This window comes from Pseudomonas sp. MEJ086 (genome assembly GCF_030209025.1).
Taxonomy (GTDB): domain Bacteria; phylum Pseudomonadota; class Gammaproteobacteria; order Pseudomonadales; family Pseudomonadaceae; genus Aquipseudomonas; species Aquipseudomonas fulva_A.
Genome location: NZ_JARVSV010000043.1, coordinates 1 through 56697, shown reverse-complemented (window position 1 = coordinate 56697; position 56697 = coordinate 1). Strand labels below are relative to the sequence as shown.

Here is a 56697-nt window from a genome sequence, read left to right as displayed (position 1 = left end):
CAAATCGAACCCTGGTTAAGCCACCGCCTGCCGCGCGACCTTCGTGCAGGCAAAAAATCCGCCGCTATCGTCAGGCCGCAGGCGGGCAGCTCAATCCCGTTGGTGGGCTGAAGCCCACCCTACCCCAGTCCTGCGGTGAGGACGCCATGTGCGCGCGCGAGCGGTAGGGTGGGCTTTAGCCCACCAAATCGAACGCTGGTTAAGCCACGGCCTGCCGCCTGACTTTCATGCAGGCAAAAAAAATCCGCAGCCATCGCTGGCTGCGGATTTCGGGATCGTCAGACGATCAGGCGCCGGCTTTCTGCACGGCATCCTTGATCAGGGTCTGCAGCTCACCCTTTTCGTACATCTCGCTGATGATGTCGCTGCCGCCGACCAGTTCACCACCGACCCACAGTTGCGGGAAGGTCGGCCAGTTGGCGTACTTCGGCAGATTGGTGCGAATTTCCGGGTTCTGCAGGATGTCGACGTAGGCGAATTTTTCGCCGCAGCCCATCAGAGCCTGCGCAGCGCGGGCAGAGAAGCCGCACTGTGGCGCGTTCGGAGCGCCTTTCATGTACAGCAGAACGGTGTTGCTGGCGATCTGCTCTTTGATCGTTTCGATGATTTCCATGGGGGCACCTCAGAACTGGACTATCCGACTCACGGGTCGATACGGTGCACGCATTGTAACCAAAAGCCGAGCGCAATGCTCGGCCATGCTGCATACGCGAACCAGGTAGCTCTCAGGCCGCGACCACCTGCACCGGAACCCCATTGAGTACCGCGTTGCCCGACAGCCGATCAAGCTGACGTTCATCGGTCAGGTCATTGGCGCTGGCACCCGGCGTGGCGCTGGCGATGCTCATCTGCACACCGGGCCGCCCATGCCCCCAGCCATGCGGCAAGCTGACCACGCCCGGCATCATCTCTTCACTGCCGAGCACTTCGACCTCGACCACGCCGACCCGCGAGCTGACGCTGACACGCTGGCCATCGCTGAGCCCGCGCTGCTGCATGTCCTGGACGCTCATCAACAATTGGTGACGCGGCTTGCCCTTCACCAGCCGGTGATAGTTGTGCATCCATGAGTTGTTGCTGCGCACATGCCGGCGGCCGATCAGCAGCAACTGCCCGGGATCGACTGCCGCTTGCGTGGCGAAACGCTGTACATCGCCGAGCAACAGCGCCGGCGCGGCCTGGACACGGCCATCCGTTGTTTTCAGACGTGCTGCCAGGTTCGGGCCAAGCGGGCCGATATCCAGGCCATGGGGGTGTTGCCGCAAGGTCTGCAGCGAAAGCTTGAGTGGCGACTGGTCACCATAGGCGCCGAAACGCAGCCCCAGGTCGATCATCTGCTGAGGTGTCTGCGTGGGTTTCAGCGCGACGCCGGTCTGCGCGGCGAAGGCCTTGGCCAGGCCGACGAAAATCTCCCAGTCGTCCAGCGCGCCTTCCGGCTTCGGCAGCACCGCCTCATTGAAACGGGTGACGTTGCGCACCGCGAACAGATTGAAGGTGGTGTCGTAATGGTCGTGCTCCAGCGGCGCGGTGGATGGCAGGATCAGGTCGGCATGGCGGGTGGTTTCGTTGATGTAAAGATCTACGCTGAGCATGAAGTCCAGGCCTTCGAGCCCCTGCTCCAGCTGCCGCCCATTGGGCGTCGACAGCACCGGATTGCCTGCGACGGTAATCAACGCGCGCACCTGGCCGTCCCCGGCAGTGAGCATTTCCTCGGCCAGAGCACTGACCGGCAACTCGCCGCCATACTCGGGCAAACCGGAAACCCTGCTTTGCCAACGATCGAAATGCCCGCCGGACGTCGCACCGACCAGATCGACCGCCGGCTCGGTGCACAGCACCCCACCCACCCGGTCGAGGTTGCCGGTCACCAGATTGATCACCTGCACCAGCCACTGACACAGCGTGCCGAATGCCTGGGTGGATACGCCCATGCGGCCATAGCACACCGCCCTATCCGCTGCCGCGAAATCCCGTGCCAACTGGCGTATGGCCGAAGCCGGAATACCACACCGCGCCGCCATCAACTCGGCGGTGAAGGGCAGCACGGTCCGCTCCACGTCATCGAGGCCGGCAACCTGCAAGTGACTGGCTCGGCACAGCCGTTCCTCGAACAGGGTGCTGAGCATCGCCAGCAGCAACGCGGCATCCTGCCCGGGGCGAACGAACAGATGTTGATCGGCGATGGCAGCGGTCTCGCTGCGTCGCGGATCGACCACTACCAGTCGGCCGCCACGCGCCTGGATCGCCTTCAGGCGCTTCTCCACGTCGGGGACGGTCATGATGCTGCCATTGGAGGCCAGCGGGTTGCCGCCGAGGATCAGCATGAAATCGGTGTGGTCGATATCCGGCACGGGGATCAGAAAACCATGGCCGTACATCAGGTGGCTGGTCAGGTGATGCGGCAGTTGGTCCACCGACGTGGCGGAATAACGATTGCGGGTCTTGAGCAGGCCGAGAAAGTAATTGCTGTGGGTCATCAGCCCGTAATTATGCACGCTGGGGTTGCCCTGATAGACGGCTACCGCACTCTGCCCGTATGCAGCCTGCACCGCAGCCAGACGCTCTGCCGCCAGGGTGAAGGCTTCGTCCCAGCCGATCGCCTCCCAGCGATCGCCGATACGCCGCATCGGCTGGCGCAGGCGATCGGGATCGTTCTGGATGTCCTGCAGCGCAACGGCCTTGGGGCAAATATGGCCGCGGCTGAACGGATCATCACGATCCCCCTTGATGGAACGTATCTGCGGCTCACCGTCGGCGCCGCGCTCGACTTCCAGGGTCAGGCCGCAGATGGCCTCGCACAAATGGCACGCACGGTGGTGGAGGGTCGTGGTCATGGCCAGCCTCGTCTTCTTGTTCAGGCGATCATCATGGGCGCCTCGGGGTCAGCACACCAGCTGCCTATTCGTCGTGAATCCCCGACCATCAGGGCCATGCATCCGGCGGCTCTGGCCAGCCTTTCAGGGCGTTACACTTGGCAATCTGGGCGGATTTGCGCGTAGGCGTCATTTACTTATAAGATCGGCGGCTTCCCCGTTTCGTCGCACTGTGCGGCCCCCAGCCGCAGGTTCTCCCGTTTTTCCGTGAAAAAACGAACCTGCGCCCTGTTGTCAAAAGGTAGTTAACGATGAGCGCAAGACACTTTCTCTCGCTGAAGGACTGCACACCGGATGAACTGGTGGGCCTGATCCGACGCGGCATGGAGCTGAAAGGCTTGCGCAACAGCGGCGTACTGTTCGAACCGCTGAAGAATCGCGTACTGGGCATGATCTTCGAGAAAGCCTCGACCCGTACCCGCCTGTCTTTCGAAGCCGGCATGATCCAGCTCGGCGGCCAGGCCATCTTCCTGTCGCCCCGCGATACCCAACTGGGCCGTGGCGAACCGATCAGCGACTCGGCCATCGTCATGTCGCGCATGCTCGATGCGGTGATGATCCGAACTTTCGCCCACAGCACCCTGACCGAGTTCGCCGCCAACTCCCGGGTACCGGTGATCAACGGCCTGTCGGACGATCTGCACCCGTGTCAGCTGCTGGCCGATATGCAGACCTTCCATGAGCAGCGCGGCAGCATCGTCGGCAAGACCGCAGCCTGGATCGGCGACGGCAACAACATGTGCAACTCCTATATAGAAGCGGCCATCCAGTTCGACTTCAACCTGCACGTCGCCTGCCCGCAAGGGTACGAGCCTGACGCCGCACTGTTGGCCGAAGCCGGCGAGCGCGTGAAGATCTTCCGCGACCCGCGTGAGGCCGTGGCCGGCGTTCACCTGGTGAGCACCGACGTTTGGGCCTCCATGGGCCAGGAAGAGGAAATCGCCGAGCGCCACAAGCTGTTCGCGCCCTATCAGGTGAACCGTGCCCTGCTCGACGCTGCCGACGAGAACGTGCTGTTCCTGCACTGCCTGCCCGCCCACCGTGGCGAGGAAATCAGTGAGGACCTGCTCGACGACCCCCGCTCGGCCGCCTGGGATCAGGCAGAAAACCGCCTGCACGCGCAGAAGGCGCTGCTCGAATTCCTGGTCGAGCCGGCGTACCACCACGCATGAGCCAGCCCATGCTGTTGAGCCTGCGTAACCTGGGTTGCGGCTACGGTGAGCAGCGCATCGTGCAGAATCTCAACCTGCACCTGAACCCGGGTGATATCGGCTGCCTGCTCGGCCCGTCCGGCTGCGGCAAGACCACCACCCTGCGGGCCATTGCCGGTTTCGAACCGGTGCTCGAAGGTGAAATCCGCCTGACTGGCGAAGTGATCTCCAGCCCAGGCCTCACCCTCGCACCGGAAAAGCGTCGCATCGGCATGGTGTTTCAGGACTACGCCCTGTTTCCGCACCTGAGCGTGGCGCAGAACGTTGCCTTCGGCATCCGCAAGCAGCCCGACTGCGAGCAGATCACCCGTGAGTTGCTGGAGCTGGTGAAGCTCGATCATCTGGGCAAGCGTCACCCCCATGAGCTGTCCGGGGGGCAGCAACAGCGCGTGGCACTGGCTCGAGCACTCGCCACCAACCCGCAACTGCTGCTGCTCGACGAGCCGTTCTCGAACCTCGATGGCGAGTTGCGCCGGCGCCTCAGCCATGAAGTGCGCGACATCCTCAAGACCCGCGGTACCAGCGCGATTCTGGTGACGCACGATCAGGAAGAAGCCTTCGCCGTCAGTGATCAGGTCGGGGTGTTCAAGGCTGGGCATCTGGAGCAGTGGGACACGCCGTTCAATCTCTACCACGAACCGCAGACCCCGTTCGTCGCCAGCTTCATCGGTCAGGGTTACTTCATTCGCGGCCAGTTGCTGGCGCCGGATGAGGTACAGACCGAACTGGGCACCATCCGCGGCAATCGTGCCTATGCATGGCCACTCGGCAGTGCCGTGGACGTGCTGCTGCGCCCTGACGATATCGTCCATGACCCGGCAAGCTCCCGCAAGGCACTGGTCGTCGGCAAGAGTTTCCTCGGTGCGGCGACGCTATACCGCCTGCAGTTGCCAACCGGTAGCCAGCTCGAAGCCCTGTTCCCCAGCCATGCCGATCACCAGCCCGGCGAGCAGGTGGGGATTCGCATCGCGGCGGATCATCTGGTGGCGTTCGCCGCCGCAGGTAGCGTGGCGGCGCCTTCCTTGCTGGGCTAACCGTCGAAATGCAGTCGGCCGCTGCTCACCAGATGGGCATGGCCGGCGATCTTCACCCGCTCCCCATCCAGACAGCACCAGAGAAAACCACCGCGCTCGCCGCCCTGATAGGCAGTCAGTTCACGCTTGCCCAGTTTCTGTGCCCAGTAAGGGGTGAGGATGCAATGGGCAGAGCCGGTCACCGGATCCTCGTCGATTCCCACTGCCGGTGCGAAGTTGCGTGACACGAAATCCACCGTCTCCCCGGCCGCGCTGATGATCACGGCATCCCAGGGCAGGTTGCTCAACGCGCGCAGATCCGGGCGGCAAGCGCGCACCGCGGCTTCCGAGTCGAGCAGCACCAACAGTTGCGGGGCGTCCAGCACGGCGAGCGGTGCCTGCCCAAGCATCTCGGCCAAGCCCTCGGGTACGGCGATCGGTACTGGCCGATGGCAGGGAAAATCGAGCACCAGACGATCCTTTTCCCGGCTCACGGCCAGCTCGCCACCGGCATAGAGGAACTCGATGCGCTCGGCCGGTTCGTCGTAGCACTCGAACAGCACGTGGGCGCTGGCCAGCGTCGCGTGGCCGCACAGGGCCGCCTCGGTGGTCGGCGTGAACCAGCGGATACGCCAGGCAGCGCCCTCCTTCACCACGAACGCGGTTTCAGCCAGGTTGTGCTCGGCAGCGATCTGCTGCATCAGTGAGTCGTCGAGCCACCCGTCCAGGCGATAGACCACCGCAGGATTGCCAGCGAAAGGCTTGTCGCTGAACGCATCGACCTGATGAAACTCGAGGGGCATGGGTTATTTCCTGTGAGCGAATGAAAAAGGTCAGCATGCCCGCGTCCGTACCGGGCGCTGCGATACAGCGAGACGCCAAAGCGCCGCAACAGTGAGCGCTCAACGCTCCGAGTGAATCCCGTAACGTTTGAGCAGGGCATCCAGGCGGCCGTCCTGGCGGTAGCGGCGTACGCCGTCATCGAAGATGTCTCGGTAGCGGGTGCTGGAGGGCAGCACCGGGGAAAAGGCGATATAGATGGGTACGTCGGGCATCCGGCAACCGACCTCGATGAGATTGTCGGCATTCTTGTGCTGATCGAGATACAGGGACATCACCCAGGTGTTTTCCAGCGTGGCATCGACCCGGCCCAGCTCGACTTTGCGAATATTCAGCGCCAGCGCCTGCTCCCCCGCAGCCTGCTGCAGACGGTCCAGGTTCCTCTGATTGCGGCGGATGTAGTCGTCCAGCGCCTCACCGTAGCTGTAGCCATTGATCACCCCGAGGCGGATCTGCGCAAGGGACGCCAGGCCACTGTAGCGCCAGGTGCTGTCGGCTCGGGCATAGAAACAGTTACGGGAAATACCCGGGGCGGTATCGCCGAAGATGAAGTCCGGGGCATCGCGACGACCGGCTCCGACCAGCGCATTGACGCGGCCACTGCGCACATCCTGCACCGCACGCGCCCAATTGGTGACGCGGTACTGCACGTCGATGCCCGCCTCGGCGAAGATCTCCCTGGCCAGCTCGACGAAGATGCCAGGCCGCTCGGCGCCCTCGGCACAGTTCACCGGACACCATACGTCCGCCTCCATGACCAGGGTTTCGGCCCTGACGCAGGCACTGCCCAGCAGCGCAGCCGTCAACAAACTGCCCGCCACCCACCGAAACCCTTTCATCACCCGCCAAGCCTCCTGCTCCCGTTTCCGCAGCGCGACCTACCGCCGCTGCTCCCCGTGCCCTGCATCCAGCCCGTACATCAGCGGCATCATGCAAACTGCCTCCGATCATACAGGGACGCGCAATGCTCGCCCACGCATGGCCGCTGACCGATGGCACTGAGCCGGGCTAACGACCGATAGCGGCAAACTGCGCCTGGGTGTGCTGCGCCAGTACCTCGGCACTCAGCTCGACCTCGAGGCCTCGGCGCCCGGCACTGACATGGATGCTGGGGAAGTTCAGGGCACTGCTGTCGATGAAGGTTCGCAGACGCTTCTTCTGCCCCAGCGGGCTGATGCCGCCGACCAGATACCCGGTTGCCCGCTGCGCGGCATCGACTGCCGCCATGTCGACCTTCTTCACCCCGGCGGCCTGGGCCAGGGCCTTCAGGTCCAGGGTGCCGACCACCGGCACCACGGCTACCAGCAATTCGCCCTTTTCACTGCTGGCCAGCAGCGTCTTGAACACCTGTGCGGGATCGAGACCAAGCTTCTCCGCGGCCTCCAGACCATAGGACGCGGCCTTCGGATCGTGTTCATAACTGTGGATTCGATGTTCGGCGCGAACCTTTTTCAGCAGATCCAGTGCGGGGGTCATGACAGCTCCAGGCAAAAGGTAGCAGCGATGCAGGTTGCAGCGATTCTAGCGCTGCCGCTGGGCAAAAGGCTCTGCTTCAGTCTTGAAAAGCCGCTATCGAATCTTCTCTGGTGAGGGAACCTATCGCGCGCCGCGCTGACCTATTGAACTATGCACACGATTGATATCGAAAAAATGAGCTGCTTCTAACGTTCACTTTTTGACAATACGTGTTCTCCGTATATATTTTTTTCGATTACGAACATTTGCGGTAGCAACAACCGTCACTCACATCAGCCATGGCGACCTTGCAAACGGCGACGCTCTGGAGGCCTCGCCAAGCTGCTTTGCAGCGGCGTCATACAACAACAAAAAATCGAGGTTCATCATGACAGCTGCTCTACGACAACCATCGCTCTCGGGCCAATGCATGGCCGAGTTCCTGGGCACCGCACTGCTCATCTTCTTCGGCACCGGCTGCGTCGCCGCCCTGAAAGTCGCCGGCGCGAGCTTCGGGCTCTGGGAGATCAGCATCATCTGGGGCGTAGGCGTCAGCATGGCGATCTACCTCACCGCCGGTGTTTCCGGTGCGCACCTGAACCCTGCCGTGAGCATCGCGCTGTGGCTGTTCGCCGGCTTCGAGAAAGGCAAGCTGCCGTTCTACATCCTCGCCCAGATCGCCGGTGCCTTCTGTGGCGCCCTGCTGGTCTACACCCTCTACAGCGGTCTGTTCCTGGAATTCGAACAGGCCAACCAGATGGTCCGTGGCTCCCAGGCCAGCCTGGAACTGGCTTCGGTATTCTCTACCTTCCCCAATCCCGTGCTGTCCACCGGCCAGGCGTTCATGGTCGAAGTGGTGATCACCGCCATCCTCATGGGCGTGATCATGTCCCTGACCGATGACAACAACGGCCTGCCGCGTGGCCCGATGGCCCCGCTGCTGATCGGCCTGCTGATCGCCGTGATCGGCAGTGCCATGGGCCCGCTGACCGGGTTCGCGATGAACCCGGCTCGCGACTTCGGCCCCAAGCTGATGACCTTCCTGACCGGCTGGGGCGAAATCTCGCTGACCGGCGGCCGTGATATTCCGTACTTCCTGGTCCCGATCTTCGCGCCGATTCTTGGCGCCTGCATCGGCGCAGCGGTTTATCGCGGCATGATCGCTCGGCACCTGCCCAGTGCGATCGAGCCGCAAGTAGAACAGTCGCCAAATCGCGACGTCAAAGCTTCCTGAATTCGACGCCGCATGACTCTGCTCGACCCGAGCATGCGGCATTTCACTCTCCGTTCATCCGTCCAAGGCAATCGACATGACCGACACCAACAAGAACTACATCATTGCCCTCGATCAGGGTACGACCAGCTCCCGCGCGATCATTTTCGACCGCGACGCCAACGTGGTGTGCATCGCCCAGCGCGAGTTCACCCAGCACTACCCGCAAAGCGGCTGGGTCGAGCACGACCCCATGGAAATTTTCGCCACGCAGAGTGCGGTGATGGTCGAGGCGCTGGCCCAGGCAGGCCTTCATCACGATCAGGTAGCGGCGATCGGCATCACCAACCAGCGTGAGACCACGGTCGTCTGGGACAAGAATACCGGCCGCCCTATCCACAATGCCGTGGTTTGGCAATGCCGTCGCAGTACCGAGATCTGCCAACAGCTCAAGCGCGATGGCCTGGAAGAGTACATCCAGCAGACCACCGGCCTGGTCACCGACCCCTACTTCTCCGGCACCAAACTGAAGTGGATTCTCGACCATGTCGAGGGCAGCCGCGAACGCGCCCGCAACGGCGAGCTGCTGTTCGGTACCATCGATAGCTGGCTGATCTGGAAATTCACCGGCGGCAAGGTCCACATCACCGACTACACCAACGCCGCACGCACCATGCTCTTCAACATCCACACCCTGGAGTGGGATGCGAAGATGCTCGAGGTGCTGGATATCCCACGGGAAATGCTCCCGCAAGTGAAGTCCTCTTCGGAAATCTACGGCCACACCAAGAGCGGCATCGCCATCGCCGGTATCGCGGGCGATCAGCAGGCGGCGCTGTTCGGCCAGATGTGCGTCGAACCCGGGCAGGCCAAGAACACCTACGGCACAGGCTGCTTCCTGCTGATGAACACCGGCGACAAGGCGGTCAAATCCCAGCACGGCATGCTCACCACCATTGCCTGCGGCCCTCGCGGCGAAGTGACGTATGCCCTCGAAGGCGCGATCTTCAACGGCGGCTCCACCATCCAGTGGCTGCGCGACGAGCTCAAGGTCGTCAATGACGCCTATGACACCGAGTACTTCGCCAACAAGGTCAAGGACAGCAATGGCGTGTACCTGGTGCCGGCGTTCACCGGCCTGGGCGCTCCTTACTGGGATCCCTATGCGCGCGGCGCACTGTTCGGCCTCACCCGTGGCGTGCGGGTCGACCACATCATCCGCGCCGCTCTGGAGTCCATCGCCTACCAGACGCGCGATGTGCTCGACGCCATGCAACAGGATTCGGGGGAACGCCTGAAGTCACTGCGAGTAGACGGCGGCGCGGTGGCCAACAACTTCCTCATGCAGTTCCAGGCCGACATCCTCGGCACCCAGGTGGAGCGCCCGGAAATGCGCGAGACCACGGCCCTGGGCGCTGCCTACCTGGCGGGCCTGGCATCCGGCTTCTGGAGCAGCCTGGACGAACTGCGTGGCAAGGCGGTGATCGAGCGAGAGTTCGAGCCACAGCTGGCCGAGGCCGAGAAGGAAGCGCTCTATGCAGGCTGGAAGAAAGCCGTCGACCGCACCCGCGACTGGCAGCCCCATGAAGAAGCCAAATAAGCGCTAAGCCGGGGTCGCGCCCGGCTGCAACTGGCAGAGAGCAGATTCGTGCGGCATCATGGGTTAATTCTGCACGGCAGCCCGAAGGATCCCCCATGAATCTGCCTCCCCGTCAGCAGCAAATCCTCGATCTGATCCGCGAACGCGGCTATGTCAGCATCGAGGAGCTGGCCACCCTGTTCGTCGTCACGCCACAAACCATCCGCCGCGACATCAACCAATTGGCCGATGCCAACCTGCTGCGTCGCTACCACGGCGGCGCCGCCTACGACTCCAGTGTCGAGAACACCGCTTACGCCATGCGCGCCGACCAGATGCGCCATGAGAAACAACGCATCGGCGAAGCCGTGGCTGCGCAGATTCCCGATCACGCCTCGCTGTTCATCAACATCGGTACCACCACCGAATCCATTGCTCGCGCCCTGCTCAATCACAATCACCTGAAGATCATCACCAACAACCTCAACGTGGCCTCGATGCTCAGCGCCAAGGATGATTTCGACGTGCTGCTCACCGGCGGCAACGTGCGTCGTGATGGTGGTTTGGTGGGCCAGGCGAGTGTCGACTTCATCAACCAGTTCAAGGTCGACTTCGCCCTGGTAGGCATCAGCGGCATCGATGAAGACGGCAGCCTGCTGGACTTCGACTATCAGGAAGTACGGGTCTCCCAGGCGATCATCGCCAATGCCCGCAAGGTGATCCTCGCTGCCGACTCGAGCAAGTTCGGGCGCAACGCCATGATCCGCCTCGGACCCATCAGCCTGATCGACTGCCTGGTGACCGACCAGCAACCGGTGCCGGCCCTCGTTCAACTACTCGACCAGCACAAGATCCGCCTCGAAGTGGTCTGACCCGCATTCGATATCGCGCCTCCCTCCTCCACACCCGGGCAATGGAATGCCTACCTTCCATCGCCCGCGTGCCCCCGCCTTTTCAGCCTTTCATAGCAAGGTAGAGCGAACCTTCCGCCGCTACGGCTATCTGTAGAAATGTTCACGTATTTTCATTCCAGGGTATGACGATGAGTTTTTTCAATCGAATCTCACTGGATACGTGTCTATTCATGCGCTAATATTTTCGAAAGCGAACACAGATGTTCGAATTCAAATACCAAAGCAACACGAGGCCTGACGATGCCAACATCCAGCTTGTCCACCAGCCCGCTGTCCGAGATCTACGATATCGCCGTTGTCGGCGGTGGCATCAACGGTACTGGCATCGCCTGTGATGCGGCCGGTCGTGGCCTGTCCGTGTTCCTTTGCGAGAAAGACGACCTCGCCCGGCATACGTCCTCGGCGAGCAGCAAGCTGATTCATGGAGGGCTGCGCTACCTCGAGCACCATGAATTCCGTCTGGTGCGTGAAGCGCTGGCCGAACGCGAAGTGCTGCTGGCCAAGGCGCCACACATTGTCAGCCCGATGCGCTTCATCCTGCCCCACCGCCCGCACCTGCGCCCTGCCTGGCTGATCCGTGCCGGGTTGTTTCTGTACGACAACCTCGGCAAGCGCAAGGCCCTGCCGCGCTCCCGTGGCGTGAGTTTCGGCGCAGGCAGCCCGCTCAAGGCGGAGATCAGCAAGGGTTTCGAATATTCCGATTGCTGGGTGGATGACGCCAGGCTGGTGGTGCTCAACGCCATGGCGGCACGGGAACATGGCGCCCATGTACACACGCACACGCGCTGCGTCAGCGCACGACGCAGCAAGGGGTTGTGGCATATCCACCTGGAGCGTGCCGATGGCAGCCTGTTCTCGATTCGTGCCAAGGCGCTGGTCAACGCGGCCGGTCCGTGGGTAGCGCGCTTCATTCGTGACGACCTCAAGCAGCAATCGCCCTACGGCATTCGACTGATCCAGGGCAGCCACATCATCGTGCCAAAGCTGTTCGACGGTGAGCAGGCCTACATCCTGCAGAACGAAGATCGCCGTATCGTGTTCGCCATTCCCTACCTCGACCGCTTCACCCTGATCGGCACCACCGACCGTGAATACACCGGCGATCCTGCCACGGTCAGCATCAGCGACGAGGAAACCGATTACCTGCTGCAGGTGGTCAACGCCCATTTCCGCAAGTCGGTCAGCCGTGCAGACATCCTGCACAGCTACGCTGGCGTACGCCCGCTCTGCGATGACGAGTCGGACGAACCTTCGGCCATCACCCGCGACTACACCCTGTCGTTGTCGGCCCAGGGTGACGAACCGCCGCTGCTGTCGGTGTTCGGCGGCAAGCTGACCACCTACCGCAAGCTGGCGGAGTCGGCACTGGCGCAACTGGCGCCCTTCTTCCCCAATCTGGGTGCCCGCTGGACCGCCGAGGCACCGCTGCCCGGTGGCGAGCAGATGCAGAGCCGACAAAGCCTGGTCGACGCACTCTGTGCGCGTCATGGCTGGCTGGATACCGCCTTGGCCCGCCGCTGGGCCGCCAGCTATGGCAGCCGCACCTGGCAACTGCTCGACAAGGTCGAGAGCCTGGAGCAGATGGGCGAAGATTTCGGCCATGGCCTGTACGCCCGTGAGGTGGATTACCTGCGCCAGCACGAGTGGGCCACGGAAGTGGACGACGTTCTCTGGCGTCGCAGCAAGCTCGGCCTGTTCCTGTCTGTGACGCAGCGCAACAGGCTGCAGCGCTACATCACCCCTGAAGTGCATACCGCGGCGGTGGCTACATCTGCACCAGTTGCACATCTTGGCGGTGAGCTTGCAGATGCGGCAGTACGGCCGCCAGCAACGGCGCCTTGAACCGCTCCTGAAAGCGGTGAGCGAGCCCGGGGATCAGCCGCAGCTCGCTACCGCGCACATGCGCCGCCACGTGCACACCGTGCATGACCGGCAGCAGTGGATCGGCGGTGCCGTGCACCACCAGAGTCGGCACCTGCAGCCGATTGAGCAGATCGACTCGGCTGCTTTCGGCGAGAATCGCCAGCAACTGCCGCTCCACCCCGGCGGGATTGAAGGCACGGTCGTAGGCGACCTCGGCCTGGTGCAACAACATCGCGCGATCATCCACGACTGTCGGGCTGCCCAGCGCAGCCAGCAGATCGGCCTGCTGTTCCAGTGCCGCCTCACGACTGGGTGCATCGCGTCGCGACAACAACCGCAACAGTGCCGGGCTGGGCGCCGGCAATCCCTGGGCGCCGGAGCTGGTCATCACCAGGGTCAGGCTACGCACCCGCTGCGGCGCCATATCGGCCACATGCTGAGCGATCATGCCGCCCATGCTCGCGCCGAGCAGATGAAACTGACGAATGCCCAACGCATCCATCAGGCCCAGCGCATCGCCAGCCATGTCACGCAGTCCGTAAGGCGCGCCGACGGAGAGCCCGAGGCGATAGCGCAACACTTCATAGGCAAGGTTGGCGGTTGGCACCTCGGCGTTCCAGCGGCTCAGGCCCACATCGCGGTTGTCGAAGCGAATGACCCGAAAGCCTTGTTCGCACAACTGCTCGACCACGTCATCCGGCCAGTGGATCAGTTGCCCACCCAGGCCCATGACCAACAGCAGCGCCGGGTCGCCACTGCGCCCGATGCTCTGGTAAGCCAGGCTCACCTCGCCCAGCGATACGCGCTCGATGTCCGAACCGACCTTGCATGCTTCAGTCGCCAGGGACGACAGGCTGCATAGCAAGGCAGCCAGAAAAACCACGACGCGCATCATTCATTCCATAAGCGAGAAACCGGATAGCCGAGAAGTGTCGCAGTGATTGGCAAAAGCGCGCTGCCACACAATGGTGACAGTTTGATGAAATCCGCCAGGCGGGGTGATCGATGAATGACTCGACAGCGAGCCAGCCCTGAGGGACACTGCCTTCATGAAAGTCGCTCATCTTCCCAAGCGATCAGTTGAATATCTCGCAGGCCTGCCATGCTCGAAATCCGCCATTTGAAAACCCTCCACGCGCTGCGCGAGACCGACAGCCTGGTCGAGGCCGCCGAACGCCTGCACCTGACGCAGTCCGCACTGTCGCACCAGTTCAAGGAGCTGGAGGAGCGCCTGGGCATGCAGCTTTTCGTGCGCAAGACCAAACCGGTGCGGTTCACCAGCGCCGGCCTGCGCCTGCTGCAACTGTGCGATAACGTGCTGCCCCTGCTGCGCAGTGCCGAACGCGATCTGGCTCGGCTTGCCGGCGGCACTGCGGGTCGTCTGCACATGGCGATCGAATGCCACAGCTGCTTCCAGTGGCTGATGCCGACCATCGATCAGTTTCGCGATGCATGGCCCGAAGTGGAGCTGGATCTGGCTTCGGGGTTCTCCTTCGCGCCACTGCCCGCCCTGGCCCGCGGCGACCTCGACCTGGTAGTGACCTCCGACCCGCTGGAGCTGTCAGGCATCACCTACGTGCCGCTGTTCACCTATGAGGCGATGCTGGCGGTGGCCAACCAGCACGCACTGGCCAACCGGCCTTTCATCCGCCCCGAAGACCTGATCAAGGAAACCCTGATCACCTACCCGGTGGAACGGGATCGACTGGATATCTTCACCCGCTTTCTCGAGCCCGCCGATATCGAGCCCGCCCAGGTGCGCACCTCGGAACTGACGGTGATGATGATGCAACTGGTGGCCAGCGGCCGTGGCGTCTGCGGCCTGCCCAACTGGGCGCTGCACGAGTACAGCTCGCGTGGCTACGTGACCGCCAAGCGCCTGGGCGACAAGGGACTGTTCGCCACGCTTTACGCGGGCATCCGCACGGACATGCTCGACGCCCCCTTCATGCGTGACTTCCTGCTCACCGCCAAGGACACCTCCTTCGCCAACCTCGAAGGGGTGAGCGTCGCTCGGCAGTGATGACTCAGGCAGCGTCGAACTGCATCTCCGGCGGCTGGCGCCGAAAGCCTGCGGTCAGCCAGGCCAGGTAGGCGACGCCCAGTGCCAGCCAGCACAGGCCAAGGGTGATCGCCAGGTGATCCAGGCTGATCATCAGCCACAGCGTGGCGAACATGCCGAGCAGTGGAAACAGCAGGTACTGCAGCAGCGCCCTGGCACCGCGCCGGGCGCCGCCGATCCAGTAGTGAAAGATGACCGACAGGTTGACCAGCGAGAACGCCAGGAAAGCACCGAAGTTGATGAACGAGGTCGAGGTGGTCACGTCCAGTTTCAGCGCCAGCAAGGCCACCACCGCGCACAGCAGGATGCTTCCCAGCGGCGTTCCGAAGCGTTTGCTCAGGGTACCGAACAGGCGCTTGGGCAGCACGCCGTCACGGCCCATGGCGAACAGCAGACGCGAGGCACTGGCCTGAGCCGACAGGCCCGAGGTGAATTGGCCGACGATCAGGCCGATCAGGAATATCGACACGAACAGATCGCCGCCGATGTTGCGGGCGATTTCATAGGCGGCGGAATCGGTACTGGTGAACACGGCGCCAGGGTGAGCGAGCTGCACGAAGTAGGAGGTGACGATGAAGATCAGCCCGCCGAACAGGGTAATCAGCAGAATCGCTCTGGGAATGGTCTTCTGCGGATCGCGGGTTTCCTCGGTCAGCGTGCTGACCGCATCGAAGCCGAGAAACGAATAACAGGCGATGGCAGCGCCGCCCATCACCAGCGGCAGGCTGAAACTGCCGTCGAAGAACGGCTTCAGGCTCCACAGCGGTTTGCTGCCGTCCCCCGCCACGTAATGCACGCACAGGGCAACGAAGGCCACCAGCACCAGAAGCTGCACCACCATCAGCAGGCCGTTGACCGTCTTGGCCAGTTGCAGGCCCACCACGTTGATCAGTGACGTCACCACGATGAAGCCCAGCACCCAGATGGCCTGCGGCACCTCGGGAAACGCCGACCCCAGGTAGGCTGCGCCGATCAGCCAGATGGCCATGGGCAGAAACAGATAATCGAGCAGCACCGCCCAGCCGGCGAGAAAGCCCAGCTTGGCGTTGATCGACTTGCGCACGTAGGTGTAGGCGGAGCCGGCCACGGGAAAGGCCGCGGCCATTTTCGCGTAGCTCAGCGCGGTGAACAGCATGGCCAGTGTCGCGGCCAGGTAGGCGGCGGGCACTTGCCCACTGGTCACGTCGGCAAGAATGCCGAAGGTACCGAGCACGATGATCGGGGTCATGTAGGCGATGCCGAACAGCACCACCGAACCCAGTGACAGGGTACGTTTGAGATTGGCCATTACTGCTACTCCGAGATTATGATTTTTATGGCAGAGCCGAAGTCGGCGAACACAGCAGCGCTCACCGGGCGCTGGGCCCGGCGGCAACGCGGAGGTTGGCCTCCGTCTTAACGTGGAATCAGCAGTTCTCGGCGCCCGTCCGGGTAGTCGATTCGCTCACCGGGCAGGATCAGACGCCGCTCCTCGAGGTAGCGGTAATCGCTGCAGGCAGCCTGCCGCTGATCGAAGTCGAGCTCGACGATCTGCCGGCACTCTTCGCGACCCGCCTCGCACAGCAACTGGCCGAACGGATCGACCGCACTGCTGCCGCCAGCGAAGACCAGATCGCCATCGCCGCTGCCTACGCGATTGACCATCACCGCGAATGCCTGGTTTTCCATGGCGCGCGCCATGATCGCCGTGCGGTGGGTGGGACCGTAGGGATCCATGTTGCCGTTGGTGACGATGATCAGGTCGGCACCGAGCTGCGCCAGCGCCCGGGCGCTTTCCGGAAACTCGATGTCGAAACAGATCAGAATGCCGATCCGGATTCCCTGCCAGGGCACCGTCACGTAGCGGTCACCCGGCGTGAAGATGCCGCGGTCGGAGGACCACAGGTGGGTCTTGCGGTAGCGCATGGCGATCCCCGCCGGGGTGATCAGCAACGTGGTGTTGTAGAACACCCCCGCATCGTTTTCCGCCATGCCGATGGCCACCGAGACATTGCGCTCGCGAACCGCCTGCTGCACGGCCTGAATCGTCGGGCCATCGACTGGCTCGGCCAGTTCGGCGATGTTCAGCGCTGTCGGAAAGCCCATCAGATGAGTTTCCGAGAAAACCAGCAGATCGGTACCCTCGGCGCTGTCATCGATAGCCTGTAGAGCGCGACTCAGGTTGTAGGCGGTGTCGCCATCACGGCCGCGCATTTGTACGAGTTCGATCTTCATCTCGATATCCTGTTGTTTTGTCCCGGGCCGATAAAAAGCGTCAGAATCGACCGGGTATTTCCTTGCCTGGCAGGTCGGTGAACTGCCAATGCCGTACCCCGAGTATGGCGGCAAGGATCGGCGCCGGTAATCACGCGGGCGGGTTAACCCATTGGGGGTAGGAAGTGGGACTTTCGTTGCAGCACATCGCCTGGCACCAGTCGGTTGGCAAGCTCATCGAGGGGCTGGATCGCCCCGCCTTCTGGACGGCGCTGGTGCGCGTGCTGGAGCAGTACGTCGCGTTCGACAGCTGGGTGGTGCTGATCTTCAGCGACGCACGCCCCCAGGTTCTCGCCGAGTGCCCCGGGCTGGATGGTGGCCCCGATACGCTGTTCCTGGATTACCTCAAGGGCCTCTACCAGCTCGACCCGTTCTACATCGACAGCCGCGAACGCGCCGTGGGCGGCCTGCTGCACCTGGCTGACGTGGCACCGGAACGCTTCGAGCGAACCGACTACTACCAACGCTATTTCCGCCTCAACGTGGTGGTCGACGAAGTGCAGTTCAACGTTCCGCTGCAGGATGGCCGAACCTTGTGCCTGTCGCTGGGTGCGCGCCACCGTTTCAGCCCCGAGAACCTCGCCCTGCTTGGCCTGGTGCAACCCTGGGTAAGCGGCCTGATGCGCCAGCGCCTGGCCTTCGATCAGGACTTGCTGGGCAACAGCACGCACGGCCCGGCTCGCCCGCGACCTCAGGGCAGCGCCGGGCACTGGATGGAAAACACCCTGACGGCGCGGGAGCTGGATGTCGCCCGGCTGATGCTCAGTGGCTGCTCGGGCAAGGAGATCGCCCGCAAGCTGTCGATTTCGACGGAAACGGTCAAGGTGCACCGCAAGCACATCTACGCCAAACTGGGGATAAAGTCGCAATCCGAGCTGTTCGCCCTGTTCCTCCAGGCCCAGCAGGACTGACGTCATAGCCTCCACAACCGCGCCACGATTCAGTACACGCCAGGAAACGCTCATGAACATCGCCGACATCCCTTTTGGCATTACCGACTGGAGCCAGGTGGACGCCACCGAGCATCCCGGAGAAACCGGCGTGGCCCACTGGCGAACTCGCCAGTTCGGCACGTTGCGGGTGCGTATGGTCGACTATTCGCCCGGTTACCTGGCCGATCACTGGTGCAGCAAGGGCCATATCCTGCTGTGCCTCGAGGGCGAGCTGCACACCGAGCTGGAGGATGGCCGCCGCTTCGTGATGACCGCTGGCATGAGCTATCAGGTCGCCGATCAGGCGGAAGCGCACCGTAGCTCGACGAGCAGCGGCGCGCGGCTGTTCATCGTCGACTGACCCTGTTCGCTCGCCGGCACGGGTTACAGGCCGCGCGGCAGCGGCTATGCTGAAGAGCGTTTCCCAGCCACCGGAGCCCCCGATGACCTTTGCCCACAGCCTGCCGCTCGTTGCGGCAGTCGCCTTGCTGAGTGCCTGCGCGAGCCAGTCCAGAAGCGTTACCGTGCAGGAACAGAGGCAATGCCCGCTCGACCTGCACGCCGGCCAGCAGATGATCCTCACGCTGCCGAGCAACCCCACCACCGGGTATCGCTGGGTGGTCCGCGAGAATGCTGCCAGCGTCCTCAAGAGCCTCGGCCCGGAAGTCTACAGCGCGGCTGAGAACTCCGACCTGGTTGGCGGCGACGGTCACTCCACCTGGCGCTTCCAGGCGACCGAAAGCGGTGAAGCACAACTGCTGCTGACCTATGTGCAGCCCTGGGATGCCAGCGCCGAACCGGCCGACACCTTCGACTGCCGGGTTAGCGTTCGCTAGGAAGCCGCAGCCTGGGGAGCGCGGCGCGATGCCCAGGCTACGAAAATGGCCGTCGCAGTGCTGTAGTCGATCACCGGCGAGCGCGCGCCTACGGCAGCGATCCGACGAATGCCGCCGACAAGGTTTGGCTAATCGCCGGACTTGGCTAAAATGCGCGGCTTTCCAGCGCCGCGCAGACCGACCGTGACCAGACAGCCCGACCAACTTTTCGCCCAGCCACTGGACCAGGTGCCGGACTTCGTCTTCAACGAAGACGTGGCCCGTGTGTTCCCGGACATGATCAAGCGCTCGGTGCCCGGTTACCCGACCATCGTCGAGAACATCGGCGTGCTGGCCGGTCAGTTCGCCCAGCCGCACAGCGTGCTCTACGACCTGGGCAGCTCGCTGGGCGCCGTGACCCAGGCGCTGCGCCGTCACGTTCAGCTGGAAGACTGCCGGGTGGTCGCCGTGGACAACTCCAGCGCCATGGTCGAACGCTGCCGCGAGTACCTGCACGCTCAGGATTCGATGTTTCAGGAGCTTCTGCCGGTCGAGGTCATGGAGGCCGATATTCTCGCCATGGACTTCCAGGCGACCTCACTGGTCGCGCTGAACTTCACCTTGCAGTTCATCGAGCCGGCTCAGCGCCAGCCGCTACTGGCCCGTATCCGCCAGGCGTTGCTGCCTGGCGGCGCACTGATCCTGTCGGAAAAGCTGCGCTTCGAAGACGACCAGCAACATGCGCTGCTCACCGACCTGCATATCGCGTTCAAACGCGCCAATGGTTACAGCGAACTGGAAATCGCCCAGAAGCGCAGCGCCATCGAAAACGTCATGCTGCCTGACAGCCTCGAGCAACACCGCGAGCGGCTATTGGCAGCCGGTTTCAGCAAGGTGGTGCCCTGGTTCCAGTGCCTGAACTTCGCCTCCATGGTGGCCTTGCCATGATGCGCCGTATGGATCTCGATGCCCTGCAGGCACAACTCGCCGGCACTCCCTTGCAGGAATGGAGCGCCGACCTGCCGGGGCAGATCGACGCCAAACTGGCCATCGGTCATGGTGACCTGCAGCGTTGGTACGCCGCTGTCGAAGCGCTGCCGGCACTGGACATCGGGCAAATCGACCTGAGCGGGGATTTCAGGCTCGACGGTGCGCGCGACGAGACCACTCGTGTAGCCCTGGATACTGCCCTGCGTGGCCTGATCCCCTGGCGCAAGGGCCCCTTTCACCTGTTCGGCGTGCACGTGGATACCGAATGGCGTTCCGACTGGAAGTGGCAGCGGGTATCCCCGCATCTGGACCTGACCGGCAAACGCGTACTCGACGTCGGCTGCGGCAATGGCTACTACATGTGGCGGATGCTCGGCGATGGCGCCCGGAGCGTGGTCGGCATCGACCCCAACTGGCTGTTTCTCTGCCAGTTCCTGGCCATGAAAAATTACCTGCCAGAGATGCCAGCCTGGCATCTGCCCCTGGGCATCGAAGAACTGCCAGCAAAGCTGCAGGGCTTCGACACCGTGTTCTCCATGGGCGTGCTGTACCACCGGCGCTCGCCCATCGATCACCTGCTGGAACTCAAGGATTGCCTGCTCAAGGGCGGCGAACTGGTACTGGAGACGCTGGTGGTGGAAGGCGATGCTTATCAGGTGCTGGTTCCCGAAGACCGTTACGCGCAGATGCGCAACGTATGGTTCCTGCCCTCGGTACCGGCGCTGGAACTGTGGCTGCGCCGCGCCGGCTTCGTCGACGTGCGTTGCGTGGACGTCAGCGTCACCTCGATCGAGGAACAGCGCAGCACCGAGTGGATGCGCTACCAGTCGCTGCCCGAGTTCCTCGACCCGCTGGACCATCGCCGCACCATCGAAGGTCTACCGGCCCCGCGCCGCGCCGTGCTGGTCGCGCGCAAACCCTGACAGCAGCGTCAGCCAGCCACATCACCCTTGCGGCGCCATTCGGCCTGCCGCGCGGCGATCGTCGCGAGGGGCATTTGCGCCCCTGCGCTGACTCGCTCCTGGGCACTCCCCAAGCGCACCTGCCCGACGCTTTCGAGCCTCAGCAGGCGGCGCATCTTGCGCCTCCAGCACCAGGCGAAATACCAGTCGCCCAGCCACTGGATCAGCTCATTGGCGACAAGGCCCGACGACCTTGCCTGGGGGGTGCGCTGGGTATTGGCGACATGCCGCTCGTTCGACGTCATGACAACTCTCCTCGACAGCCTGAGGTCACCGGATATCGGTGACCGCTTGCTGACAGATTGAGTTGCGCCTAACGTTAAGACAAACGAGTAATACCTAATGACCGATTAAGAAAATATTAACGACCTTATGAACAACACGCTGCTCACCGACCTGCCCGCCGCACTGCCACTACTGGAAAGCGACGTGCTGAAGACGTTCGTCGGCATCGCCGAAAGCGGCAGCTTTACCCGCACCGCCGCCCAGGTATTCCGTACCACGGCGGCTGTCAGTCAGCAGATCAAGCGCCTGGAGGAAACCCTCGGGCGCACGCTGTTTCTCCGCGAAAGCCGCCGCGTGCGGCTGACCGCGGATGGCGAGATTCTGCTCGGCTACGCGCGGCGTCTGCTCAAGCTCAACGAGGAGGCGGTATCGCACTTTCTGGTTCCGAACCTGGCGGGCACCGTGCGTTTCGGCACGCCATTCGACATCGGCGTAGGCGCCCTCCCCGACCTGCTATCGCAGTTCGCCCTCAGCCACCCCGCAGTTCAGGTCGATGTATCGGTAGGTCGCAGCTGCGAGCTGATCGAGCGTCTGGATGCCGGAGAGCTGGACCTTACCTTGCTGAACACCGGCAACGGCGATGCCGACGACTCCCGAGGGGAGATCATCTGCAGCGAATCGCTGGTGTGGGCAGGCCGTGATGGCGGGCTGGCGGTCAAGCGCAACCCTCTACCCCTGGCCGTCGCCAGCCGCGGCTGCGCCTGGCGACGTGCAGCCATGGACGGCCTCGACAGGCTGGGGCGCAGCTACCGCATCGCCTACTCCAGCGAGCAGTGCGCTGGCCAGGAAGCGGCGCTGCTTGCCGACCTGGCCATCGCAGCCTTCCCGGCCAGCCTGGTCAAACCCCCGCTGCGCCGCCTCTCTCAACAGGAGCATGGGCTGCCACCGCTGGGCGACTATCACATCAAACTGCTGCGCGGCAGCAACCGTGGCGCGGCTGCCGAAGCACTGGCGGCACAGGTGGCAGTGGCCTACGGAGCAGGCCGCTAACGCGCCACTAGCGTGCTGCGGCACTCTCGATCAGTTGTTTCATTTCCCGCACCGCATCCTTGAAGCCAACGAACAGGGCATGGCTGACCAGAGCATGGCCGATGTTCAGTTCGTTGATGCCGGGGATCGCCGCCACCGGCTCGACATTGTGGTAGTGCAGACCATGACCGGCATTGACGACCAGCCCCAGCGAAACGCCCAGCGCAACACCCTCACGAATACGCTGCAGCTCGGCAGCGGCCTGCTGCGGATCATGCGCATCGGCATAGCGCCCGGTGTGCAGCTCGATGGCCGGAGCGCCGACGCGCTTGCTCGCCTCGATCTGCCGCGGATCGGCGTCGATGAACAGCGAAACTTCACTACCAGCGGCAGCCAGGCGCTGCACCGCTGCGGCGATTCGCGCCTCCTGGCCGGCCACGTCCAGACCACCTTCGGTCGTCAGTTCCTGCCGGGTTTCCGGCACCAGACAGACGTGCTCGGGACGGATTTCTTCAGCGAAATCGAGCATGAAGTCGGTCACGCCCATCTCGAAGTTCATGCGTGTCTGCAACACGTCCTTGAGCAGGCGCACATCGCGCTCCTGAATGTGCCGACGATCCTCGCGCAAGTGCACGGTGATGCCATCGGCACCGGCCTCCTCGGCGTCCAGCGCCGCCTTGACGGGGTCGGGATAGCGCGTACCGCGCGCCTGGCGCAGCGTAGCGACGTGGTCGATATTCACGCCCAGCAAAACACGATTGGCTTCAGTCACGGGTCGGCTCCTTGAGCGTCATGAACAATTCGCGGCTGACCAGAGGTCGACCGCCCAGATGAGGGGCCAGCGCCTGGCGCATCAGGCGCTTGGCAGCTGCCAACGCACCCGGTGCGGTCCAGTCCGCCTCGGCCATGGCCAGCAGCTCGCTGCCGAGGAAGGCGCCAGGCTGCCAATGGCCGATTGGCAGCAGACCACTGTCGGATTGCAGTCGATACAGCCCGGTGGCGACCACGGGATCGCCCTGTATATCGCTGTCGAGGGCGAAACCATAGCCGAGTTCGTCCAGCAGGCGCCATTCGAAGGCGCGCAACAGCGGCTCCAGCGCGCGCCCCTGGGCCAGTGCCAGAACGGTCAGGGCGTACTGCTCGAAAATGATCGGATGGGGGTCCTCGGCCGGCAGCACGCGGATCAGCAGTTCGTTCAGATACAGGCCGCTGAACAGCGCATCGCCCGAGAGCAGATTGGGAATACCCGCCGCCTCCAGACGGCCGACGTTCTTCAGCTCACCGCGGCCACGGGTTTCCAGTTCCAGAGGTATGAACGGCCTGGCCAGACTGCCGGCCTTGCCCCGCGCACCGCGCAATACGGCACGCAAACGTCCCTGGGGCGTGAGGAAGTCGACCAGCGCACTGCTTTCACGGTACGCACGGCTGTGCAGGACATAGGCGGGCTGGCTGAGCGCAAGCATGCTGAATCACTCGCTGTCGGTGCCAGCCGCGAGGCGGCGGATGCCGGGTCAGATATTGTCGTAGCCCAGGGAACGCAGCGCACGCTCGTCGTCGGACCAGCCGCTTTTGACCTTGACCCAGAGATTGAGCATGACCTTGGTGTCGAACATCGACTCCATGTCCTTGCGTGCTTCCTGGCCGATGCGCTTGATGCGCTCGCCCTTCTCGCCAATGATGATTTTCTTCTGCCCGTCACGCTCGACCAGAATCAGCGCATGGATGTGCATGATCCGTCCCTCGCGCTTGAACTCTTCGATTTCCACGGTGATCTGGTAAGGCAGCTCGGCGCCCAGCTGGCGCATGATCTTCTCGCGTACCAGCTCGGCAGCGAAGAAGCGCCCGGAGCGATCGGTGATCTGGTCTTCCGGAAAGAAGTGCACGCCTTCTGGCAGACGATCACCGACGAGCTTTTCCAGGGAATCCAGGTTGTGCCCCTGCTGCGCGGATACCGGCACGATTTCGGCATTCGGCAACTGCTCGGCCAGCCACTTCAGGTGCGGCATCAGATCGGCCTTGTCATCCAGGCGGTCGGTCTTGTTGACCGCCAGGATCACCGGGCCCTCGACGTACTGGATGCGCTCGAGCACCATCTGGTCTTCATCGGTCCAGCGCGTGCGGTCGACCACGAAGATCACCACGTCGACGTCCTTGAGGGCCGACGAGGCGTTCTTGTTCATGTAGCGGTTGAGCGCTTTCTCGTTGTTCTTGTGCAGGCCGGGCGTGTCGACGTAGATGGCCTGTACGTCACCCTCGGTCTTGATGCCGAGCATGTTGTGGCGAGTGGTCTGCGGCTTGCGCGAGGTAATCGCCAGCTTCTGACCGAGGATGTGATTGAGCAAGGTCGACTTGCCCACGTTGGGCCGGCCGACGATGGCGACGTAGCCACAGCGTGTTACAGGCGAATCAGTCATTGCCGTTCTCCACACCCAGAGCGATCAGCGCTGCCGTCGCCGCTACCTGTTCGGCAATACGGCGGCTGGCACCTTGGCCCAGGGTCTTGTCATTGAGTAGATTGACCTGACATTCGACCACGAATGTCCGGCAATGGGGCTCGCCCTGAATGTCGACCACCTCGTAACGCGGCAGCTCGCAGGCACGTGACTGCAGGAATTCCTGCAGACGCGTCTTGGGGTCCTTGTTGGTGTCGACCAGGGTCAGGCCATCCAGCTCGTTGGTCAACCAGGCCAGTACGCGCTCGCGGGCAACGTCCATGCCGGCATCCAGATAAATGGCACCGATCAGGGCCTCGAGCGCGTCGGCGAGGATGGAGTCGCGGCGGAAGCCACCACTCTTCAGCTCACCGGAGCCCAGACGCAGGTATTCGCCCAGGTCGAAACCACGGGCCAGTATGGCCAGGGTCTCGCCCTTCACCAGACGCGCACGCAGCCGCGAAAGCTGCCCTTCACGGGCCTGGGGGAAACGCTCGTAGAGCGCTTCACCGGCAACGAAATTGAGGATTGCATCACCGAGGAACTCCAGACGCTCGTTATTGCGACCGGCGAAACTACGGTGGGTCAGCGCCAGGATCATCAGATCCTGGTCCTTGAAGCTATGCCCGAGCTGGCGCTCGAGGCGGGTCAACGAAACACTCACGGCATTCGCACACGGAATTCTTTATCGAAATTAACCACCAGATCGATGTTCTCGATCAGCGATTCGCGTTTTTCATACTTCAGGTGGGCGAGAAACTCATTGTTGACGATTGTCACCTTGAGGACGTCCTGCGGGTTCAGGTCACGAATACTGTTGACCGTCATGCCGCGGCTGACGTGGGCATAGAAATCACCCACGGTTCTGACGTCCTGCAACTTGTCGGTTTCCACCGAGGTGATGATCTTTTCCATCGACATGTAGTCGAGGTAGTGCGGAACCACCTTGAACGCAGTGCTGGCGAGAAACGCCACCACAGCGAGCACAACCAGCCAACTCACAATCGACAGACCTTGCTGCGAGCGTGCGAATTTCATGTTCTTCCCCAATATCTAGATAGTTCCAGTCATGCGCGTCAGGCGCATGAGAAGACTATAGATAGCTGGCGGCGCCGTATTGAACAGCGCCGCAAATTTTCATCAGATCAGTGAATGAGCCCAACGCGGGAGAAGTTCGGCAGACTCTTGAACTTCGGATCCGGCCAGCTCATCCAGATGGCGAACGCCTTGCCGACGATGTTGCGATCCGGAACCATGCCCAGTACATCCTTGGGAATGCTCGGGTCGTTCCAGTAGCGGCTGTCGTTGGAGTTGTCGCGGTTGTCGCCCATCATGAAGTAGTGCCCCTCGGGAATCGTCCACTCCTTGCCTGGCTCGGCACGGTAGCGGCTCATTTCCTTGCGGATGCGGTGTTCCACTTCACCCAGATGCTCGCTGTACAGCGTGGCGCTGCCCAGGCTGCCCGGCTCTTCGCCGATCAGTTGCTCGGCGACCGGCTTGCCATTGACGAACAGGCGTTTCTCGCTGCTATAGCGCACATGATCGCCCGGTAGACCGATCACGCGCTTGATGTAGTTGACGTTGGGGTCGCTCGGATAGCGGAACACCATGACGTCGCCGCGCTGCGGGTCACCCACTTCGATCACCTTGGTGTCCAGCACCGGCAGGCGAATGCCGTAGGCGAACTTGTTGACCAGGATGAAATCGCCGACCTCGAGGGTCGGAATCATCGAGCCGGACGGGATCTGAAACGGCTCGACCAAGAAGGAGCGCAGCACCAGCACGATGGCCAGTACCGGAAAGAACGACTTGCCGTATTCGACCAGCAACGGCTCCTTGTTGAGTTTCTCGACCACTGCCTCGTCGGCTTGCTCGACCTTGCCCTGATAGCTGGCGATCGCCGCGCGACGCCGGGGCGCCAGAAAGACCAGATCGAACAGAGCCAGAGCGCCGCACACGGCGACGGCGATGACCAGCAACAGCGGAAAATTAAATGACATAGGCCCTAACTATCCAACTTGAGTACAGCAAGGAAGGCTTCCTGCGGAATTTCCACGTTGCCGACCTGCTTCATGCGCTTCTTACCGGCCTTCTGTTTTTCCAACAGCTTGCGCTTACGACTCACGTCACCGCCGTAGCACTTGGCCAGAACGTTCTTTCTCAATGCCTTGACAGTGGTACGCGCGACGATCTGCCCGCCAATGGCGGCCTGGATGGCAACGTCGAACATCTGCCGAGGGATCAGCTCTTTCATCTTCTCGGTCAACTGACGCCCTTTGTAGTGGGCGTTGTCACGGTGCACGATCAGCGCCAGGGCGTCGACCTTGTCGCCGTTGATCAACACGTCCAGTTTGACCAGATTGGCCGACTGGTAGCGGTCGAAATGGTAATCCAGCGAGGCGTAACCACGGCTGGTGGACTTCAGACGATCGAAGAAATCGAGCACCACTTCGTTCATCGGCAGGTCGTAGCGGACCTGAACCTGGGTACCGAGGAACTGCATGTCGCGCTGAACGCCACGCTTCTCGATACACAGGGTGATGACGTTACCCAGGTGTTCCTGCGGCACCAGAATGGTCGCAGCAACGATCGGCTCGCGGAAATCCTCCACCGAGGAAACATCCGGCAGCTTGGACGGGTTGTCGACGTAAATCGTTTCACCGGTCTTGAGCACCACCTCGAAAATAACGCTCGGTGCGGTGGTGATCAGGTCCAGGTCGTACTCGCGTTCGAGGCGCTCCTGGATGATTTCCATGTGCAGCATGCCGAGGAAGCCACAACGGAAGCCGAAGCCCAGGGCGTCGGAGCTCTCCGGCAGGTACTGCAATGACGAGTCGTTGAGAGTCAGCTTCTGCAGTGCATCGCGGAAGTCCTCGAAGTCATCGGAGCTGACCGGGAACAGTCCGGCGTAGACCTGTGGCTGGATACGCTTGAAACCCGCCAGCACTTCGACGTCGGGCGTCGAGCTGAGGGTCAGGGTATCGCCCACCGGTGCGCCGTGAATGTCCTTGATGCTGGCGATGATGAAGCCCACTTCACCGGCCTTGAGATCCGCGGTCGCGGTGTGCTTGGGATTGAACACCCCCACGCTGTCGACCAGGTGCACCTTGCCCGTGGACTTGACCAGAATCTTGTCGCCCTTCTTCACCCGGCCGTGACGTACACGCACCAGGGAAACGACGCCCAGGTAGTTGTCGAACCAGGAGTCGATGATCAGCGCTTGCAGCGGCGCGTCGATCTCACCGGTCGGCGCCGGGATGGTGTGCACCAGGCGCTCGAGCACTTCGTCGACGCCCATGCCGCTCTTGGCGCTACAGGCAACGGCGTCGGTGGCGTCGATACCGATGATCTTCTCGATCTCTTCCTTGACGCGATCCGGGTCGGCCTGGGGCAGATCCATCTTGTTCAGCACGGGCATGACTTCCAGCCCCTGCTCGATGGCGGTGTAGCAGTTGGCGACCGACTGCGCCTCGACACCCTGACCCGCATCGACGACCAGCAACGCGCCTTCACAGGCAGCCAGCGAGCGGCTCACCTCATAGGTGAAGTCGACGTGCCCTGGCGTATCGATGAAGTTCAGCTGATAGGTAATGCCGTCCTGCGCCTTGTAGTACAGGGTGACGCTGTGGGCCTTGATGGTGATGCCGCGCTCGCGCTCCAGGTCCATGGAGTCGAGAACCTGAGCCTCCATCTCGCGCGCGGTCAGACCGCCGCACATCTGGATGAACCGGTCAGCCAGTGTCGACTTGCCGTGGTCAATGTGGGCAATGATGGAAAAATTGCGGATATGACTCAGGTCACTCACAGGACAACACTCGAAAAAGGCCGCAGGCGACTGCCCGCCGAAAATAGCCGCGAAGTTTAACCGAGTGCTTGCCCCTACGTCACGTCAGGACAAGCGCATGAAGGCGCTATTTAGCCTCGGGAGCACTCGCGGAAACAAAAAATCGCTGCGCACGGACATGAAAAAGGGGCGATTTTCATCACCCCTTCCTGATCATCAACCAGAGCGACTGTTCAGCCTGGCCTACTCGGCCAGCTTGAAGGTGATGAAGCTGGCCCGGCCCTGACGCAACACGCGCATGGAGACCGAACGGTTCTTGGGCAGCGACTGAGCCACCTCGGTGAAGTTCTTCGCCGACCCGATAGCCTGATTGTTCAGGTGAGTGATCACGTCACCAGGACGCAGACCGATCAGTGCTGCAGGACCGTCCTGCACTTCGCGAATGACCACACCGCCTTTCAGATCCAGAGCCTTCTTCTGCTCTTCGGTCAGCTCGGCGACGCTCACGCCCAGGCGGTTGCTGCTGCGCTCCACGCCTGGGGTAGCGCTTTCGGTAGCTTCATCGCCATCATCGGCGGGCATGGTACCGACGGCCAGCTTCAGGGTCTTGCGCGCACCTTCGCGGACGATCTCCAGATTGGCCTTGGTGCCTGGCTTCAATGCACCCACCAGATGAGGCAGATCGGCAGACATGATGATCGGCTTGCCGTCCAGGCTGAGGATCACATCCCCGACCTGCAAACCGCCCTTGGCGGCTGGGCCGTCTTCAAGCACCTGAGCGACCAGCGCACCGGCCGGTTTCTCCAGACCGAAGGACTCGGCGAGATCCTTGTTCACTTCCTGGATGACCACCCCCAGCCAGCCGCGACTGACCTTGCCACTGGCCTTCAGCTGGTCGGCCACATCCATCGCCACGCTCATCGGAATGGCGAAGGACAGCCCCATGAAACCACCGGAGCGGGTAAAGATCTGCGAATTGATACCCACCACCTCGCCATCCAGATTGAACAGCGGGCCACCCGAATTGCCGGGATTGATCGCCACGTCGGTCTGGATGAACGGCACATAGCTCTCGTTGGGCAGGCTGCGACCCTTGGCACTGACGATACCGGCGGTCACCGAATGATCGAAGCCGAACGGAGAACCGATGGCCAGCACCCACTCACCGACCTTGAGGTTGTCGGAGTTACCGAGCTTCACGGTAGGCAGGTCGTTGGCCTCCACCTTGAGCAGAGCGACGTCGCTGCGCGGATCGGTACCGATCAGCTTGGCCTCCAGCTCACTGCGGTCGGACAAACGCACGATGATTTCATCGGCATCGGCGACCACATGGTTGTTGGTCAGGATGTAGCCATCCTTGGAAATGATGAAACCCGAGCCCAATGACTGAGCCTCACGCTGACGACCACCGCCACCGGGCGAACGAGGCTGCTGGGGAATGCTGCGCTCGAAGAACTCGCGAAACATTGGCGGCAGACCTTCCAGATCCGGAACGGACAACCCGCCACTGCTGGCAACGGCGTTCGGCACTTTCTGCCGGGTGCTGATATTGACCACGGCGGGCGAAGCGGCTTCGACGAGTGGCGTGAAGTCCGGCAACTGCGCATGCGCGGCAATGGACTGCCCCATCATGAACACCGCGAATAGCGCGGCCGCATAGGTTTTCAGGCTAGGCATTGACATTACAGATTCTTCCCCATCCAGAACAAACGAGCCCCCCTGCGGGGGCCATCGGTAAAACAGAACATGACGATACAGCGGCAAAATCGTCCGAGATCGTTATCACCGACCCTTACGGAGTTGCATGCACATCGTCAGCGCGCATCGACATGGCGACGCGCTCCGCCGTTCCAAGTGGAATTTCTCCCACGACCGTAACCATGACATCTCCATCATCAGTTGTCAGGCGTCGCGAAACGGCCACGGTTGGGCCCAATTGGCTACGCGCATCGGCGACCGTGGCGTCATGCAGAGGTTCGAGGAACACGGAAAAACGCGCCAGCCCGTCATCGTAGATCAGGCAGTCGACGTTATCTGTGGAGGCGGGGCTTCGACGTTGAGTGACAGCGCTGAGGCTGAAACCAGGCGGAACCCAGTCGGAGCGCCAGAGTTCTGGCCGCTTCTTGTCGGCTTTGACGAGGCGTACAGGTGCGCAATCAGCTGAGGGCTGCAGCACCTTGGCGGGTTGCGCTTGCGCGGTATCGAGCTGGGTGAACTGGAAGCGCTCGAGCAACACGCCCTTATCGCTGACCAGCAACGACTTCAGGGGCAGACCCGTTTCACGATCCAGATGCAGCTCCACGCCATATCGGTACTGATCACGCGGCAATAACCCGAGAACCACCGCAGGACGCCCCGCGACACGCGATTCACCCGTCACCCGCATCTCATACCACTCACCCAACTGTTCGGTGTTCAGGTCATGGCTCGGCCAGGCCTGGTCATCGACCAGCTCTGCGGATGAAGAGCCACTGGCGCACTGCGCCTGGCCATTGACCCGAAGCACTTCCTCAGGGGCACCATCGAGCTGCAACAGCCGCTCGCGCACACCTCCACCCGGCTCGACCTGACGCCAGATGCTGTGGGTTGAGAGAGTGCCGTTGCGTTCGTAAACGAAGGTGCCCTGAAAGCTTTGGCTGCTTTCGGCCTTGTTAAGCCTTTGCAACCAGTCCTGAGCGTCGGCAGCTATGGCGGGGATTGCCAATAGGCTGCCGAGCACCAGGGAAGTAGCGGGAATGAAGCGCATGCGCGTCCTTCTTAACGCTCTTCTACACTCGCGGACCGGGCGAACGGCAGTGCGTTCTCGGTAGCGCCAGGAGCGGACTGCTGAGCATGCTGACGCAGGTACTCGGGCAGACGCTGCTCATGCCAGCCTTCGCCTTCTGCAGAGACGGTTTCCACGCTCGGCTGTTCATCCGAAGTGTTGAAACCCGCCAGAATCGCTGGCCCTTGAGCCTGCGGCAGAGCGATGGATGGCTGAGTCTGCTGCTGAGCCAGCTGGGCTCCTGCAACATCGTCCTGATTGTAGAAGCGTACACCGGCCAGCACTGCTACGGTTACGGTAGCTGCAACAGCTACACGACCGAGGCTGCGCCAAGGGCCACGTACGACCTTCTTGTCTTCCTGCATCACTGGCGTGACATCGTTTTCCAGGGCAGCGGAAACGGCTGCGGCGATGTCCAGACGTGGCACAAGAAGATCTTTGTGCATCACGGCACGGGCGACCTGGTAACGCGACCAGGTAGCACGCAACTCGGCATCGTCGCTCGCACCGAGCACACGCCGAAGTTCAAGTTCATCCGCTTCGTTATCCATCACCGCGGACAGCGATTCCTGCAGGGCTTCACGACTCATAGCGGTTCCTCTCTTGGCTGTCGCCGCTGTCTCAGGCTTCCTGCAACAGCGGTTGCAGGGACTTGTCGATGGCTTCACGCGCCCGAAAGATTCGCGAACGCACGGTGCCAACAGGACATTGCATGACGCTCGCAATGTCTTCGTAACTCAGACCATCAAATTCACGTAACGTTAGCGCCGTTCGTAAATCTTCTGGCAGTTGCTGGATGCTCCGATGCACGGTTGCCTCGATTTCATCCCTCAACAACGCACGCTCGGGAGACTCGATGTCCTTGAGGGCATGATCGCCGTCGTAGAACTCTGCATCCTCTGCGCTTACATCGTTATCCGGTGGTCGCCGACCGCGAGACACCAGATGATTCTTCGCCGTGTTGATGGCGATGCGGTACAGCCATGTATAGAACGCACTGTCACCGCGAAAGTTTCCCAGCGCTCGATAAGCTTTTACAAAAGCTTCCTGCGCCACATCCTGAGCTTCATGGGTGTCGTGCACGAACCGCACGATCAACCCGAGAATCTTGTGCTGGTACTTCAGCACCAACAGATCAAACGCTCGCTTGTCACCGCGCTGAACGCGCTCGACCAGCTGCTGATCCTCTTCCTGGGTTAGCATGAATACTCCTCGTTGAGCTCGTAGGAGATCTGCGTCTGCCAGAGGATCGATCTGCAAAAATAGACTCGAGCCATGTGCAAAAGTTCTCCCCCTCCGAACAAGCTTCCCGCAAAACATTTTCTGGTTTTGCACGAAACAGCGCACCAGAGCTATGTCCCTGCTGCGCGAATAGTCTTAGATCGCCTGACTGTCGAAACGAACCCCGCTGACGCGACCTTCATTCGCTCGAGCCACCAGACATAATCCCTCTCCGGGGCGACTCCGCTATAGAACCTTGACTACTAAAAAAGTTCATCCTGGCCATAGAGGAGCATATGAAGCTCCAGCACCACTTTACGACAGACAACCTTGGCAGGCACATCGCCAGCTCGCAACGATACACCTTCTGCTCGAGACAACCCACCGGACTGGCTATTGTGCCGCTGCCCCCCTCTATATACTAGTGGGCGGCACCCAGCGGATTACTCGAATAATGAGCCAACATTTCCAGCACGACGTCCTGGTCATCGGCAGCGGCGCCGCTGGCCTGACCCTGGCCCTGACGCTCCCCGAACACCTGAGCATCGCCGTACTGAGCAAGGGTGAGCTGGCCAATGGCTCGACGTACTGGGCGCAAGGTGGCGTGGCAGCGGTGCTGGACGGCAGCGACACGGTCGACTCGCATGTAGACGACACCTTGAATGCCGGCGGCGGCCTGTGCCGTGAAGACGCCGTGCGCTTCACCGTCGAGCACAGCCGCGAGGCCATCCAGTGGCTGATCGATCAGGGCGTGCCCTTCACCCGCGACGATGAACACGATCGCGAGGACGGCGGTTTCGAGTTCCACCTGACCCGCGAAGGTGGCCATAGCCATCGACGGATCATCCATGCGGCCGATGCAACCGGCGCTGCGATCTTCAATACCCTGCTCGAACGTACCCGCCAGCGCAGCAATGTCGAGCTGCTCGAGCAGCGCGTCGCCGTGGACCTGATCACCGAACGCAAGCTCGGTCGCGAGGGCCAGCGCTGCCTGGGCGCTTACGTGCTGGACAGACGCAACGGCGAAGTGGACACCCATCACGCGCGTTTCGTCATTCTTGCCACGGGCGGCGCAGCCAAGGTCTACCTCTACACCAGCAACCCGGACGGCGCCTGCGGTGACGGCATCGCCATGGCTTGGCGCGCCGGCTGCCGGGTCGGCAATCTGGAATTCAACCAGTTCCACCCAACTTGCCTCTATCACCCCCAGGCCAAGAGCTTTCTGATCACCGAGGCACTGCGCGGCGAAGGCGCCCTGCTGCGCCTGCCCAATGGCGAGCGCTTCATGCCGCGCTTCGACCCACGCGAAGAGCTGGCACCGCGAGATATCGTCGCCCGCGCCATCGACCATGAAATGAAGCGCCTGGGCGTCGACTGCGTTTACCTGGACATCAGCCACAAGCCCGCGGACTTCGTCAAAAGCCACTTTCCGACCGTTCATCAGCGCTGCCTGGAGTTCGGCATCGACATCACCCGGCAGGCGATTCCCGTGGTACCTGCGGCGCATTACACCTGCGGCGGCGTGCTCGTCGATCAGGCAGGGCGTAGCGATGTGCCCGGCCTGTATGCCATTGGTGAAACCAGCTTCACCGGCCTGCACGGGGCCAATCGCATGGCCAGCAACTCCCTGCTCGAATGCTTCGTCTATGCGCGCTCGGCAGCCGCCGACATCGTCGCCAATCTGGATCAGGTGCAGATGCCTGCGGAGCTGCCCTCCTGGGACGCCAGCCAGGTCACCGACTCGGATGAAGACGTAATCATCGCCCACAACTGGGACGAGCTGCGGCGTTTCATGTGGGACTACGTCGGCATCGTGCGGACCACCAAGCGCCTGCAGCGCGCCCAGCATCGCGTACGCCTGCTGCTCGACGAAATCGACGAGTTCTACAGCAACTACAAGGTCAGTCGGGATCTGATCGAACTGCGCAACCTGGCACAGGTGGCCGAGTTGATGATTCTCTCGGCCATGGAGCGCAAGGAATCTCGAGGCCTGCACTACACGCTGGACTATCCGGACCTGCTGGCGCAGGCGCGGGACACTATTCTGCGACCCGCCAACGCTGACGGCTGAACTTCAGGTGCACCCGCAAACGCCGGTGGGCGTCGTGGGGCATGCTGTCGGCAAGCAGGCAAAGGCTGCGGACCCGGTACTCGCCAGGCAGGCGGAACCGCACGATCACCAGCCACGGCAGCGCGACACTGTCGGGTAGCAAGGTGACAGGCAGCCAGTCACCCGCCTCGCGGCGAGCCTGCCAGCCCAGATCATCATGACGCAGCCCGCAAAAGACAGCGGGGCTGCTCAGCAATACGTGCCGCGGCAGAACCCAGGCGGCGTGGGCGGCGAGCAGTAGCAGCGCCGAAATTCGCGCCCAGAGCGGGATATCGATCAGTAGAAGGGTCAGCAGCGCCAGCGCCTGGGCGCATAGGTAGACTTCCAGCAACCGCCGCGACGGCTGCCAGTGACACTCGAAGCGCTTACTTGGGCTGGACACGGTCCAGGATCATGCGAACGATGTAGCGCAGATCCGCGTCTTCGGGCTCGCCGCGCTGCATGAACCAGCCGAACATGTCCTGATCCTCGCACTCGAGCAGCTTGCGGTAGCGAGCGCGATCCTCGTCGTTGAGCGTCGCGTACACCTCGCGCACGAAGGGCACCAGCAACACGTCCAGTTCGAGCATCCCGCGTCGGCTGTGCCAGAAGAGGCGATTGAGTTCAGTGGCGTCGACCATGGGGCTGCTCCTGGAAAAGGGCCGGCAGTATAACAAGAGCTGCAAGCGTGCGCGGCCGTCACAGGTGCAGGTCGAGCGCAGTGCCAGACTCATGACCTGCCGTCGGCCAGCGTTTTTTCCCACCGAAGCCTGTAGCTTGAGGCTCGCCGCTGCTCTTATCATGGCAACCTCATTCTCTGCCTGCGATTCTCTCGACCATGGCCGATAGCGCTTTCTTCTGCCCACTCACCCATGAAGGCATCCTCGCCGTGCGCGGCCCCGATGCCGGGAAATTCCTGCAGGGCCAGATCACCTGCAACATCAACTATCTGGGCGCCAGCGGCTCGAGCCTGGGCGCTCGCTGCACGCCAAAAGGGCGCATGCTCTCCAGCTTCCGTATCGTCAGCGTGGCCGAAGGCTTCCTGCTGGCCATGGATCGTGACCTGCTGGAGGCGCAACTCGCCGACCTGCAGAAATACGTGGTGTTTTCCAAGGCCAAGCTCGGCGATGAAAGCGAGGCCTGGGTTCGCTTCGGCCTGAGCGGTGGCGAAGGCGCGCTGCAGGCACTGGGCCTGGAGCTAGCTGCGGAAACCGACAGCGTCGCCAGTACCGAGAGCCTGCTGGCCATCCGCCTGAGCGATGGCCGTGCAGAACTCTGGACGCCGGCCGAGCAGGCTGAAGGCATTCGCCTGCAACTGAGTGAGCGACTGCCTCAGGGGACGCTCAACGACTGGCTGCTGGCGCAGATCCGTGCGGGTATCGGCCAGGTGACCGGCGCGACCCGCGAGCTGTTCATCCCGCAGATGATCAACCTGCAGGCAGTCGGCGGCGTCAGCTTCAAGAAGGGCTGCTACACCGGACAGGAAATCGTTGCCCGCATGCAGTACCTCGGCAAGCTCAAGCGGCGCCTCTATCGCCTGACCCTGAACACCGACCAGGCGCCGCAACCAGGCGCCGAACTGTTCTCCCCCGTACACCGCAGCTCGGTTGGCGAAGTGGTGCTGGCTGCGCCCAGCGCAACGGGCGTGGAATTGCTGGCCGTGCTGCAGGAGGATGCGGCCAACGATGGCAATATCCATCTCGGCACACCGGAAGGCCTGCCGCTCGACCTGCTGGACCTGCCGTACACGCTGGACAGCAACCGCGAGATCCAGCGCTGACGTACACTGCGCTCAGTCCGCCACCACTCTGCCGATAACGAGAATTTCATGAGCAAACTCGCCGAGAAAGTCCAACTGGATCTCACCAGGGCCATCGACAACGATGAGCTGGTTCTCCCGACCCTGCCCGAGGTCGCCCTGAAAGTTCGCGAGGCAGCGGAAGATCCCAACGTAGGCATCCCGGAGCTGAGCAAGGTCATCGGTAACGACGCGGCCCTGACTGCACGCATCATCAAGGTGGTGAACAGCCCATTGCTGCGCACCAACCGCGAAATCACCGACCTGCAGATGGCGATCGGCCGTCTCGGCATCAACTACACCTGCAACCTGGCCACCGGCCTGGCGATGGAGCAGATGTTCCAGGCCACCACCGACGTGGTCGACCGCAAGATGCGCGAAGTGTGGAACAAGAGCACCGAGATCGCCGGTATCTGCCACGTACTGAGCCGCCACTACACCCGCTTGATGCCGGATCAGGCGACCCTGGCCGGGCTGGTGCATCAGATTGGCGTGCTGCCGATCCTCACCTACGCCGAAGAGCACAGCGAGCTGCTGGCCGACTCGATCAGCCTCAACCATGTGATCGAGCAGATCCATCCGATCATCGGTGACAAGATCCTGCGCACCTGGGAATTCCCGGAAATGATCGCCTGTGTGCCCGGCCAGTACCTGAATTTCAGCCGCGACAGCGCCAAGGTCGACTATGTGGACCTGGTCCAGGTAGCCACCCTGCAAAGCTTCATCGGTACGCCACACCCCTACACGCAACTGGACTGGAATCGGATTCCGGCTTTCGCCAAATTGGGTATCAAGCCTGACATGGACCTTCATTCGGACGAAGATCTGTCCGCAGCCATGGACGCGGCCATGGCCATGCTGCAGTGACAGCCACGGGGCGAGCCAGTGCTCGCCCCTGCCCTGAAACGGCAGCGCTCTAATCCGCCTCGCTGTGAAACGCCACACGCACCAGCAAGCCCTGGGGGCTGGCCTGGTGCAAGCTGATGGCGGCACGATGGGCACGGCAGATTTCGCCAACGATGGCTAACCCGAGGCCAGCACCCAGCCCATGGGCCTGACGCCGATAGAAGCGTTCGAACACCCGCTCCCGATCCTCCTCGGGAATGCCCGGGCCATCATCCTCGACCTCCAGCACGCCCGACTCCAGTACGCGCAGGATCACGTTGCCGCCTGCCTTGGTGTAAGCCATGGCGTTGTCGACCAGATTGCACAGCAACTCGTTGAGCAGCGTCGGCTCGCCGCGGATCCAAACCGGCTGCTCGGCCTCCAGCGCCAGGGCGACCCCACGGGAATGAGCCAATGGCGCCAGGGCCATGCCCAGCTCGCGGGCCAGCTGGCTGAGGTCCAGACGCAGCGCGCCACCCTCGGCGATCGCTCGCGCACCACTTTCGATACGCGCCAGGGACAGTAACTGGTTAGCCAGATGCGTCAGGCGATCGGCATTCAGCGCGGCGTCTTCCAGCGTTGCGTGCCAGACCTCGGGCTGCTGGTCACGCAAGCCAAGTTCGACCCGGGCCTTGAGCGCCGCCAACGGTGTTCGCAATTCGTGGGACGCGTCGGCAATGAACTGCGACTGACGCTCGAACAGCCCGCGCAGGCGGTCATTGAACTGGTTCAGCGCATTGACCAGAGGGCGCAGTTCACGGGGCATGTCGCCGTCGGGCAGCGGGCGCAGATCGTCGCTGCTGCGCGCCGCCACCGTACGGCGCAGGCTTTCCAGCGGGCGCAGGCCGGCACTCACGGCAAGCCAGACCAGCAGCAGCGCACTCATCGACAGCAGGCCCATGCGCCACAACGTGCCGAACAACAGATCGCGGGTCATGCGCTCCCGGGCACCCTGGGTCTCCGCCACGCGAATCTCGGCGACGCCGCTATAGCCCGGCTCGCTCACCGGCTGCAGGAAGCTCACCACACGCACGCCCTGGCCGCGGTAATCACCGTCATAGAACTTGGCCAGGGCCGGATAATCATTGGTGCGCGGAGTATCCGGCGGCGCGGCGGGCAGGTCTTCGTAGCCCGACACCAGCTCCCCCTTGGGACCTAGCACCTGATAGTAGATACGTCCGGCACTGTCGTAAGCGAAGGTGTCGAGCGCGATGTAGGGCACGTTGGCACTCAACATCCCTTCCACGGCATAAAGGCCGTCGGAAATCGCCCGGGCAGATGCCAGCAGGGTGCGGTCATAGGCCGTGTCGGCGGCGTGCCGGGCACTCCAGTAGGCAGTCAGGCTACTGACCAGCAGAATCACCGTGAACAACAGAGCCAGGCGCCGGATAAGCCGGCCACGCAGGCTGCCTGGCCTATCCACTCGTGGCTTCCAGCAGGTAGCCGAGCCCACGGAAGGTGACGATGCGTACCGAGCCGCCCTCGAGCTTCTTGCGCAGACGGTGAACGTAGATTTCGATGGAATCGGCGCTGGCGTCCTCATCCAGACCGAAGACCTGCGAGGCCAGCTGCTCCTTGCTCATGACCCGCCCCGGTCGGGAGATCATCGCCTCGAGCACCGCCTGCTCGCGGGACGTCAGATTGAGGCTCTCCTCGAGCAGCGTGAAGCGCCGGGTATCCAGGTCATAGACCAGATCACCGCAGCGCAACTGCTGTTCACCACCCAGCATGCTGCGTCGCAGCAGGGCCTTGACCCTCGCCTCCAGCTCGCTCAATTCGAACGGTTTGGCCAGATAATCGTCGGCCCCCAGATTGAGGCCGTGCACCCGGTCCTTGACCTCGCCACGCGCGGTGAGCATCAGCACCGGAACGGTCTTGCCCCGCGCGCGCAGGCGCGCCAGCACCTCGAAACCGTCCATGCGCGGCAGCCCCACGTCGAGGATCGCCAAGGCGTATTCCTCGCTGCTCAGCGCCAAGTCCGCGGCCACGCCATCATGCAGAACATCCACTGTCCAACCGGCACTCTTGAGCGCCTGGGTAACGCTCGCCGCCAATTGCGGATGATCTTCGACCAGCAGAATTCGCACTGCAACCTCCACACCGAACCATGACTGACCGCCATGTGTGGCAAGAGTTTACCGTTCGCGCGCGAACTTGGCAGTTACGGCGTGCGACAGCGGCACACAGGCAACAACTTTCACCGCTGAAAGGTTGGTGAAAGGTTGCACTTCTAGGATCACCGCAGAGCGGCCAGATCCGCTCATAGAACGACCTGCACAGTGGTGTGCGGTCGTGACAAAAATAACAATGGAGTTACCACGCATGCCGACCGCCCCCCGTCAGGCTATTTCGTCGTTGAGCCTGCTCAGCCTCGCACTGCCAACCGCCCTGCTCGCCCCCATGGCTCACGCCGCCTTCATCGAAGACAGCTCCGCCAGCCTGACCACTACCAATATCTACCTGAACCGTGATTTCCGCGAAGGCACCGGCCAGAACAAGCGCGAAGAATGGGGTCAGGGTTTCCTGCTCGACCTGCGTTCCGGCTTCACCGAAGGCACCGTCGGTGTCGGTGTCGATGCAATGGGCATGCTCGGCGTCAAGCTGGACTCAGGCGGCGGCCGCACCGGCACCGACCTGCTTCCGGTTCAGGACGACGGCGGCACGCCGGATGAGTTCTCCCGCCTGGGCCTGACCGCCAAGGTCAAGGTCTCCGAAACCGAGCTACGCTATGGTTCGCACATTCCCGAGCTGCCCGTGGTCAAGGCCAGCGACAGCCGCCTGCTGCCACAGGTGTTCGAAGGTGGCCTGCTCACCTCCTCCGAACTGGACGGCCTGACCTTCACGGGCGGGCGCCTGGACAAGGTCATCGACCGCGCTTCCACCAACTCCGAAGACATCGTGCTCAACAGCAAGAACGGGCGCTATGCAGGCAACATCACGGCCGATCATCTGGATCTGGCCGGTTTCGATTACACCTTCACCAAAGGCGTGACGGGTCGCTACTACTTCGCCGACCTGGACGATATCTATCGCCAGCATTTCTTCGGCCTGCAAACCAGCCACGCGCTGGGCGGCGGTACTCTGTCCTCCGATCTGCGCCTGACGCTGAGCGATGACAGCGGCGCCGCCAAGGCCGGCAAGGTCGACAACCGCGCCCTCAACGGCATGGTCAGCTATGCCATCAGCGGCCACAAGTTCGGCCTGGGCTATCAGGACATGAGCGGCGACACCGGCTTCGCCTACATCGATGGCAGTGACCCGTTCCTGGTCAACTTCGTGCAGATCAACGATTTCGCCAACGCCGACGAGCGCTCCTGGCAGGCGCGCTACGACTTCGACTTCGCCAAGGTCGGCATTCCGGGCCTGAGCTTCATGACCCGCTACATCAGCGGTGACGATGCCAAGATCACTGGCAGCGACCAGACCGGCGGCGAATGGGAGCGCAACACCGAAATCAAGTACGTGGTGCAGAGCGGCGCCCTGAAAGACGTCTATGTACGTCTGCGCAATGCCAGCTTCCGCTCCGATTTCGCCCGGGATGCGGACGAAAATCGAATCATCGTCGGCTACACCATGCCGATTTGGTAACTCAAAATAAAAACCAGAGGGATCTTTCATGAAAACTACGTTCACCCGTATAGCCCTTACAGCCGCCTGCATGGCCTTCGCCGGCCCCTTGCTGGCCGATGAGCCGCGCCGCCCCGAGTGCATCGCACCGGCGGCGCCTGGCGGTGGCTTCGACCTGACCTGCAAACTGGCGCAAAGCGCCCTGGTGGAAAGCAAGCTGCTGAAGTCGCCGATGCGTGTGACCTACATGCCTGGCGGCGTGGGTGCAGTGGCCTACAACGCAGTGGTTGCTCAGCGCCCTGCCGATGCGGGCACCATCACGGCCTTCTCCAGCGGTTCGCTGCTCAACCTGGCTCAAGGCAAGTTCGGCCGTTTCGACGAAAACGCCGTGAAGTGGCTGGCCGGTGTCGGCACCAGCTACGGCGCCCTGGCGGTACGCAAGGACTCGCCGTACAAGACCCTGGACGATCTGGTCAAGGCGCTCAAGGACAACCCGGGCAAGGTCGTCATCGGTTCCGGCGGCACAGTGGGCAGCCAGGACTGGATGCAGACCGCACTGATCGCCCGCGCAGCTGGCATCGACCCACGCGAGCTGCGCTACGTGGCGATGGAAGGTGGTGGCGAGCTGGCCACCGCATTGCTCGGCGGCCACATTCAGGTTGCCAGTACCGACATCTCCGACTCCGTTCCACACATCGAAAGCGGTGACATGCGCATTCTCGCGGTGTTCTCCGAAGAGCGCCTGCCAGGCAGCGTGGTGTCCAGCATCCCGACGGCCAAAGAGCAGGGCTTTGATGTGGTCTGGCCGGTAATCCGTGGTTTCTACCTCGGCCCGAAGGTCAGCGAAGAAGCCTACACCTGGTGGAAGAACGCCTTCGACCAACTGCTGGCCTCCGAAGACTTCGCCAAGCTGCGTGAAGACCGCGAGCTGTACCCATTCGCCATGACTGGCGAAGAGCTGGACGGCTACGTGAAGAAGCAAGTCGCCCAGTACAAGGAACTGGCCCAGGAATTCGGCCTGATCCAGCAGTAACACGCGGCGCCAACCACATACGACTCCTTTCATCCTCTGGGCATTGCCCAGGGGGTGCTTTTGCCATTGCTAAAAAACGAGGATTTCCTCATGTCACAACGCATTTTCGGCGTGGTGCTGCTGCTCGCCTGCGTCGCGCTGGGCATCGTCGCCTGGGGCTATCACGCGCCCTTCTCCTACGAGCCGGTCGGTCCTCGCGCCTACCCGCTGCTACTGCTGATCCTCATGGGTCTGGGCGCCATCTATCTGCTGGTCAAGAAGCCGTCCGGCAGCACGTCGCACAGCGATGAGCCACCGCTCGACAAGCACGTGATCCGCAAGGTGGTTGGCTGCGTGGTGATCCTCACCATCTACGCCGCGCTGTTCGAGCCGCTGGGCTTCGTGCCGGCCAGCCTGATCTTCGGCATCGCCATGGCCCGCCTGTACGAAGGCACCTGGGTCGCCAGCGTGATTTCCGGTGTGGTGCTGGCGGTCGGCCTGTACCTGCTGTTCGACAAGATTCTCGACGTTCCCCTGCCTCTCGGCATCCTGTCCTCTCTGGAGATCTGATCCGTGGATACCTTTAGCTACCTGAGTCAGGGCTTCGGCGTCGCTCTGAGCCCCTACAACCTGTTCACCGCACTGTGCGGCACCCTGATCGGCACCATCGTCGGCCTGCTACCGGGCCTGGGCCCGATCAACGGCGTGGCACTGCTGATCCCCATCGCCTTCGCCCTCGGCCTGCCACCGGAAACCGCGCTGATCCTGCTCGCAGCCGTGTACCTGGGCTGTGAATACGGCGGCCGTATTTCTTCGATCCTGCTCAACATCCCGGGCGAAGCATCGGCCGTGATGACCACCCTCGACGGCTACCCGCTGGCACGTCAGGGTAAAGCGGGCGTGGCCCTGTCGATCTCCGCCTGGAGTTCGTTCGTCGGTGGCCTGATGGCGACCTGCGGTGTGGTGATCTTCGCGCCCCTGCTGGCCAGTTGGGCGGTCGCCTTCGGCCCCGCCGAGTACTTCGTGCTGATGGTGTTCGCCATCGTCTGTCTGGCAGGCATGGCCGGCAACAAACCGATGAAGACCGCGATTGCCGCCTGCATCGGCTTGTTCCTGTCCTGTGTCGGTATCGACTCCAACAGTGGCGTGTACCGTTTCACCTTCGGCAGCCTCGGCCTGGCCGACGGTATCCAGTTCGTGGTGCTGGTGCTTGGTCTGTTCTCGGTCAGCGAGATCCTCGTTCTGCTCGAGCGCACTCACCATGGCCAGAAAGCCATCGAAGCCAAGGGCCGCATGCTGTTCAATCTCAAGGAAGGCATGTCGGTGCTGGCCACCAACCTGCGCAGCGGCGCAGTCGGCTTCGGTCTGGGCATCCTGCCGGGCGCCGGTGCGACCCTGGCCAGTGCCGTGGCCTACATGAGCGAAAAACGCCTGGCCACCAAGGACAACAAGTTCGGCGAGGGTGACCTGCGTGGCCTGGCCGCACCAGAAACCGCCAACAGCGCCTCGGCATGCGGCTCCATGGTGCCGATGCTGACCCTCGGCGTACCCGGTTCAGGCACCACCGCAGTGATGCTCGGCGCCCTCACGCTGTACAACATCACCCCTGGCCCGCTGCTGTTCCGCGACCAGCCGGACATCGTCTGGGGCCTGATCGCCTCGCTGTTCGTCGCCAACATCATGCTGATCGTGATGAACGTGCCGATGATCAAGATCTTCACCAAGATCCTCGCCGTGCCGTACTGGGCCCTGGTGCCGGCCATCGCCATCATCACCTCGATTGGCGTTTACGCCGTGCACGCCACCGCGTTCGATCTGTTCCTGATGATCGGTATCGGCGTCGCCGGCTACATATTGCGCAAGATGGACTTCCCGCTCTCGGCGATTCTGCTCGGTTTCATCCTCGGTGGCCTGATGGAGCAGAACCTGCGTCGTGCGCTGTCGATCTCCAATGGCGAGCTGGGCATTCTGTTCGCCAGCCCGATCACCTGGGGCGTGTGGACACTGATCGTGGCGATGATCGCCCTGCCCTTCTACCGCAGCTGGCGTCGACGCAGTCTACGCAAGGCCGAAGCGGCCAATGCCTGATAGCGTCGACCCGCACGACAACCCGAAGCACCTGCGCAACTGGTGGCCCACGCCACTGGTTGGCGCACTCGGTGGCTACCTGGCCAGCCTCGTCGGCTGGCCTTTGCCTTGGGTAATCGGTTCGCTGCTGGCGGTGATCGCCCTGCGCTGCTCTGGCGTTCTCAGCCGGGAAATGCCCGGCGGACGGCAGGTCGGTCAATGGCTGGTGGCTGCGGGTATCGGCCTGCATTTCACCGGGGAAGTGCTGGAGCAGGTGGTGGGCAACCTGGCGGTCATTGCCGTCGGTGTGGTCGCCACGCTTGCGCTCAGCGTGATCGGTATCGCCGGGCTGCGCCGCTCGGGTGTCGACCGTGCCACGGCGTTCTTCGCCAGCATGCCGGGCGGCGCCAGTGAAATGGTCAATCTGGCACTGCGCCACGGTGCACAACCGGCCCGCATCGCCGCCGCCCACAGTATGCGCCTGCTGATGGTGATCCTGCTGATTCCGGCTTTGTTCACCTGGGGGCTGCCGAGCATGGAGCCACCGCCTGCAGCAGCGGTGGACTGGTTCTGGCTGGCGATTCTGCTGCCTGCAGGTGCCCTGCTGGCGGTGCTTTGGCGCCGCCTGGGGCAGCCCAACCCGTGGATGCTCGGCCCGCTGACGTTGTGCGCTGCGGCAAGCGTGGCGTTCGATCTGCATATCGGCACGCCGCAATGGCTCGGCCAGCTTGGCCAATGGCTGATCGGCTGCGCTCTGGGTTGTCATTTCGACCGAGCCTTCTTTCGCAGTGCACCCGGTTTTCTGGCTCGCGTGCTGCTGTTCACCTTGCTGGCCATGGCAGGCACTGCGCTGCTCGGTACCGCCCTCGGCTGGCTGGCCGGTATCGAGTCGGTGTCGCTGATGCTCGGCATGATGCCCGGCGGCATCACCGAACTGTGCCTGACCGCCGAAGCCCTGCACCTGTCGGTAGCGCTGGTGACGGCACTGCAGGCGTTGCGCCTGTTCATGGTGATGTTTCTGGCCGAACCTTTGTTCCGCCTGTGGATGAGGCGCCTGCCACTCACCTGAAACAGCAGAGCCCGGTCGATACCGGGCTCTTTTTTAGCCAAATATGTCAGACCGACCGCTGTCCACATCGCTGACGTACTCTCGTCTTCCGGAGTACTCGCGAAGAGGCGTTGATACATGACTGGTTATCTGAAAAGCCTGTCCCTGTTGCTGGCGATCGGCCTGCTGGTGAGCGCCTGCAGCCAGACCAGCCTGGCCTATCGCAATCTCGACTGGGTGATTCCCTGGCGAGTGAATCAGTACCTGGATCTCGACTCGCAGCAAAAAGCCTGGCTCAAGCCGCGCCTGCAAGCGCACCTCGACTGGCATTGCAGTGCCGAGCTGCCGCGTTACGTGGACTGGCTGCAACGCACCCAGGGCCTGCTGCAAGAGCCCGCACCCGACGCAGGACAGCTCGAAGCGCAGATGCTCGACGCCGAGCAGGCATTTCACGCCATCGTGCAAGAGACCAATTCCACTGCGGTTTCGTTGCTGCGTGACCTACGCCCGGAGCAGGTGCAGCGCCTCTATGCGCGCATGGACAAGGACAACCTCGAAGATCGCCAGGAGTTTCTCGAGCCGCCCCTGGAAACCCAGATCAGCGAGCGTGCCGAGCGCCTGGAGAAACGCCTGACGCCCTGGTTCGGAAAACTGAATGATGCACAACGCGCACGAATCGCCGCCTGGGCCAGCGAGCGCCGCGAGCAGAATCGCCAGTGGCTGGAAAATCGTGCGCGCTGGCAGGATGAGTTTCGTAGCGTGCTGGACGCACGCAATGAAGCGGACTTCCCCGAGCGCATGACTCACGTACTGGAGAACCGACGCGGCGCCCATGACGAGCAGGCGAAGCAAGCCTACGCCGCATCACGCCAGGCCATGGCCGCCCTGCTCAGTGACCTGCTGGCCGCCGCCGATGACAAACAGCGAACTCAGGCGGCCAAACGCTTCGCATCCATACAAAGCGATCTGGCAGGCCAGATCTGCACTCGCTGACCAGCCTTTGGGATCTGTTGACGTTGACGCACCGCCGCGCTGAAACGTCAGCAGCCCCCTAGGCAGCCGGCAAGCGCCAGTCGATAGGTGCCAGGCCGTGCTGCTCGAGGAATTTGTTGGTGCGACTGAAGTGACCGTTACCGATGAAGCCGCGATGCGCGGACAGCGGTGACGGATGCGGCGAACGCAGCACCAGATGCTTGCCGGTATCGATCAGCCGCTCCTTGCTCTGTGCATGTGCCCCCCACAGCAGGAACACCAGACGCGGACGTTGCTCGCTGACCACCGAGATGATCCGGTCGGTAAATGGCTGCCAGCCCTTGGCGGCGTGGGAGCCGGCATTGGCGCGCTCCACGGTCAGCGATGTGTTGAGCAGCAGCACGCCCTGCTCGGCCCAGGATTGCAGATAGCCGTGGCCGGGAATGTCGATGTTCAGGTCGCGCTTGAGTTCTTTGTAGATGTTCACCAGCGACGGCGGAGTGGCCACGCCCGGCTGCACCGAGAAGCACAGGCCATGCGCCTGGCCTGGGCCGTGATAGGGGTCCTGGCCGATGATCACCACCTTGACCCGATCCAGGGGGGTGGAATCGAGCGCATTGAAAATCAGCGGGCCCGGCGGATAGATCTCCTTGCCAGCGGCCTTCTCCTGACGCAGAAAGTCGCCCAGGGCGCTCATGTAAGGTTTGTCGAACTCCTCGTAAAGCGCCTGTTTCCAGCCGGCTTCCAGCTTGACCTTATCTGCGGCGGACATGCCTGCTCCCGGGTAAATCAATGGAATCGGCACGCTAGAGAAGCGCACAGATCAAGTCAAGGCTGACAGCCCGGCACACCCCCAAGAAAAAGATCGAAGGAAGCCGATTCTTATGCCAAAAGCGAATCACACATCAGGCTGAGAAAAGCGTAAAACGGAGCGGCCAGCACCCCAATAAAAACAAGGAACGCATCATGAGACGATTGCTCGCCTTTCTCGCCCTGTGCGTCGGATTCAATGCCTGTGCGCAGGCCGCCGACCCCATCACCCTGGGTCTCAACTACCCACGCACCGGGAGCTACAAGGAGGAAGGCCTCGCGCAGATGCGTGGTGCCTTGCTGGCCATCGACGAGCTCAACGCTCAAGGTGGCGTGCTGGGTCGAAGCCTGCGCCTGTCCAGCCTGGACGACGCGTCCCGGCCGGAAAAGGCCGAACGCAATGTCGACAAACTGGCCAAGGAAGGTGCGTCGATGCTCTTCGGCGGAGCCTCCAGCGCAGTGGCCATTGCCGCAGGCAAGCGAGCGGCGCAGCACGGGCTGCTGTACTTCGGCACCCTCACCTACTCGAACGACACCACCGGCAAAGATGGGCACCGCTACATGTTCCGCGAGTGCAACAACGCCTGGATGAGTGCCCGGGTATTGGGGCAGTACCTGAACAAACAGTTGCCCGACAAACGCTACTTCTACGTCACCGCCGATTACACCTGGGGCAATACCACCGAGAGCTCGCTGCGCCAGACCACCAAAACCGAAGACTCAGCCAAGCACCCAGGTCTCAAGGTGCCCTTTCCCGGCGCCAATCTGGGCGATTACCAGAACGCACTGACCCAGGCAGCTGCCAGCAATGCCGAGGTACTGGCGCTGGTGTTGTTTGGAGAGGATCTGGTGCGTGCGATGCGCATCGCCAAGGACCTCGGCCTCACCTCACGCATGCAGATCGTCGCCCCCAACCTCACGCAAAGCATCGTCGAACAGGCAGGGCCAGGCTTGATGGAGGGTGTAGTCGGTACCGAACCCTGGACCTGGCGCGTACCGGAGCTGGAAAACTCGGCCCCCGGCAAAGCCTTCGTCAAGGCTTACAGCGAGCGCTACGCCATGTATCCATCCAGCTCGGCGGCGTCGGCCTACAGCATCGTTCAGCAATGGGCGGATGCAGCCAAGCGTGCCGGCAGCCTGGACAGCGAAGCCCTGATCAAGGCGTTGGAAGGCCACAGCTATACGCTGCTCAAGGACCGCCAGCAATGGCGCGGTTTCGACCACCAGAACGTGCAGACGGTGTATGCCGTGAAAGTGAAACACCGCTCCGAAGTGCTCAAGGACCCGCTCAAGCAGGACTACTTCGAAATCGTCGAACGCCTGGATGGCGGCACTGGCCTGCCCGATCTGGCCACCTGGCAGACCGAACGACGCAACGCCGGGCAACCATTGACGCTACAGTAAGTAGAGGCACTGCAGAGGACGCCCCATGAGTACGGCAATCGAACCTTACAAACCCGGTATCTTCGACCTCACCCACAAACTCACCGTGGAGAAGCATGGCCACACGGCCCTGCTGACCATCAACAATCCGCCAGCCAACACCTGGGATCGCGAGTCACTGATCGGCCTCAAGCACCTGATCGAACACCTGGACCGTGACGACGATATTTACGCATTGGTAATCACCGGCCAGGGCGGCAAGTTCTTTTCCGCCGGTGCCGACCTGAAGCTGTTCGCCGACGGCGACAAGGCCCGCGCCCGGGAAATGGCCAGCCGTTTCGGCGAAGCCTTCGAGCGACTTCGTGACTTTCGCGGCGTGTCGATTGCCGCAATCAATGGCTACGCCATGGGCGGTGGGCTGGAGTGCGCGCTAGCCTGCGACATTCGAATCGCCGAACGCCAAGCACAGATGGCGCTGCCGGAGGCCAGCGTCGGCCTGCTGCCCTGCGCAGGTGGCACCCAGCATCTGCCCTGGCTGGTGGGCGAAGGCTGGGCCAAGCGGATGATCCTCTGTGGCGAGCGGGTCGATGCGCAGACGGCCCTGCGCATCGGCCTGGTCGAACAAGTGGTGGACGACGGCGAAGCGCGTGGCCATGCCCTACTGCTGGCCTCCAAGGTGGCCAGCCAGAGCCCGGTGGCGGTGCGCGCCATCAAGCCACTTATCCAGGGCGCCCGTGAACGGGCGCCCAACACCTGGTTACCCGCGGAGCGCGAGCGCTTCGTCGACCTGTTCGATGCTGCCGACACTCGCGAGGGGGTCAACGCCTTCCTGGAGAAGCGCCCGGCGCAGTGGCGCAACACCTGATGTTTACTGGCAACAGCCTCTGGAAATCGACATGAATGTCACCTTTGAAGAACGCTCCAGCCTGCATGGTTATCTGATCGGGATCGCCAGCCTGGACGCTCCCAACAGCCTCAACGCCCTGTCACTGCCGATGATCGACGCCCTGCAGGATCGCCTGCAGGCCTGGGCCGATGACCCGCGCATCGCCTGCGTACTGCTGCGCGGCAATGGCGGCAAGGCGTTCTGCGCCGGGGGAGACGTGGTGCAACTGGCCAAGCGCTGCCTGGCCAACCCGGGTGAAACACCAGACCTGGCGCAGCGTTTCTTCGCCCATGAATACCGCCTCGACCATTACCTGCACACTTACCGCAAACCCCTGATCTGCTGGGCACACGGCCACGTGCTGGGCGGCGGCATGGGGTTGCTGCAGGGCGCAGGGATTCGTATCGTCACGCCGAGTAGCCGCCTGGCCATGCCCGAGGTCAGCATCGGCCTGTTCCCGGATGTCGGTGCCAGCCATTTCCTGTCCAGGCTGCCCGGCAAGCTCGGTCTGTTCTTCGGTCTGACGGCCAGCCCGATGAACGCCCGCGACGCTCTCGACCTGAATCTGGCCGATCGTTTCATGCTCGATACCCAGCAGGACGCGTTGATCGACGGGTTGATTCAACTGAACTGGCGTGAGCAGCCGGATCTGCAGCTGCACAGCCTGCTCCAGGCTCTGGAACGCCAGGCACGCAGCGAACTGCCAAGTGCCCAGTGGCTACCGCGCAGGGAGCGTATCAACAGGCTGCTCGACCAGTCCAACCTGCCCCTCAGCTGGAAGGCGCTAGCGGCTCTGGAGAATGACGACGATGCCCTGCTGGCCAAAGCCGCCAGGACCCTGCTGGGAGGATGTCCGCTGACGGGTCATCTGGTGTGGGAGCAGATCCGGCGAGCACGGCACCTGTCTCTGGCCCAGGTGTTTCGGATGGAATACGGCATGAGCCTGAACTGCTGCCGACTTCCGGAATTCGCTGAAGGGGTGCGGGCCAGGCTGATCGACAAGGACCACACCCCGCACTGGCATTGGCCGGATGTGGCCAGCGTGCCGACGCAGGTGGTCGAATCACACTTCGCCAAGCTAGACGGCGAGCACCCGCTGGCTCGCCTCGGCTAGGTGTCGCTAGCCGAGTGAGACAGGATTCAGCGCTCGCGTAAAGCTTCGGCGCGGGCGCGGATGATCGGCTTGAGCAGGTAGCTGAGCACGCTCTTCTTGCCCGTGATGATATCCACCGAGGTGACCATGCCGGGGATGATCAGCAAAGGCCGCTCTTCGGTGCCGAGGTGGCTTTTCTCGGTACGCAGCTTGATCAGGTAGAAGCTGTTGCCTTCCTCGTCGGTCACGGTGTCCGCACCGATCTGCTCCAGCTTGGCCTTAAGGCCGCCGTAGATGGTGTAGTCATAGGCGGTGAACTTGACCACCGCTTCCTGCCCCGGATGCAGGAAGGCGATGTCTTGTGGGCGGATGCGTGCCTCGACCAGCAGGGTGTCATCGATGGGCACGATCTCGACCATGTCGCTACCGGGCTGGATCACCCCGCCAATGGTGTTGACCAGCAACTGCTTGACGATACCGCGCACCGGCGAGGTGACCAGGGTACGGTTGACCCGGTCTTCGAGCGCCTTGCCGGTCGACTGGATCTTGCTCAGGTCGGTACGCGCCTCGTTCAGTTGGGTCAGCGCCTCGCTGCGGAAACGCCCGCGAGTTTCGTCGATCTTGCGCTCCACTTCCTTGATCGCCGCCTCCGCACGGGGGATGGCCAGGCCAGTGGCCTCCAACTGACCGCGGCTTTCCACCTCGGCTCGCTTGAGCCTCAGCACTTCTACTGGCGATACCGCACCATCCGCCACCAACGGCTCGGACATGCGAATTTCCTGGCGCAACAGCTCCAGGCTATTGCGGAACTGGCCTTGCTTGGAGACGAACTCACGCACTTCCTGGCGGCGCTGGGTCAACTGCTCCTGCAAACCCGCCACTTCGTCCAGCAGCTGTTGCTGGCGACTGAGGAACAACTGCCTTTCGCTCTGTGCCAGGCCTGGCGCCTTCTCGGCGATGTCGTCCGGGATGGCCAATTCGCGTCCTTCGACTTCCGCGCTCAGGCGTTCCACGCGCATGGCCAGCGACAGACGGTCAGCCTCGGTTTCACCGACGTTGGAGGCAAAGCGCGTGTCGTCGAGACGCAGCAACGGCGTGCCGGCCTCGACAACCTGCCCCTCGTGAACGAACAGTTCGGAAACGATGCCGCCCTCGAGGTTCTGGATCTTCTGCACCCGCGAGGATGGTATGGCCTTGCCATCGCCCCGGGTGACTTCATCGACCTCGGCGAAGTTGGCCCACAACAGGCAGAACACGACGAAGGCGATGATGCCCCAGAGCGTGAGACGCATGACCCTGGGTGCATCCTCGATAAGGGCCTTGCGAACTTCCGGCAGCGGCTCGTCGCCCACTTCGTCACGGGGACCGAAGTAAGCAGAAACACCGCCCCAAAAGCGCTTGAAAGAGTCCCTAACTGACACTGATCTGCCCCTTCTTCAACGCCTCCATGACGCTCTCTTTCGGGCCATCGGCGATGATGCGGCCACGGTCGACGATGACCAGACGCTCGACCAGGGTAAGCATCGAGGCGCGGTGTGTTACCAGCAGCAAGGTCTTGTTCTTGCTGATCGCGGAAAGGCGCTGCTTGAGGCGTTCCTCACCGGTGTTGTCCATGGCACTGGTGGGTTCGTCGAGAAGCAGAATCGGCGGGTCGAGCAACAATGCACGAGCCAGCGCGACGTTCTGGCGCTGGCCACCGGAGAGGTTCTGACCGCGCTCGCCCACCTGCAACTCGTAACCATTGGGGTGCAGCCGTGCGAATTCGTGCACGCCGGCAAGCTCGGCGGCCTGCAGCACCAGCTCATCCTCGGCGTAACGTGCACCGGATACCAGGTTGTCCCGCAGCGTACCGGCGAACAGCTGAATATCCTGGGGGACGTAGCCGATGTTGTAGCGAACGTCGCTGACATCCAGCTGGCGCACATCGATGCCGTCGACCAGCAAGCTGCCGGCATCGGCCTGGTAGAGGCCCACGATGAGCTTGGCCAGGGAGCTCTTGCCCGAACCGCTACGGCCAATGATGCCGACCTTCTCGCCAGGACGAATCATCAGATTGATGTTCTGCAACGCGGCCTGTTGCTGGTCGGGGTAATGGAAATCCAGCTGGCGGAATTCGATCCCGCCCTGCAGCGTCTGGCGTTTCAGCGGGCGCTCGTCTGCCTGGCGTTCCTGCGGCAGCTCCATCATTTGATTGACGGATTCGAGGGTCACGCGGGCCTGCTGATAACGGATCAGCAGACCGGAAACCTGCGCCAAGGGCCCCAACGCGCGCGAGCTGAGCATGTAACAGGCGATCAACCCGCCCATGCTCAGGTTGCCAGCGATGATCTGATAAACGCCGAGCACGATGACCACCACACCCGCCAGTTGCTGCAGCAGCAGCGTCGAGTTCATCGCCAGGCTCGACAACATGCGTGCCTTCAGCTCGAAGCGACCGAGGGTGCCGATGGTCTGCTCCCACATGTATTGGCGTTCGCTTTCGGCGTTGTTGACCTTCACCGCATCGAGGCCAGCCAGACTTTCGATCAGCCCGGACTGGCGCTCGGCTGCCAGCGCCATGCTGCGCTCCATGGTCTGTGCCAAGGGCCGCTGCAGGGCCCAGCCAATCAGGGCGACCAGCGGAAACGCGAGAATGGGGATCCACACCAGATGCCCGCCAAGGTAAGCGATCACGGCAAGAATCAGGATGGTGAACGGCAGGTCGATGACGCTGGCCAGGGTCAGCGAGGCGAGGAAATCACGCAGGCTCTGAAATTCGTGAATGTTCTGGGCGAAGCTGCCGACCCGCGCCGGTCGATGCTTCATCGCCATGCCGATGATCCGCTCGAACAGAGTGGCCGAGACGATCATGTCGGTCTTCTTGCCCGCCAAATCCAGACACAGGCCCCGCAGTGTCTTGAGCAGCAGATCGAAGATGAACACCCCACAGATACCAACGGCCAGCACCCACAGGGTCGCTTCCGCCTGGTTCGGCACCACACGATCATAGACGTTCATCACGAACAATGGAGTGACCAGACCGATCAGGTTGATCAACAGACTGGCAGCGACCGCATCGATATACAGCCAGCGCGATCGCATGAGGGTGTCACGGAACCAGGAACCCGCCCGCGGAATCAGCTCGCCGCGGGTGAAATCGAACTTGTGCTGAGGCTGGGCGAAGAACACGCGCCCGCTGTAGTCCTCGGCCAGGGTCTCGACGCTGACCCGAACCTCGCCACCCTCGGTCTCGCTGGGCATGATTCGCGCCTGGCCATCGGCCTCCCAGCCCAGCAACAGAGCACTACGACCATCGCGCAACAGCAACAGCGCAGGCATCGCCAGCTCGGGGATCTTTTGCAGACTGCGGCGCAACCAGCGCCCCTGCAGCCCGGCACGAGCCGCTGCACGCGGCAACAGCTCGGCACTCAGGCGCTGCTTGGGAAGGGGCAGCCCAGCGGTGAGCATGGCCCTGCTGACGGATTTCTGATGAAGACTGCACAACGACAGCAGACTATCCAGCAGGGGGTCGTCGTAGCGGTCGCGAGGATCGTTACGCGGCTGGGATGGATCAGGTTCTACTGCCACTGAACAATTACCCTTTACCTGAAAAACCTGACTCTAGTTCAACTTGGGCAGTTGCACATCGGCCTTGATAACATCCAGCGGTACCGAGGCGACCGGCGCCGCGATGCCCTGGCTCTTGAGCAGCGTGCCGGTGGTTGCCTTGATGCGGTAGTGGGTGAACAGCTCGGTGAAACGCACTTCTTCCAGGCGACGAGCGGCTGTGAAGTACTCGTTCTCGCTGTCCAGCAGATCGAGCAGGGTGCGCTCGCCCAGGCCGAACTGCTTCTGATAGGAATCACGCACACGGGAACTGTGATCGACGTACTGCTGGGCGATCGGTAACTGCGCACGGGCATTCTGCAACGCGTTCCAGGCCAGACCGACCTCCTCGTTGAGCACCCGCAATGCGTTGTTGCGGATATCCATCGCCTGGTTGCTCAGGTAGGCCTTGGAACGTATGTTGGCGCTGTCGCTGCCACCGGCGTACAGGTTGTAGCGCATGCGCACCATCGCCTGCCATTCGTTGCTCTGCCCCTCGACGCCATCGACGTTGTGATTGGCCCCGGTGGACAGCTCCGCATCGAAACGCGGGTAATACGAAGACTTGGCCGTCTGGTACTGCGCCTCGGTCGCCTTCACATCGGCCTCGGCGGAACTGATGTTGGGGTTGTTGGCCATCAATTCGTCACGGGCGGCAGTCAGGCTTTCGGGCAGGTACACACCCATGCTGTCAGGCATGCTCAAATCGGTAGCTTCGCGCCCCACGACACTGAGGTAGGTGACCTGAGCATCGGCCAGATTGGTCTGTTCGGTGAGCAGGTTGTTGCGCGCCTGGGCAAGGCGAGCTTCAGCCTGATCCAGGTCGGCCATGCGCCCTACCCCACGCTCACTGCGCAAGGAGATCTGATCGTAGATGCGTTCATGGCTGCGCAGGTTCTCTTCTGCAAGGCGCAACAGATCCTGACGCTGCAGTACCTCGAGATAGACCTGAGCCACTTCCAGCGCGGTGCGCTCGGAATTCGCCAACAATGCATAGGCGCGGGCGTTGACGGTCGCACGCTGGCGAGCCACTTCGCCTCGGGTGGCGAAACCGTCGAACAGCATCTGCTGGACGGTCAGGCTGGATTCGGAACGGTTGAGCGTGCGATAGCCGCGATCATCGACGCCACGGGTACTGTTGTTGTCGGTGCCTTCGCGACCATATCCGGCCTGCAGTTCGACCCGCGGCAGGTAACCGGCCTTGGCAGCCTTCATTTCCTCTTCGACCGCCATCCGGGCGTTGATGCCCGACTGGATTTCAGGATGCACGTTGAGTGCATTCTGCATGGCCTCGGTGAGCGTCTGCCCCTGGGCAGAAACGGAAATCGCGAGGGCAAGAGGAAGAATGGCAATGAAACGCATGATCTGTGAATTCCCTATAAAAGCCGACAGCTTGTCGGTAAATATCAAGTCGCTGCATGACCAGCCGACAGCCTATCATTGCCGCTTGGTTTACAGTGATTCACGGCGCGTCAAAAATCTGAAAATATCAAAGTGACATCACCGCGTGCGATTGTTTATGATCAGACCCAAAGGGTCAATAGTCTGGCGAAATTGATTCAATTATAAATACCCGCCAATTATATGACGATCCGTTTTTTGCAATATCCGCTATAACCGGTATAGACGTATTTCACAGGATTACCTCGCGCGTGCGCGCATGGAGCTGTTTTATGAGTAATTTCGCCGCTGTCATCAAATCGTTGATTGGCCAGGTATTCGTCATGTCGGTTGACGGGTTCAGACGCCAGGTCTTCGAAGGCGACCGCGTCTTCGCGGGTGAGCAAGTCACCACCGCGGATGGCGGCTCCGTTACTCTTGAGCTGGCAGACGGCGAAGTCGTCAAGCTGGGCGCCAACAGCTCCTGGCAAGCCGGTAACCCTGAAACGCAGGACGTTGCCGATAGCGCAAGCCAGGCGGCGAACAGCGAACTCGAACAGGCGCTGGCTGCCGGCTTCGACCCGACCACCGAGCTGGAACCAACCGCAGCAGGTCCCGGCGCAGGCGGCGGCGGTGGTAGTGCTGGTGGTGGCCATAGCACGGTCATGCTGAGTGAAACCGCGCAGCGCGTCGATCCGACAATCGGTTTCGAGACTGCTGGTCCAGGCACGCCGGGTTCCAATCTCATCGAAGACAACGACCCGGCCATCTTTGCCAACACCGCTGCAACCACGGCGGATGGCTCGGACACCACCGCCCCGGTCGTCACCATCAGCATCGATCCGATCAGCGGTGACGATCTGCTCAACAGCGCGGAACTGGGCGGGGCCACGATCGTCGTCACCGGCACGGTCGGCGGCGAAGCGAACGTCGGTGATTCGATCACTCTGAACGTGGGCGGCAATCTCTACAGCGGTTCCGTCATTGATCTCGGCAACGGCACCCTTGGCTTCAGCATTGCGGTCGGCACAGGCGACCTGCGCGGCTTCAGCAGCATTACCGCCACGCTCAGCAGCGTGGATGCTGCAGGCAATACAGGCACCGCTACAGCCGATCGTCCGTACACCGTGGACACCACCGCGCCTGTGATTACCGTCAATGCACCGGCGGTCACCAGCGATACCACACCGACCATCACCGGCACGACAGATGCACCGGTTGGCAGCAACGTAACGTTGACGATAACCCAAGGCAGCACCGTCATTATCGTGACTACCCCGGTTCTGGCTGGCGGCACTTATACCGTCGATGTACCGCAGGCATTGGCTGAAGGTCCTTACACCGTTGGTGCTCAGGTCACTGATCCGGCTGGCAACACAGGTTCGGCTACCGACTCTGGTGCCATCGACACCACTGCTCCTGCGATTACCGTCGATGCGCCTGCTGTCAGTAACGACACCACCCCGACCATCTCCGGCACCACCGATGCGCCGGCTGGCAGCACTGTCACGCTGACGATCACCCAAGGCAGCACCGTCATCACCGTGACTACCCCGGTTCTGGCTGGTGGCACTTATACCGTCGACGTACCGCAAGCATTGGCTGAAGGTCCTTACACCGTCGGTGCTCAGGTCACTGATCCAGCAGGCAACACAGGTTCAGCTACCGATAGCGGTGCAATCGATACCACTG

At 62.4% G+C, this 56697-nt stretch carries 54 protein-coding genes; 26 read left to right on the top strand and 28 right to left on the bottom strand.

The window, feature by feature from the left end:
• Window positions 1–286 precede the first annotated feature (286 nt).
• The gene (grxD, locus tag QRN22_RS24205; RefSeq protein ID WP_042555014.1) at window positions 287–613 is read right to left on the bottom strand and encodes a Grx4 family monothiol glutaredoxin; all 327 of its coding nucleotides are present in this window, start codon (window positions 611–613) and stop codon (window positions 287–289) included.
• A gap of 112 nt (window positions 614–725) precedes the next feature.
• Window positions 726–2834, bottom strand: a complete 2109-nt coding sequence (locus tag QRN22_RS24200) for a molybdopterin-dependent oxidoreductase (protein ID WP_042555015.1) — start codon at window positions 2832–2834, stop codon at window positions 726–728.
• Between the two features lie 290 nt (window positions 2835–3124).
• Here QRN22_RS24200 and argF point away from each other — a divergent pair, with 290 nt between their 5' ends.
• The gene (gene argF / locus QRN22_RS24195) at window positions 3125–4045 is read left to right on the top strand and encodes an ornithine carbamoyltransferase (RefSeq protein WP_042555016.1); all 921 of its coding nucleotides are present in this window, start codon (window positions 3125–3127) and stop codon (window positions 4043–4045) included.
• Window positions 4042–5118, top strand: a complete 1077-nt coding sequence (locus QRN22_RS24190; protein ID WP_042555017.1) for an ABC transporter ATP-binding protein — start codon at window positions 4042–4044, stop codon at window positions 5116–5118. The genes argF and QRN22_RS24190 overlap by 4 nt, the downstream gene beginning before the upstream one ends.
• Here the strand turns inward: QRN22_RS24190 and QRN22_RS24185 are convergent.
• The 3 genes from QRN22_RS24185 to ybaK all read right to left on the bottom strand — a co-directional run bounded on the left by QRN22_RS24185 (window position 5115) and on the right by ybaK (window position 7413).
• On the bottom strand, window positions 5115–5900 hold the full coding sequence (locus tag QRN22_RS24185; protein WP_042555018.1) for a PhzF family phenazine biosynthesis protein: 786 nt from the start codon (window positions 5898–5900) through the stop codon (window positions 5115–5117). The two genes, QRN22_RS24190 and QRN22_RS24185, sit on opposite strands and share 4 nt — an antisense overlap.
• 99 nt (window positions 5901–5999) lie before the next feature.
• Window positions 6000–6776, bottom strand: a complete 777-nt coding sequence (locus QRN22_RS24180) for a substrate-binding periplasmic protein (protein ID WP_042555019.1) — start codon at window positions 6774–6776, stop codon at window positions 6000–6002.
• 169 nt (window positions 6777–6945) lie between these two features.
• Window positions 6946–7413, bottom strand: coding sequence for a Cys-tRNA(Pro) deacylase (gene ybaK, locus QRN22_RS24175; protein ID WP_042555020.1), 468 nt, complete (start codon window positions 7411–7413; stop codon window positions 6946–6948).
• A 367-nt stretch (window positions 7414–7780) separates the two neighbouring features.
• Between ybaK and QRN22_RS24170 the strand changes: the two genes are divergently transcribed.
• The 4 genes from QRN22_RS24170 to glpD all read left to right on the top strand — a co-directional run bounded on the left by QRN22_RS24170 (window position 7781) and on the right by glpD (window position 12940).
• The gene (locus tag QRN22_RS24170; RefSeq protein ID WP_042555021.1) at window positions 7781–8626 is read left to right on the top strand and encodes an MIP/aquaporin family protein; all 846 of its coding nucleotides are present in this window, start codon (window positions 7781–7783) and stop codon (window positions 8624–8626) included.
• A gap of 76 nt (window positions 8627–8702) precedes the next feature.
• Complete coding sequence (glpK, locus tag QRN22_RS24165) at window positions 8703–10205, top strand: glycerol kinase GlpK (protein WP_042555022.1); 1503 nt, start codon at window positions 8703–8705, stop codon at window positions 10203–10205.
• Between the two features lie 95 nt (window positions 10206–10300).
• Complete coding sequence (locus QRN22_RS24160; protein ID WP_042555023.1) at window positions 10301–11056, top strand: DeoR/GlpR family transcriptional regulator; 756 nt, start codon at window positions 10301–10303, stop codon at window positions 11054–11056.
• Window positions 11057–11338: 282 nt separating this feature from the next.
• Window positions 11339–12940, top strand: a complete 1602-nt coding sequence (gene glpD / locus QRN22_RS24155; RefSeq protein ID WP_042555024.1) for a glycerol-3-phosphate dehydrogenase — start codon at window positions 11339–11341, stop codon at window positions 12938–12940.
• On the opposite strand, the gene QRN22_RS24150 is transcribed toward glpD, so the two are convergent.
• Window positions 12864–13853, bottom strand: coding sequence for an alpha/beta fold hydrolase (locus tag QRN22_RS24150; RefSeq protein ID WP_042555025.1), 990 nt, complete (start codon window positions 13851–13853; stop codon window positions 12864–12866). The two genes, glpD and QRN22_RS24150, sit on opposite strands and share 77 nt — an antisense overlap.
• Before the next feature lie 210 nt (window positions 13854–14063).
• Between QRN22_RS24150 and metR the strand changes: the two genes are divergently transcribed.
• The gene (metR, locus tag QRN22_RS24145) at window positions 14064–14984 is read left to right on the top strand and encodes a transcriptional regulator MetR (RefSeq protein WP_042555026.1); all 921 of its coding nucleotides are present in this window, start codon (window positions 14064–14066) and stop codon (window positions 14982–14984) included.
• Between the two features lie 4 nt (window positions 14985–14988).
• Here metR and QRN22_RS24140 read toward each other — a convergent pair whose 3' ends face one another.
• Window positions 14989–16311 (bottom strand): APC family permease, encoded by a 1323-nt coding sequence (locus QRN22_RS24140; RefSeq protein ID WP_042555027.1) that lies wholly within the window; start codon window positions 16309–16311, stop codon window positions 14989–14991.
• 107 nt (window positions 16312–16418) lie between these two features.
• Window positions 16419–17237 carry a carbon-nitrogen hydrolase family protein gene (locus QRN22_RS24135; RefSeq protein WP_042555028.1) on the bottom strand — a complete coding sequence of 273 codons (819 nt, stop codon included), beginning with the start codon at window positions 17235–17237 and terminating at the stop codon, window positions 16419–16421.
• A 164-nt stretch (window positions 17238–17401) separates the two neighbouring features.
• On the opposite strand from QRN22_RS24135, the gene QRN22_RS24130 reads away from it, so the two are divergent.
• From QRN22_RS24130 to cmoB, 5 genes are all read left to right on the top strand, one after another.
• Window positions 17402–18187, top strand: a complete 786-nt coding sequence (locus QRN22_RS24130; protein WP_042555029.1) for a helix-turn-helix transcriptional regulator — start codon at window positions 17402–17404, stop codon at window positions 18185–18187.
• Between the two features lie 52 nt (window positions 18188–18239).
• The gene (locus QRN22_RS24125; protein WP_042555030.1) at window positions 18240–18569 is read left to right on the top strand and encodes a DHCW motif cupin fold protein; all 330 of its coding nucleotides are present in this window, start codon (window positions 18240–18242) and stop codon (window positions 18567–18569) included.
• Window positions 18570–18651: 82 nt separating this feature from the next.
• Window positions 18652–19044: a protease inhibitor I42 family protein gene (locus QRN22_RS24120; RefSeq protein ID WP_042555031.1), complete on the top strand. Its 393-nt coding sequence runs from the start codon at window positions 18652–18654 to the stop codon at window positions 19042–19044.
• A 150-nt stretch (window positions 19045–19194) separates the two neighbouring features.
• Window positions 19195–19971 carry a carboxy-S-adenosyl-L-methionine synthase CmoA gene (gene cmoA / locus QRN22_RS24115; protein WP_179537590.1) on the top strand — a complete coding sequence of 259 codons (777 nt, stop codon included), beginning with the start codon at window positions 19195–19197 and terminating at the stop codon, window positions 19969–19971.
• On the top strand, window positions 19968–20936 hold the full coding sequence (gene cmoB, locus QRN22_RS24110; RefSeq protein WP_042555032.1) for a tRNA 5-methoxyuridine(34)/uridine 5-oxyacetic acid(34) synthase CmoB: 969 nt from the start codon (window positions 19968–19970) through the stop codon (window positions 20934–20936). Before cmoA ends, cmoB begins: the two co-directional genes overlap by 4 nt.
• 8 nt (window positions 20937–20944) lie before the next feature.
• Here the strand turns inward: cmoB and QRN22_RS24105 are convergent, their stop codons facing one another.
• Window positions 20945–21220 carry a hypothetical protein gene (locus QRN22_RS24105; protein ID WP_052493827.1) on the bottom strand — a complete coding sequence of 92 codons (276 nt, stop codon included), beginning with the start codon at window positions 21218–21220 and terminating at the stop codon, window positions 20945–20947.
• Window positions 21221–21347: 127 nt separating this feature from the next.
• Here QRN22_RS24105 and QRN22_RS24100 point away from each other — a divergent pair, with 127 nt between their 5' ends.
• Window positions 21348–22250 carry a LysR substrate-binding domain-containing protein gene (locus QRN22_RS24100; protein WP_042555033.1) on the top strand — a complete coding sequence of 301 codons (903 nt, stop codon included), beginning with the start codon at window positions 21348–21350 and terminating at the stop codon, window positions 22248–22250.
• Window positions 22251–22257: 7 nt separating this feature from the next.
• Here QRN22_RS24100 and pdxJ read toward each other — a convergent pair whose 3' ends face one another.
• The 11 genes from pdxJ to rpoE all read right to left on the bottom strand — a co-directional run bounded on the left by pdxJ (window position 22258) and on the right by rpoE (window position 32412).
• On the bottom strand, window positions 22258–23001 hold the full coding sequence (gene pdxJ, locus QRN22_RS24095; protein ID WP_042555034.1) for a pyridoxine 5'-phosphate synthase: 744 nt from the start codon (window positions 22999–23001) through the stop codon (window positions 22258–22260).
• Window positions 22994–23692 carry a DNA repair protein RecO gene (gene recO / locus QRN22_RS24090; RefSeq protein WP_042555035.1) on the bottom strand — a complete coding sequence of 233 codons (699 nt, stop codon included), beginning with the start codon at window positions 23690–23692 and terminating at the stop codon, window positions 22994–22996. The genes pdxJ and recO overlap by 8 nt, the downstream gene beginning before the upstream one ends.
• A 48-nt stretch (window positions 23693–23740) precedes the next feature.
• The gene (gene era, locus QRN22_RS24085) at window positions 23741–24643 is read right to left on the bottom strand and encodes a GTPase Era (protein WP_042555036.1); all 903 of its coding nucleotides are present in this window, start codon (window positions 24641–24643) and stop codon (window positions 23741–23743) included.
• Window positions 24636–25325, bottom strand: coding sequence for a ribonuclease III (gene rnc / locus QRN22_RS24080; RefSeq protein WP_042555037.1), 690 nt, complete (start codon window positions 25323–25325; stop codon window positions 24636–24638). The genes era and rnc overlap by 8 nt, the downstream gene beginning before the upstream one ends.
• A complete protein-coding gene (locus QRN22_RS24075) occupies window positions 25322–25699 on the bottom strand; it encodes a DUF4845 domain-containing protein (RefSeq protein ID WP_042555038.1) in 378 nt (125 codons plus the stop codon). The genes rnc and QRN22_RS24075 overlap by 4 nt, the downstream gene beginning before the upstream one ends.
• 107 nt (window positions 25700–25806) lie before the next feature.
• Window positions 25807–26661 (bottom strand): signal peptidase I, encoded by an 855-nt coding sequence (gene lepB, locus QRN22_RS24070; protein WP_042555039.1) that lies wholly within the window; start codon window positions 26659–26661, stop codon window positions 25807–25809.
• A 5-nt stretch (window positions 26662–26666) separates the two neighbouring features.
• A complete protein-coding gene (lepA, locus tag QRN22_RS24065) occupies window positions 26667–28466 on the bottom strand; it encodes a translation elongation factor 4 (RefSeq protein ID WP_042555040.1) in 1800 nt (599 codons plus the stop codon).
• Window positions 28467–28688: 222 nt separating this feature from the next.
• On the bottom strand, window positions 28689–30077 hold the full coding sequence (locus QRN22_RS24060; protein WP_419761288.1) for a DegQ family serine endoprotease: 1389 nt from the start codon (window positions 30075–30077) through the stop codon (window positions 28689–28691).
• A 160-nt stretch (window positions 30078–30237) separates the two neighbouring features.
• Window positions 30238–31191, bottom strand: a complete 954-nt coding sequence (locus tag QRN22_RS24055) for a MucB/RseB C-terminal domain-containing protein (protein ID WP_042555042.1) — start codon at window positions 31189–31191, stop codon at window positions 30238–30240.
• Between the two features lie 11 nt (window positions 31192–31202).
• On the bottom strand, window positions 31203–31799 hold the full coding sequence (locus QRN22_RS24050) for a sigma-E factor negative regulatory protein (protein ID WP_042555043.1): 597 nt from the start codon (window positions 31797–31799) through the stop codon (window positions 31203–31205).
• Window positions 31800–31830: 31 nt separating this feature from the next.
• Complete coding sequence (gene rpoE, locus QRN22_RS24045) at window positions 31831–32412, bottom strand: RNA polymerase sigma factor RpoE/AlgU (RefSeq protein ID WP_013792331.1); 582 nt, start codon at window positions 32410–32412, stop codon at window positions 31831–31833.
• Between the two features lie 472 nt (window positions 32413–32884).
• On the opposite strand from rpoE, the gene nadB reads away from it, so the two are divergent.
• Window positions 32885–34501, top strand: a complete 1617-nt coding sequence (gene nadB / locus QRN22_RS24040; protein ID WP_042555044.1) for an L-aspartate oxidase — start codon at window positions 32885–32887, stop codon at window positions 34499–34501.
• Here nadB and QRN22_RS24035 read toward each other — a convergent pair.
• On the bottom strand, window positions 34470–34922 hold the full coding sequence (locus QRN22_RS24035) for a protein YgfX (RefSeq protein WP_042555045.1): 453 nt from the start codon (window positions 34920–34922) through the stop codon (window positions 34470–34472). The two genes, nadB and QRN22_RS24035, sit on opposite strands and share 32 nt — an antisense overlap.
• Entirely contained in the window at window positions 34906–35160 is a 255-nt protein-coding gene (locus QRN22_RS24030; protein ID WP_042555046.1) for an FAD assembly factor SdhE, read from the bottom strand. The genes QRN22_RS24035 and QRN22_RS24030 overlap by 17 nt, the downstream gene beginning before the upstream one ends.
• 197 nt (window positions 35161–35357) lie before the next feature.
• Between QRN22_RS24030 and ygfZ the strand changes: the two genes are divergently transcribed.
• Both ygfZ and QRN22_RS24020 read left to right on the top strand, forming a co-directional pair.
• The gene (gene ygfZ, locus QRN22_RS24025) at window positions 35358–36299 is read left to right on the top strand and encodes a CAF17-like 4Fe-4S cluster assembly/insertion protein YgfZ (RefSeq protein ID WP_042555047.1); all 942 of its coding nucleotides are present in this window, start codon (window positions 35358–35360) and stop codon (window positions 36297–36299) included.
• A 48-nt stretch (window positions 36300–36347) separates the two neighbouring features.
• On the top strand, window positions 36348–37184 hold the full coding sequence (locus tag QRN22_RS24020; protein ID WP_042555048.1) for an HDOD domain-containing protein: 837 nt from the start codon (window positions 36348–36350) through the stop codon (window positions 37182–37184).
• 49 nt (window positions 37185–37233) lie between these two features.
• Here the strand turns inward: QRN22_RS24020 and tctE are convergent, their stop codons facing one another.
• Together tctE and tctD are read right to left on the bottom strand one after the other, a co-directional pair.
• Window positions 37234–38625, bottom strand: a complete 1392-nt coding sequence (gene tctE / locus QRN22_RS24015; RefSeq protein ID WP_042555049.1) for a two-component system sensor histidine kinase TctE — start codon at window positions 38623–38625, stop codon at window positions 37234–37236.
• On the bottom strand, window positions 38618–39289 hold the full coding sequence (tctD, locus tag QRN22_RS24010; protein ID WP_042555050.1) for a two-component system response regulator TctD: 672 nt from the start codon (window positions 39287–39289) through the stop codon (window positions 38618–38620). The genes tctE and tctD overlap by 8 nt, the downstream gene beginning before the upstream one ends.
• 235 nt (window positions 39290–39524) lie before the next feature.
• Here tctD and QRN22_RS24005 point away from each other — a divergent pair, with 235 nt between their 5' ends.
• The 6 genes from QRN22_RS24005 (at window position 39525) to QRN22_RS23980 (ending at window position 45889) form a co-directional block, all read left to right on the top strand.
• Window positions 39525–40790, top strand: a complete 1266-nt coding sequence (locus QRN22_RS24005) for an OprD family porin (RefSeq protein ID WP_042555051.1) — start codon at window positions 39525–39527, stop codon at window positions 40788–40790.
• Window positions 40791–40818: 28 nt separating this feature from the next.
• Window positions 40819–41802, top strand: a complete 984-nt coding sequence (locus QRN22_RS24000; protein ID WP_042555052.1) for a Bug family tripartite tricarboxylate transporter substrate binding protein — start codon at window positions 40819–40821, stop codon at window positions 41800–41802.
• Window positions 41803–41892: 90 nt separating this feature from the next.
• Window positions 41893–42351 (top strand): tripartite tricarboxylate transporter TctB family protein, encoded by a 459-nt coding sequence (locus QRN22_RS23995; protein WP_042555053.1) that lies wholly within the window; start codon window positions 41893–41895, stop codon window positions 42349–42351.
• Window positions 42352–42354: 3 nt separating this feature from the next.
• Window positions 42355–43869, top strand: a complete 1515-nt coding sequence (locus tag QRN22_RS23990; RefSeq protein WP_042555054.1) for a tripartite tricarboxylate transporter permease — start codon at window positions 42355–42357, stop codon at window positions 43867–43869.
• On the top strand, window positions 43862–44917 hold the full coding sequence (locus QRN22_RS23985; RefSeq protein WP_042555055.1) for an AbrB family transcriptional regulator: 1056 nt from the start codon (window positions 43862–43864) through the stop codon (window positions 44915–44917). The genes QRN22_RS23990 and QRN22_RS23985 overlap by 8 nt, the downstream gene beginning before the upstream one ends.
• Before the next feature lie 117 nt (window positions 44918–45034).
• On the top strand, window positions 45035–45889 hold the full coding sequence (locus tag QRN22_RS23980; RefSeq protein WP_042555056.1) for a DUF6279 family lipoprotein: 855 nt from the start codon (window positions 45035–45037) through the stop codon (window positions 45887–45889).
• A 58-nt stretch (window positions 45890–45947) separates the two neighbouring features.
• Here the strand turns inward: QRN22_RS23980 and ung are convergent, their stop codons facing one another.
• Entirely contained in the window at window positions 45948–46640 is a 693-nt protein-coding gene (gene ung, locus QRN22_RS23975) for a uracil-DNA glycosylase (protein WP_042555057.1), read from the bottom strand.
• A gap of 194 nt (window positions 46641–46834) precedes the next feature.
• Here ung and QRN22_RS23970 point away from each other — a divergent pair, with 194 nt between their 5' ends.
• The 3 genes from QRN22_RS23970 to dspII are packed head-to-tail and all read left to right on the top strand — an operon-like array spanning window position 46835 to window position 50061.
• On the top strand, window positions 46835–48082 hold the full coding sequence (locus QRN22_RS23970; RefSeq protein WP_042555058.1) for an ABC transporter substrate-binding protein: 1248 nt from the start codon (window positions 46835–46837) through the stop codon (window positions 48080–48082).
• 25 nt (window positions 48083–48107) lie between these two features.
• A complete protein-coding gene (locus QRN22_RS23965; RefSeq protein WP_042555059.1) occupies window positions 48108–48926 on the top strand; it encodes an enoyl-CoA hydratase in 819 nt (272 codons plus the stop codon).
• A gap of 31 nt (window positions 48927–48957) precedes the next feature.
• Window positions 48958–50061, top strand: coding sequence for an enoyl-CoA hydratase/isomerase DspII (gene dspII, locus QRN22_RS23960; protein ID WP_042555060.1), 1104 nt, complete (start codon window positions 48958–48960; stop codon window positions 50059–50061).
• Between the two features lie 26 nt (window positions 50062–50087).
• Here dspII and QRN22_RS23955 read toward each other — a convergent pair whose 3' ends face one another.
• Genes QRN22_RS23955 through QRN22_RS23945 form a run of 3 tightly spaced genes read right to left on the bottom strand, consistent with a single transcriptional unit; the run spans window position 50088 to window position 54987 of the window.
• Window positions 50088–51392, bottom strand: coding sequence for an HlyD family type I secretion periplasmic adaptor subunit (locus QRN22_RS23955; protein ID WP_156152746.1), 1305 nt, complete (start codon window positions 51390–51392; stop codon window positions 50088–50090).
• A gap of 58 nt (window positions 51393–51450) precedes the next feature.
• Entirely contained in the window at window positions 51451–53607 is a 2157-nt protein-coding gene (locus QRN22_RS23950; protein WP_042555062.1) for a type I secretion system permease/ATPase, read from the bottom strand.
• A gap of 33 nt (window positions 53608–53640) precedes the next feature.
• A complete protein-coding gene (locus QRN22_RS23945; protein ID WP_042555063.1) occupies window positions 53641–54987 on the bottom strand; it encodes a TolC family outer membrane protein in 1347 nt (448 codons plus the stop codon).
• A 290-nt stretch (window positions 54988–55277) separates the two neighbouring features.
• Between QRN22_RS23945 and QRN22_RS23940 the strand changes: the two genes are divergently transcribed.
• Window positions 55278–56697 (top strand): retention module-containing protein (locus QRN22_RS23940; protein ID WP_285404233.1); only part of this gene is annotated, 1420 nt, incomplete at its 3' end.

Coding starts and splice junctions, on each gene's coding strand:
- grxD (WP_042555014.1), bottom strand. CDS start 613: ATGGAAATCATCGAAACGATCAAAGAGCAGATCGCCAGCAACACCGTT.
- QRN22_RS24200 (WP_042555015.1), bottom strand. CDS start 2,834: ATGACCACGACCCTCCACCACCGTGCGTGCCATTTGTGCGAGGCCATC.
- argF (WP_042555016.1), top strand. CDS start 3,125: ATGAGCGCAAGACACTTTCTCTCGCTGAAGGACTGCACACCGGATGAA.
- QRN22_RS24190 (WP_042555017.1), top strand. CDS start 4,042: ATGAGCCAGCCCATGCTGTTGAGCCTGCGTAACCTGGGTTGCGGCTAC.
- QRN22_RS24185 (WP_042555018.1), bottom strand. CDS start 5,900: ATGCCCCTCGAGTTTCATCAGGTCGATGCGTTCAGCGACAAGCCTTTC.
- QRN22_RS24180 (WP_042555019.1), bottom strand. CDS start 6,776: ATGAAAGGGTTTCGGTGGGTGGCGGGCAGTTTGTTGACGGCTGCGCTG.
- ybaK (WP_042555020.1), bottom strand. CDS start 7,413: ATGACCCCCGCACTGGATCTGCTGAAAAAGGTTCGCGCCGAACATCGA.
- QRN22_RS24170 (WP_042555021.1), top strand. CDS start 7,781: ATGACAGCTGCTCTACGACAACCATCGCTCTCGGGCCAATGCATGGCC.
- glpK (WP_042555022.1), top strand. CDS start 8,703: ATGACCGACACCAACAAGAACTACATCATTGCCCTCGATCAGGGTACG.
- QRN22_RS24160 (WP_042555023.1), top strand. CDS start 10,301: ATGAATCTGCCTCCCCGTCAGCAGCAAATCCTCGATCTGATCCGCGAA.
- glpD (WP_042555024.1), top strand. CDS start 11,339: ATGCCAACATCCAGCTTGTCCACCAGCCCGCTGTCCGAGATCTACGAT.
- QRN22_RS24150 (WP_042555025.1), bottom strand. CDS start 13,853: ATGCGCGTCGTGGTTTTTCTGGCTGCCTTGCTATGCAGCCTGTCGTCC.
- metR (WP_042555026.1), top strand. CDS start 14,064: ATGCTCGAAATCCGCCATTTGAAAACCCTCCACGCGCTGCGCGAGACC.
- QRN22_RS24140 (WP_042555027.1), bottom strand. CDS start 16,311: ATGGCCAATCTCAAACGTACCCTGTCACTGGGTTCGGTGGTGCTGTTC.
- QRN22_RS24135 (WP_042555028.1), bottom strand. CDS start 17,237: ATGAAGATCGAACTCGTACAAATGCGCGGCCGTGATGGCGACACCGCC.
- QRN22_RS24125 (WP_042555030.1), top strand. CDS start 18,240: ATGAACATCGCCGACATCCCTTTTGGCATTACCGACTGGAGCCAGGTG.
- QRN22_RS24120 (WP_042555031.1), top strand. CDS start 18,652: ATGACCTTTGCCCACAGCCTGCCGCTCGTTGCGGCAGTCGCCTTGCTG.
- cmoA (WP_179537590.1), top strand. CDS start 19,195: ATGCGCGGCTTTCCAGCGCCGCGCAGACCGACCGTGACCAGACAGCCC.
- cmoB (WP_042555032.1), top strand. CDS start 19,968: ATGATGCGCCGTATGGATCTCGATGCCCTGCAGGCACAACTCGCCGGC.
- QRN22_RS24105 (WP_052493827.1), bottom strand. CDS start 21,220: ATGACGTCGAACGAGCGGCATGTCGCCAATACCCAGCGCACCCCCCAG.
- QRN22_RS24100 (WP_042555033.1), top strand. CDS start 21,348: ATGAACAACACGCTGCTCACCGACCTGCCCGCCGCACTGCCACTACTG.
- recO (WP_042555035.1), bottom strand. CDS start 23,692: ATGCTTGCGCTCAGCCAGCCCGCCTATGTCCTGCACAGCCGTGCGTAC.
- era (WP_042555036.1), bottom strand. CDS start 24,643: ATGACTGATTCGCCTGTAACACGCTGTGGCTACGTCGCCATCGTCGGC.
- QRN22_RS24075 (WP_042555038.1), bottom strand. CDS start 25,699: ATGAAATTCGCACGCTCGCAGCAAGGTCTGTCGATTGTGAGTTGGCTG.
- lepB (WP_042555039.1), bottom strand. CDS start 26,661: ATGTCATTTAATTTTCCGCTGTTGCTGGTCATCGCCGTCGCCGTGTGC.
- QRN22_RS24060 (WP_419761288.1), bottom strand. CDS start 30,077: ATGATGGGGCAGTCCATTGCCGCGCATGCGCAGTTGCCGGACTTCACG.
- QRN22_RS24055 (WP_042555042.1), bottom strand. CDS start 31,191: ATGCGCTTCATTCCCGCTACTTCCCTGGTGCTCGGCAGCCTATTGGCA.
- QRN22_RS24050 (WP_042555043.1), bottom strand. CDS start 31,799: ATGAGTCGTGAAGCCCTGCAGGAATCGCTGTCCGCGGTGATGGATAAC.
- rpoE (WP_013792331.1), bottom strand. CDS start 32,412: ATGCTAACCCAGGAAGAGGATCAGCAGCTGGTCGAGCGCGTTCAGCGC.
- nadB (WP_042555044.1), top strand. CDS start 32,885: ATGAGCCAACATTTCCAGCACGACGTCCTGGTCATCGGCAGCGGCGCC.
- QRN22_RS24030 (WP_042555046.1), bottom strand. CDS start 35,160: ATGGTCGACGCCACTGAACTCAATCGCCTCTTCTGGCACAGCCGACGC.
- ygfZ (WP_042555047.1), top strand. CDS start 35,358: ATGGCCGATAGCGCTTTCTTCTGCCCACTCACCCATGAAGGCATCCTC.
- QRN22_RS24020 (WP_042555048.1), top strand. CDS start 36,348: ATGAGCAAACTCGCCGAGAAAGTCCAACTGGATCTCACCAGGGCCATC.
- QRN22_RS24005 (WP_042555051.1), top strand. CDS start 39,525: ATGCCGACCGCCCCCCGTCAGGCTATTTCGTCGTTGAGCCTGCTCAGC.
- QRN22_RS24000 (WP_042555052.1), top strand. CDS start 40,819: ATGAAAACTACGTTCACCCGTATAGCCCTTACAGCCGCCTGCATGGCC.
- QRN22_RS23995 (WP_042555053.1), top strand. CDS start 41,893: ATGTCACAACGCATTTTCGGCGTGGTGCTGCTGCTCGCCTGCGTCGCG.
- QRN22_RS23985 (WP_042555055.1), top strand. CDS start 43,862: ATGCCTGATAGCGTCGACCCGCACGACAACCCGAAGCACCTGCGCAAC.
- QRN22_RS23980 (WP_042555056.1), top strand. CDS start 45,035: ATGACTGGTTATCTGAAAAGCCTGTCCCTGTTGCTGGCGATCGGCCTG.
- ung (WP_042555057.1), bottom strand. CDS start 46,640: ATGTCCGCCGCAGATAAGGTCAAGCTGGAAGCCGGCTGGAAACAGGCG.
- QRN22_RS23970 (WP_042555058.1), top strand. CDS start 46,835: ATGAGACGATTGCTCGCCTTTCTCGCCCTGTGCGTCGGATTCAATGCC.
- QRN22_RS23965 (WP_042555059.1), top strand. CDS start 48,108: ATGAGTACGGCAATCGAACCTTACAAACCCGGTATCTTCGACCTCACC.
- dspII (WP_042555060.1), top strand. CDS start 48,958: ATGAATGTCACCTTTGAAGAACGCTCCAGCCTGCATGGTTATCTGATC.
- QRN22_RS23945 (WP_042555063.1), bottom strand. CDS start 54,987: ATGCGTTTCATTGCCATTCTTCCTCTTGCCCTCGCGATTTCCGTTTCT.